This window comes from Roseateles sp. GW823-FHT07B05, from assembly GCF_058794515.1.
Genome location: NZ_JBXAGX010000002.1, coordinates 734587 through 787354, shown reverse-complemented (window position 1 = coordinate 787354; position 52768 = coordinate 734587). Strand labels below are relative to the sequence as shown.

The 52768-nt window shown below is 70.1% G+C and carries 63 protein-coding genes (2 of these 63 running past the window's edge); 40 read left to right on the top strand and 23 right to left on the bottom strand.

Annotated features, from left to right (window positions below; all coding sequences use genetic code 11):
- Positions 1-776, bottom strand: the 5' portion of a protein-coding gene (locus tag AC1Q7O_RS07820; RefSeq protein ID WP_492662539.1) for an HD-GYP domain-containing protein. The gene continues 124 nt to the left of window position 1, outside the view; the window shows 776 of its 900 coding nt (coding positions 1-776); it begins with the start codon at positions 774-776; the stop codon falls past the left edge of the window.
- Between the two features lie 248 nt (positions 777-1024).
- Entirely contained in the window at positions 1025-1573 is a 549-nt protein-coding gene (locus AC1Q7O_RS07815; protein WP_492662540.1) for a carboxymuconolactone decarboxylase family protein, read from the bottom strand.
- Positions 1574-1707: 134 nt separating this feature from the next.
- Between AC1Q7O_RS07815 and AC1Q7O_RS07810 the strand changes: the two genes are divergently transcribed.
- Positions 1708-2610 carry a LysR family transcriptional regulator gene (locus AC1Q7O_RS07810; RefSeq protein WP_492662541.1) on the top strand — a complete coding sequence of 301 codons (903 nt, stop codon included), beginning with the start codon at positions 1708-1710 and terminating at the stop codon, positions 2608-2610.
- A gap of 13 nt (positions 2611-2623) precedes the next feature.
- Here AC1Q7O_RS07810 and AC1Q7O_RS07805 read toward each other — a convergent pair whose 3' ends face one another.
- From AC1Q7O_RS07805 to AC1Q7O_RS07795, 3 genes are all read right to left on the bottom strand, one after another.
- Positions 2624-2965, bottom strand: a complete 342-nt coding sequence (locus tag AC1Q7O_RS07805; protein WP_492662542.1) for a hypothetical protein — start codon at positions 2963-2965, stop codon at positions 2624-2626.
- Positions 2966-3048: 83 nt separating this feature from the next.
- Positions 3049-3675, bottom strand: a complete 627-nt coding sequence (locus AC1Q7O_RS07800; protein ID WP_492662543.1) for a pyridoxamine 5'-phosphate oxidase family protein — start codon at positions 3673-3675, stop codon at positions 3049-3051.
- A 221-nt stretch (positions 3676-3896) separates the two neighbouring features.
- Positions 3897-4787, bottom strand: a complete 891-nt coding sequence (locus AC1Q7O_RS07795) for a DUF3034 family protein (protein WP_492662544.1) — start codon at positions 4785-4787, stop codon at positions 3897-3899.
- Positions 4788-4903: 116 nt separating this feature from the next.
- Here AC1Q7O_RS07795 and apbC point away from each other — a divergent pair, with 116 nt between their 5' ends.
- The 11 genes from apbC to AC1Q7O_RS07740 all read left to right on the top strand — a co-directional run bounded on the left by apbC (position 4904) and on the right by AC1Q7O_RS07740 (position 13185).
- A complete protein-coding gene (gene apbC, locus AC1Q7O_RS07790; RefSeq protein ID WP_492662545.1) occupies positions 4904-5998 on the top strand; it encodes an iron-sulfur cluster carrier protein ApbC in 1095 nt (364 codons plus the stop codon).
- Between the two features lie 3 nt (positions 5999-6001).
- Positions 6002-6853 carry a putative selenate ABC transporter substrate-binding protein gene (locus tag AC1Q7O_RS07785; protein ID WP_492662546.1) on the top strand — a complete coding sequence of 284 codons (852 nt, stop codon included), beginning with the start codon at positions 6002-6004 and terminating at the stop codon, positions 6851-6853.
- The gene (locus tag AC1Q7O_RS07780) at positions 6850-7656 is read left to right on the top strand and encodes a phosphonate ABC transporter ATP-binding protein (protein ID WP_492662682.1); all 807 of its coding nucleotides are present in this window, start codon (positions 6850-6852) and stop codon (positions 7654-7656) included. The genes AC1Q7O_RS07785 and AC1Q7O_RS07780 overlap by 4 nt, the downstream gene beginning before the upstream one ends.
- Positions 7653-8459 carry a phosphonate ABC transporter, permease protein PhnE gene (phnE, locus tag AC1Q7O_RS07775; RefSeq protein ID WP_492659694.1) on the top strand — a complete coding sequence of 269 codons (807 nt, stop codon included), beginning with the start codon at positions 7653-7655 and terminating at the stop codon, positions 8457-8459. Before AC1Q7O_RS07780 ends, phnE (AC1Q7O_RS07775) begins: the two co-directional genes overlap by 4 nt.
- Positions 8456-9286: a phosphonate ABC transporter, permease protein PhnE gene (gene phnE, locus AC1Q7O_RS07770; RefSeq protein ID WP_492659695.1), complete on the top strand. Its 831-nt coding sequence runs from the start codon at positions 8456-8458 to the stop codon at positions 9284-9286. Before phnE (AC1Q7O_RS07775) ends, phnE (AC1Q7O_RS07770) begins: the two co-directional genes overlap by 4 nt.
- Entirely contained in the window at positions 9283-9861 is a 579-nt protein-coding gene (locus tag AC1Q7O_RS07765; RefSeq protein WP_492659696.1) for a nitroreductase family protein, read from the top strand. Before phnE (AC1Q7O_RS07770) ends, AC1Q7O_RS07765 begins: the two co-directional genes overlap by 4 nt.
- Before the next feature lie 84 nt (positions 9862-9945).
- The gene (gene ureA, locus AC1Q7O_RS07760) at positions 9946-10248 is read left to right on the top strand and encodes an urease subunit gamma (protein ID WP_492659697.1); all 303 of its coding nucleotides are present in this window, start codon (positions 9946-9948) and stop codon (positions 10246-10248) included.
- A 9-nt stretch (positions 10249-10257) separates the two neighbouring features.
- Positions 10258-10419 carry a hypothetical protein gene (locus AC1Q7O_RS07755; RefSeq protein ID WP_492659698.1) on the top strand — a complete coding sequence of 54 codons (162 nt, stop codon included), beginning with the start codon at positions 10258-10260 and terminating at the stop codon, positions 10417-10419.
- Positions 10419-10724 carry an urease subunit beta gene (locus tag AC1Q7O_RS07750; protein ID WP_119042484.1) on the top strand — a complete coding sequence of 102 codons (306 nt, stop codon included), beginning with the start codon at positions 10419-10421 and terminating at the stop codon, positions 10722-10724. The genes AC1Q7O_RS07755 and AC1Q7O_RS07750 overlap by 1 nt, the downstream gene beginning before the upstream one ends.
- The gene (gene ureC, locus AC1Q7O_RS07745; RefSeq protein ID WP_492659699.1) at positions 10721-12439 is read left to right on the top strand and encodes an urease subunit alpha; all 1719 of its coding nucleotides are present in this window, start codon (positions 10721-10723) and stop codon (positions 12437-12439) included. Before AC1Q7O_RS07750 ends, ureC begins: the two co-directional genes overlap by 4 nt.
- Before the next feature lie 26 nt (positions 12440-12465).
- Positions 12466-13185 (top strand): PEP-CTERM sorting domain-containing protein, encoded by a 720-nt coding sequence (locus AC1Q7O_RS07740; RefSeq protein WP_492659700.1) that lies wholly within the window; start codon positions 12466-12468, stop codon positions 13183-13185.
- 169 nt (positions 13186-13354) lie between these two features.
- Here AC1Q7O_RS07740 and AC1Q7O_RS07735 read toward each other — a convergent pair whose 3' ends face one another.
- Together AC1Q7O_RS07735 and AC1Q7O_RS07730 are read right to left on the bottom strand one after the other, a co-directional pair.
- Entirely contained in the window at positions 13355-14185 is an 831-nt protein-coding gene (locus tag AC1Q7O_RS07735; RefSeq protein ID WP_492659701.1) for a spondin domain-containing protein, read from the bottom strand.
- 406 nt (positions 14186-14591) lie between these two features.
- Entirely contained in the window at positions 14592-15785 is a 1194-nt protein-coding gene (locus AC1Q7O_RS07730; protein ID WP_492659702.1) for a hypothetical protein, read from the bottom strand.
- Positions 15786-15892: 107 nt separating this feature from the next.
- On the opposite strand from AC1Q7O_RS07730, the gene AC1Q7O_RS07725 reads away from it, so the two are divergent.
- The 3 genes from AC1Q7O_RS07725 to AC1Q7O_RS07715 all read left to right on the top strand — a co-directional run bounded on the left by AC1Q7O_RS07725 (position 15893) and on the right by AC1Q7O_RS07715 (position 19126).
- Positions 15893-16180, top strand: coding sequence for a hypothetical protein (locus tag AC1Q7O_RS07725; protein WP_492659703.1), 288 nt, complete (start codon positions 15893-15895; stop codon positions 16178-16180).
- 364 nt (positions 16181-16544) lie between these two features.
- Complete coding sequence (locus AC1Q7O_RS07720) at positions 16545-18401, top strand: M3 family oligoendopeptidase (protein ID WP_492659704.1); 1857 nt, start codon at positions 16545-16547, stop codon at positions 18399-18401.
- A 56-nt stretch (positions 18402-18457) separates the two neighbouring features.
- A complete protein-coding gene (locus AC1Q7O_RS07715) occupies positions 18458-19126 on the top strand; it encodes an ion channel (protein WP_492659705.1) in 669 nt (222 codons plus the stop codon).
- Positions 19127-19133: 7 nt separating this feature from the next.
- Here the strand turns inward: AC1Q7O_RS07715 and AC1Q7O_RS07710 are convergent, their stop codons facing one another.
- Positions 19134-19685, bottom strand: coding sequence for a histidine phosphatase family protein (locus tag AC1Q7O_RS07710; RefSeq protein WP_492659706.1), 552 nt, complete (start codon positions 19683-19685; stop codon positions 19134-19136).
- A gap of 120 nt (positions 19686-19805) precedes the next feature.
- Between AC1Q7O_RS07710 and AC1Q7O_RS07705 the strand changes: the two genes are divergently transcribed.
- Positions 19806-21032 (top strand): CaiB/BaiF CoA transferase family protein, encoded by a 1227-nt coding sequence (locus tag AC1Q7O_RS07705; RefSeq protein ID WP_492659707.1) that lies wholly within the window; start codon positions 19806-19808, stop codon positions 21030-21032.
- Between the two features lie 19 nt (positions 21033-21051).
- On the opposite strand, the gene AC1Q7O_RS07700 is transcribed toward AC1Q7O_RS07705, so the two are convergent.
- Positions 21052-21936, bottom strand: a complete 885-nt coding sequence (locus AC1Q7O_RS07700) for a PEP-CTERM sorting domain-containing protein (RefSeq protein ID WP_492659708.1) — start codon at positions 21934-21936, stop codon at positions 21052-21054.
- A 227-nt stretch (positions 21937-22163) separates the two neighbouring features.
- Between AC1Q7O_RS07700 and AC1Q7O_RS07695 the strand changes: the two genes are divergently transcribed.
- Together AC1Q7O_RS07695 and AC1Q7O_RS07690 are read left to right on the top strand one after the other, a co-directional pair.
- Positions 22164-23987: a hypothetical protein gene (locus AC1Q7O_RS07695; RefSeq protein WP_492659709.1), complete on the top strand. Its 1824-nt coding sequence runs from the start codon at positions 22164-22166 to the stop codon at positions 23985-23987.
- Between the two features lie 99 nt (positions 23988-24086).
- Positions 24087-24875 (top strand): alpha/beta hydrolase, encoded by a 789-nt coding sequence (locus AC1Q7O_RS07690; RefSeq protein WP_492659710.1) that lies wholly within the window; start codon positions 24087-24089, stop codon positions 24873-24875.
- Between the two features lie 14 nt (positions 24876-24889).
- Here AC1Q7O_RS07690 and AC1Q7O_RS07685 read toward each other — a convergent pair whose 3' ends face one another.
- Genes AC1Q7O_RS07685 through AC1Q7O_RS07665 form a run of 5 tightly spaced genes read right to left on the bottom strand, consistent with a single transcriptional unit; the run spans position 24890 to position 27612 of the window.
- On the bottom strand, positions 24890-25516 hold the full coding sequence (locus AC1Q7O_RS07685) for a LysE family translocator (RefSeq protein ID WP_492659711.1): 627 nt from the start codon (positions 25514-25516) through the stop codon (positions 24890-24892).
- On the bottom strand, positions 25510-26172 hold the full coding sequence (locus tag AC1Q7O_RS07680; protein WP_492659712.1) for a class I SAM-dependent methyltransferase: 663 nt from the start codon (positions 26170-26172) through the stop codon (positions 25510-25512). Before AC1Q7O_RS07680 ends, AC1Q7O_RS07685 begins: the two co-directional genes overlap by 7 nt.
- Before the next feature lie 15 nt (positions 26173-26187).
- The gene (locus AC1Q7O_RS07675) at positions 26188-27000 is read right to left on the bottom strand and encodes a crotonase/enoyl-CoA hydratase family protein (protein WP_492659713.1); all 813 of its coding nucleotides are present in this window, start codon (positions 26998-27000) and stop codon (positions 26188-26190) included.
- Positions 27001-27007: 7 nt separating this feature from the next.
- Entirely contained in the window at positions 27008-27391 is a 384-nt protein-coding gene (locus AC1Q7O_RS07670; RefSeq protein WP_492659714.1) for a type II toxin-antitoxin system death-on-curing family toxin, read from the bottom strand.
- Complete coding sequence (locus AC1Q7O_RS07665) at positions 27388-27612, bottom strand: AbrB/MazE/SpoVT family DNA-binding domain-containing protein (RefSeq protein ID WP_492659715.1); 225 nt, start codon at positions 27610-27612, stop codon at positions 27388-27390. Before AC1Q7O_RS07665 ends, AC1Q7O_RS07670 begins: the two co-directional genes overlap by 4 nt.
- Positions 27613-27704: 92 nt before the next feature.
- Between AC1Q7O_RS07665 and ureE the strand changes: the two genes are divergently transcribed.
- The 6 genes from ureE to AC1Q7O_RS07635 all read left to right on the top strand — a co-directional run bounded on the left by ureE (position 27705) and on the right by AC1Q7O_RS07635 (position 31703).
- Entirely contained in the window at positions 27705-28379 is a 675-nt protein-coding gene (ureE, locus tag AC1Q7O_RS07660) for an urease accessory protein UreE (RefSeq protein ID WP_492659716.1), read from the top strand.
- Positions 28380-28509: 130 nt separating this feature from the next.
- On the top strand, positions 28510-29103 hold the full coding sequence (locus AC1Q7O_RS07655) for an outer membrane beta-barrel protein (protein WP_492659717.1): 594 nt from the start codon (positions 28510-28512) through the stop codon (positions 29101-29103).
- A gap of 30 nt (positions 29104-29133) precedes the next feature.
- Positions 29134-29817, top strand: a complete 684-nt coding sequence (locus AC1Q7O_RS07650; RefSeq protein ID WP_492659718.1) for an urease accessory protein UreF — start codon at positions 29134-29136, stop codon at positions 29815-29817.
- Positions 29814-30464, top strand: coding sequence for an urease accessory protein UreG (gene ureG, locus AC1Q7O_RS07645; protein WP_492659719.1), 651 nt, complete (start codon positions 29814-29816; stop codon positions 30462-30464). Before AC1Q7O_RS07650 ends, ureG begins: the two co-directional genes overlap by 4 nt.
- Positions 30457-31377 carry an urease accessory protein UreD gene (locus AC1Q7O_RS07640; RefSeq protein WP_492659720.1) on the top strand — a complete coding sequence of 307 codons (921 nt, stop codon included), beginning with the start codon at positions 30457-30459 and terminating at the stop codon, positions 31375-31377. Before ureG ends, AC1Q7O_RS07640 begins: the two co-directional genes overlap by 8 nt.
- A gap of 107 nt (positions 31378-31484) precedes the next feature.
- Positions 31485-31703, top strand: coding sequence for a hypothetical protein (locus AC1Q7O_RS07635; protein WP_394511201.1), 219 nt, complete (start codon positions 31485-31487; stop codon positions 31701-31703).
- A 6-nt stretch (positions 31704-31709) separates the two neighbouring features.
- Here the strand turns inward: AC1Q7O_RS07635 and AC1Q7O_RS07630 are convergent, their stop codons facing one another.
- The 5 genes from AC1Q7O_RS07630 to AC1Q7O_RS07610 form a co-directional block, all read right to left on the bottom strand.
- Entirely contained in the window at positions 31710-32108 is a 399-nt protein-coding gene (locus AC1Q7O_RS07630) for a hypothetical protein (RefSeq protein ID WP_492659721.1), read from the bottom strand.
- A complete protein-coding gene (locus AC1Q7O_RS07625) occupies positions 32105-32491 on the bottom strand; it encodes a DUF1801 domain-containing protein (protein ID WP_492659722.1) in 387 nt (128 codons plus the stop codon). Before AC1Q7O_RS07625 ends, AC1Q7O_RS07630 begins: the two co-directional genes overlap by 4 nt.
- A gap of 32 nt (positions 32492-32523) precedes the next feature.
- Positions 32524-33285, bottom strand: a complete 762-nt coding sequence (locus AC1Q7O_RS07620; protein ID WP_492659723.1) for a TerC family protein — start codon at positions 33283-33285, stop codon at positions 32524-32526.
- A gap of 176 nt (positions 33286-33461) precedes the next feature.
- The gene (locus tag AC1Q7O_RS07615) at positions 33462-34475 is read right to left on the bottom strand and encodes a 2-dehydropantoate 2-reductase (RefSeq protein WP_492659724.1); all 1014 of its coding nucleotides are present in this window, start codon (positions 34473-34475) and stop codon (positions 33462-33464) included.
- Positions 34476-34653: 178 nt separating this feature from the next.
- Positions 34654-35190, bottom strand: a complete 537-nt coding sequence (locus AC1Q7O_RS07610; protein WP_492659725.1) for an Mpo1 family 2-hydroxy fatty acid dioxygenase — start codon at positions 35188-35190, stop codon at positions 34654-34656.
- A gap of 96 nt (positions 35191-35286) precedes the next feature.
- Between AC1Q7O_RS07610 and AC1Q7O_RS07605 the strand changes: the two genes are divergently transcribed.
- The gene (locus AC1Q7O_RS07605; protein WP_492659726.1) at positions 35287-35892 is read left to right on the top strand and encodes a YceI family protein; all 606 of its coding nucleotides are present in this window, start codon (positions 35287-35289) and stop codon (positions 35890-35892) included.
- Here the strand turns inward: AC1Q7O_RS07605 and AC1Q7O_RS07600 are convergent.
- From AC1Q7O_RS07600 to moaA, 3 genes are read right to left on the bottom strand one after another with little or no spacing between them, the layout of a single operon-like run.
- A complete protein-coding gene (locus AC1Q7O_RS07600; RefSeq protein ID WP_492659727.1) occupies positions 35883-36410 on the bottom strand; it encodes a GNAT family N-acetyltransferase in 528 nt (175 codons plus the stop codon). The two genes, AC1Q7O_RS07605 and AC1Q7O_RS07600, sit on opposite strands and share 10 nt — an antisense overlap.
- A complete protein-coding gene (gene mobA / locus AC1Q7O_RS07595) occupies positions 36403-36963 on the bottom strand; it encodes a molybdenum cofactor guanylyltransferase MobA (RefSeq protein WP_492659728.1) in 561 nt (186 codons plus the stop codon). The genes AC1Q7O_RS07600 and mobA overlap by 8 nt, the downstream gene beginning before the upstream one ends.
- Positions 36956-38059: a GTP 3',8-cyclase MoaA gene (moaA, locus tag AC1Q7O_RS07590; RefSeq protein WP_492659729.1), complete on the bottom strand. Its 1104-nt coding sequence runs from the start codon at positions 38057-38059 to the stop codon at positions 36956-36958. The genes mobA and moaA overlap by 8 nt, the downstream gene beginning before the upstream one ends.
- A 76-nt stretch (positions 38060-38135) precedes the next feature.
- Between moaA and AC1Q7O_RS07585 the strand changes: the two genes are divergently transcribed.
- From AC1Q7O_RS07585 to AC1Q7O_RS07525, 13 genes are all read left to right on the top strand, one after another.
- Complete coding sequence (locus AC1Q7O_RS07585; RefSeq protein WP_492659730.1) at positions 38136-39077, top strand: carbohydrate kinase family protein; 942 nt, start codon at positions 38136-38138, stop codon at positions 39075-39077.
- Positions 39078-39151: 74 nt separating this feature from the next.
- Positions 39152-39955, top strand: a complete 804-nt coding sequence (locus AC1Q7O_RS07580) for an enoyl-CoA hydratase-related protein (RefSeq protein ID WP_492659731.1) — start codon at positions 39152-39154, stop codon at positions 39953-39955.
- Between the two features lie 2 nt (positions 39956-39957).
- Positions 39958-40386: a hydroxyphenylacetyl-CoA thioesterase PaaI gene (gene paaI, locus AC1Q7O_RS07575; RefSeq protein WP_492659732.1), complete on the top strand. Its 429-nt coding sequence runs from the start codon at positions 39958-39960 to the stop codon at positions 40384-40386.
- Positions 40383-41690: a phenylacetate--CoA ligase PaaK gene (gene paaK, locus AC1Q7O_RS07570; RefSeq protein WP_492659733.1), complete on the top strand. Its 1308-nt coding sequence runs from the start codon at positions 40383-40385 to the stop codon at positions 41688-41690. The genes paaI and paaK overlap by 4 nt, the downstream gene beginning before the upstream one ends.
- Position 41691: 1 nt before the next feature.
- Positions 41692-42705 (top strand): 1,2-phenylacetyl-CoA epoxidase subunit PaaA, encoded by a 1014-nt coding sequence (paaA, locus tag AC1Q7O_RS07565; protein WP_492659734.1) that lies wholly within the window; start codon positions 41692-41694, stop codon positions 42703-42705.
- Positions 42702-42995 (top strand): 1,2-phenylacetyl-CoA epoxidase subunit PaaB, encoded by a 294-nt coding sequence (paaB, locus tag AC1Q7O_RS07560; RefSeq protein WP_394511216.1) that lies wholly within the window; start codon positions 42702-42704, stop codon positions 42993-42995. The genes paaA and paaB overlap by 4 nt, the downstream gene beginning before the upstream one ends.
- Positions 42995-43765, top strand: a complete 771-nt coding sequence (gene paaC / locus AC1Q7O_RS07555; RefSeq protein WP_492659735.1) for a 1,2-phenylacetyl-CoA epoxidase subunit PaaC — start codon at positions 42995-42997, stop codon at positions 43763-43765. Before paaB ends, paaC begins: the two co-directional genes overlap by 1 nt.
- Positions 43762-44232, top strand: a complete 471-nt coding sequence (gene paaD, locus AC1Q7O_RS07550) for a 1,2-phenylacetyl-CoA epoxidase subunit PaaD (RefSeq protein WP_492659736.1) — start codon at positions 43762-43764, stop codon at positions 44230-44232. The genes paaC and paaD overlap by 4 nt, the downstream gene beginning before the upstream one ends.
- Positions 44233-44243: 11 nt before the next feature.
- Positions 44244-45302 (top strand): 1,2-phenylacetyl-CoA epoxidase subunit PaaE, encoded by a 1059-nt coding sequence (paaE, locus tag AC1Q7O_RS07545; protein WP_492659737.1) that lies wholly within the window; start codon positions 44244-44246, stop codon positions 45300-45302.
- 6 nt (positions 45303-45308) lie between these two features.
- Entirely contained in the window at positions 45309-45926 is a 618-nt protein-coding gene (locus tag AC1Q7O_RS07540) for a TetR/AcrR family transcriptional regulator (protein ID WP_492659738.1), read from the top strand.
- Positions 45927-45943: 17 nt separating this feature from the next.
- Positions 45944-47089, top strand: a complete 1146-nt coding sequence (locus AC1Q7O_RS07535; protein WP_492659739.1) for an ABC transporter substrate-binding protein — start codon at positions 45944-45946, stop codon at positions 47087-47089.
- Positions 47086-49128, top strand: a complete 2043-nt coding sequence (gene paaZ / locus AC1Q7O_RS07530) for a phenylacetic acid degradation bifunctional protein PaaZ (RefSeq protein ID WP_492659740.1) — start codon at positions 47086-47088, stop codon at positions 49126-49128. The genes AC1Q7O_RS07535 and paaZ overlap by 4 nt, the downstream gene beginning before the upstream one ends.
- Positions 49125-49445 carry an MmcQ/YjbR family DNA-binding protein gene (locus tag AC1Q7O_RS07525; RefSeq protein ID WP_492659741.1) on the top strand — a complete coding sequence of 107 codons (321 nt, stop codon included), beginning with the start codon at positions 49125-49127 and terminating at the stop codon, positions 49443-49445. Before paaZ ends, AC1Q7O_RS07525 begins: the two co-directional genes overlap by 4 nt.
- Before the next feature lies 1 nt (position 49446).
- Here AC1Q7O_RS07525 and AC1Q7O_RS07520 read toward each other — a convergent pair whose 3' ends face one another.
- Positions 49447-50166, bottom strand: coding sequence for a C40 family peptidase (locus AC1Q7O_RS07520; RefSeq protein WP_492659742.1), 720 nt, complete (start codon positions 50164-50166; stop codon positions 49447-49449).
- A gap of 205 nt (positions 50167-50371) precedes the next feature.
- Here AC1Q7O_RS07520 and AC1Q7O_RS07515 point away from each other — a divergent pair, with 205 nt between their 5' ends.
- On the top strand, positions 50372-52291 hold the full coding sequence (locus AC1Q7O_RS07515; protein WP_492659743.1) for a propionate--CoA ligase: 1920 nt from the start codon (positions 50372-50374) through the stop codon (positions 52289-52291).
- Between the two features lie 39 nt (positions 52292-52330).
- Positions 52331-52768: the 5' portion of an AraC family transcriptional regulator gene (locus AC1Q7O_RS07510; protein ID WP_492659744.1), read on the top strand. The gene runs 369 nt beyond the window's last position; 438 of the gene's 807 nt are visible here — the first part of the coding sequence; it begins with the start codon at positions 52331-52333; the stop codon falls past the right edge of the window.

Genomic DNA, 52768 nt, shown 5'->3' with positions numbered 1-52768 from the left:
GCGGTGCTCGCCCAGGTGAAGCGGGCCGCGCAGGCGGGGCAACCCACGTGATCGCCGGCGCGCGCGCTGCGCGTGCGAACCAGCGTCGGGCCGCAGGCCGGGCAATGCTGCAGTGGAATCCCCTCGTCGCTGTGGCCCACCACCGCATCGAATTCACCAGCCCGCCCCAGGCGGACGAAGATCGTGCCCAGCGCGAGGTCGAACTGCCGACCCAACTCGGATTCGATGATGTCCAGGGCCTTCGCGACGGGCATGCCGGTGCGATAGGGCCGGGTGCTGGTCATCGCATCGAAGGCATCGCAGATGCCCACCAGGCGCGCGTCGTGTGGAATCTCCTCGCCCACCAGGCCCATGGGGTAGCCGCGTCCGTCGGGCATTTCGTGGTGATGGTGAATCACGCCGACGACCAGCTCGGCCAAGGGATGGCCGGACAGCATGCGCGCGCCCACGCGGGGATGCGTCTTAATCGTCGCGAACTCCTCGTCGGTGAGCCGCCCCGGCTTGCGCAGGATGGCGTCGGGGATGCCTACCTTGCCCAGGTCGTGCAGAAAGCCGGCCATGGCGATGCGACTGGCTTCGCGCGGCGTGCTGCCCGATGCCAGGGCCAGTGCGTGTGCCAAGCGCGCCACGCGCCAAAGGTGGCCGCCGGTGTAGGGGTCTCGCGCCTCGACCATCCAGGCCGAGACCAGCAGGCTGGCCAGCAATGCCTGGCGTTGGACCGCCAGCTCCTGGCGCAGGCCTTGCACTTCACTCGCTTGCAGTTCAGAACTCGCCATTGCTCGTTGCTTCGTGTTGCGGTCTGGCGCCCGGAACGATGGTAGACCCCAGGCTGCGCCTCGGGACGTTTCAAAGGCCCAGGTCGCCGAGGCCCGGATGGCCGACGAGGCGCGGCCCCCTGGGCCAACGAGGCCGCCGCTCATCCGCATGGACAGGCTTGTCGCTGATGCTGGCGTGGCGGACCGCCACGTTGCCATCGGCGCCGGACTCCCAGTTCCAGCTCGCGCGCGCCCATTTCGGCGGAGGCTCAGGCGCTTGCCTTGGCGGTGACGACGGGGAAGTCGATGTCCGTCTGCGCCACGTTGTTGACATAGTTGGTCAGCACGTTGAGGGCCACGTTCAGCACGATTTCCAGCACGGCGGCTTCGTCGAAATCGGCGGCGCGCAGCGCGGTCAGATCGGCGTCAGAGACACGCCCGCGCGACTCGGCCACGCGGCGGGCGAAGTGCAGGGCTGCCGACGTGCGGGCATCGTCCGAGCGGCCGTCACGGGCGGCGTCGATTTCGCTCGCGGTGATCTTCAGCAGGTTGCTGGACAGATAGCTGTGGACCGACAGGCAGTAGTCGCAGCCGTTGTACTCGGCAATGGTCAGCGCGATGCGCTCGCGCAGTTGCGCGCTCAGCTTGCCCTTGGCCAGCGCGCCGCTCAGCGACAGGTAGCCTTCCAGCCCGGCCGGGCTGTGGCCGACCAGCTTCATCAGGTTGGGCACGACGCCCAGTTGTTTTTGCACGGCGGCCAGCAGGGGCTTGGCGGCTTCGAGGGAATGGTCGACGGTGGGGATGCTGAGGCGGGACATGGTCAAACTCCGGTGAGGGGGGTGATTCGGGCTGGCATTCGCTGTGTGTTTTGCGAATGAAGGTACTTTCGTTGAATCGCCTGGTAAATAGAATCTCCGGCAAACCCAATTCACCGTTGCGCGCGGAGGAATAGTTGGACAGACTGCATCTCATCAATGTCTTTGTGGCGGTGGTCGATGCCAGCGGCTTCGCCGGTGCGGCGCGCAAGCTGGGCATCTCGCCGCCCGCCGTCACGCGGGCCATCAGCGAGCTGGAGGCGCATCTGGGTGCCCGGCTGCTGACGCGCACCACCCGGGTCGTGCGTGTCACCGAGGCTGGTGCCCGCTACGTGGAGGATTGCCGGCGCATCCTGGCCGAGCTGGCCGAGGCGGATGAATCGGTCAGCGGCCTGCACGGTGCGCCGCGCGGGCGCCTGACGGTCACCGCGCCGGTGCTGTTCGGCGCGCTGCATGTCACACCGGTCGTGACCGAGTTCCTGCAGCGCTACCCCGAGGTCACTGCGTCCTGCTGGTTCCTGGACCGGGTGGTGAACCTGACGGAAGAAGGGGTGGATGTGGCCGTGCGCATCGGCGAGTTGCCGGACTCGTCGCTGCAGGCGATTCGGGTGGGCAGCGTGCGCCGTGTCATCTGCGCGGCGCCGGCCTATCTGGCCCAGCACGGTGAACCGGCGCAGCCCGAGGACCTGCTGAGCCACGCCGTGATCTCGGCCAACGCGGTCACGCCGGCGCCGGAGTGGCGCTTCAAGGTCGATGGGGAGGCGCGCAACGTCAAGCTGGCGCCGCGGATGCTGACGACCACCAATGACTCGGCCATTGCGGCCGCTGTCGGTGGTTTCGGCCTGACGCGCCTGATGTCCTACCAGGTTGACAGCCGGGTGCGCAGCGGCGAGTTGCGGCTGGTGCTGGAACCGTTCGAGCTGGCCCCGCTGCCCGTGCATCTGGTGCACCGAGAAGGCCGCCACGCCTCTCACAAGGTGCGGGCCTTCATCGACCTGGCCATCGAGCGGCTGCGCGAGCGGCTGGCGCCGCCCGGCTGAGCCCGGCCCGGTCTCAGGCGGTCTTGCTGACGATCAGATTGCAGACCTGCTCGTGCAGGTCCTGCAAATCCTGCGGTGCCTGCGAGAAGTTCATCTTCTGGTCCATGCGGATGCGCGCCTCGGCCAGTGCGGACGGTGTCGGGCGGTCCCACTGTGGGCCCAGCAGGCCCTTCATGATGACGGTCGCATGGTGCTCGGCCTGATCGTCGCTGAGCGGCTTGCCCAGCAATGCGGCGCCGCGCTTGAGCGTCTCGCCATGGATGGTGACGAAGCAGCCCAGCATGGCGTCGCGCGCCTCGACCGGGGTGATGGTGGCGTCGGACCGGGCCTTGGTCAGCATGTGCTTGATGTGCATGGAATTTCCTAGGGTCGAGGCAGGACGAGTTCACCCAGCCGGACGGCCTCGCGCCCGCTGGGCATGAGCGTGAATGGCCCCGGCTAGCGGGCTGGGTGCGACAAGGCCCGAAGCCGGGCCAGCTCGAGGCGCGCCTGCTCGAGCTCGGCGCGCAGGGGCTGCACGGCCTGCTCGATCTCGGCCTCGGTGAAGCGGGGCGTGATGTGCTGCGGGCAGTTCCAGTCGAAGGCCTCGACGGTGATGACGAAGGCGCGCTCGACGTGGGCGCGGTACCGCGGCAGCCGGAGCCTGGCCAGCAAGGCCGGGTCGTCGGCCTCGCTCACCAGGCGCACCCGGCCCAGAATCTTCAGGCGCCGCTGGTTCGCATAGTCCATCAGCATGAGGGAGACGCGGTCGTTGCCCTCGAGATTGCCGACGCTGATGTACTGGAGGTTGCCTCGGAAGTCGGCGTAGCCCAAGGTCTTCGCGTCCAGCACCTTCAGAAAGCCGGCCGGACCGCCACGGAACTGCACATACGGCCAGCCGGTCTCGCTGACGGTGGCCTGGTAGAAGCCGTCGCGTTCTTCAATGAACTCGGCTTCCCGTTCGGTCAATGCATCACGTCGATCTTCGGCCAGGTCCAGGCGTGCGTAGGACGACCGGCTGCCCATGCGGGTCTGCATGGCACGCACGGCGGACGTGAAGGCGAGGTCTGAATAGGCGCGGCTCATGGTTCGGTCCGGTGTCGTTGACCACGCTGCAGTCACTGCAGCAGATGACCGGACTGTGGTTGAGCCGGCGCAAAAGCAGAATGCCCGCCCGACCGAATGGAATGTTTCGCGCAGCGGAATGGCGCCGCCGTGGCTCTGCGTGGGCGGCCGCGAGGCGGCGGAGCGAGCGGCCGAGCGACCTGCTGGATGCCGGTGCTCGCCCGGCCAGCGTACGCCGGGGCTTAGAAGGCGAATTGCGCCGACACGTAGCCGCCCGTCTGCCGCCGGGGCTGCACGGCCGGCGCGATGCGGCCCAGGTCCACCCAGGCCGCCGTGATGGATACCCGCTTGCTGGGCGCCCAGGCGATGAAGACGTCCTTCCAGTCGTCCTCGGCCAGCGCGCCGGCGCCCAGCACCGAGTCGCGCAGGTTGTCCGGCTTGGCGCGGAACTCCACGCCGATGGCGAGTTGGCTGGACAGCAGCTTGGCGATGGACAGCTCGGGCTGCAGCCGCATGCCGCGGCCCTGCGCGCCGCCAAAGCCCAGCAGGCCGTTCTGGTTGGCCTTGGTGGCGCGCAGCGTCAGGTTGACGAGCACGCCCTCGGCCAGCAGCAGCTTGGTGGCGCTGACGTACAGGTCCGTGCCCGACGCCTTGGCGCCCAGCGGGCCGAACAGCGTGGGGCCCAGCGCGCCGGCATGGCTGCGCTTGTGCTCGATGCCGATGGCGACCTGCGGCATCAGCGAGTCGCTGTCCAGCACCGCGTCGCCCGTCACGCGCAGCTTGGCGGCGACGATGTCCTGCTTCAGGTGCAGCCCGGGCAGCCCCAGCGGCGCGAGGTTGTCGCGCGTGTCGAAGTCCTGCCGGGCGACGCTGAACTCGACGCGGTCGTGCACCGACAGCGCCGCGCCCCAGGTCCACAGCCCGTAGTCGCCGGTGGCCACGCGGGTGGCGAACGCCGTGCCGCCCACCTCGCCGGCGGTGGCGTAGCTGCCGGTCAGCGCCCAGGGCGTCAGGCCGCCGCCGGCGGCACCGTCGATGCTGGAGACGCCGCCCGTCAGCAGCAGCTTGCCGCCGGGTTGCGCACAAGCGGGCACGGCGAGCAGGGCGGCGAGCAGCAGGGCAGGGTGGCGCATGGGCGTTTCTCGGCTGAAAGGCTGAAGCCGGCCACTCTACGCACGCCCCTGCCCGCCGGCGGCAAAACCCGCGGGGCTAGACTGCCGTACTTCGCCAAAACGCAGTACTTTTGCCCATGACCGCCATCTCCGAAGCCCAGCTTCAACCCCTGTTGCAAGCCGTCGTCGACCCCGGAACCGGCCGCACGCTGGGTGAGGCCCGGGCGATCAAGTCGGTCAAGGTCAGCGGCAGCGATGTCGCCATCGCCGTCGAACTGGGCTACCCCGCCGCCAGCCAGCACGCGGCGCTGGCCGAGGCGCTGACGGACGCCGTCAAGGCCCAGCCGGGCGCCGGCAACGTCAGCGTCACCATCACGACGAACATCGTCGCCCATGCCGTGCAGCGTGGCGTGCAGCTGCTGCCGGGCGTCAAGAACATCATCGCCGTGGCCTCCGGCAAAGGCGGCGTGGGCAAGAGCACCACGGCCGCCAACCTCGCGCTGGCGCTGCATGCCGAGGGCGCCCGCGTGGGCGTGCTGGATGCCGACGTCTACGGTCCCAGCCAGCCGCTGATGCTGGGCGCCAGCGGCCGCCCTGAGAGCCATGACGGCCAGACGATGGAGCCCCACGTGGCCCACGGCCTGCAGGTCAACTCCATCGGCTTCCTCGTCGACGACGACCAGGCCATGATCTGGCGCGGCCCCATGGCCACGCAGGCGCTGGAGCAGCTGCTGCGCCAGACCAACTGGAAGGACCTGGACTACCTCATCATCGACATGCCGCCCGGCACCGGCGACATCCAGCTCACCCTCTCGCAGCGCGTGCCTGTCACGGGTGCCGTCATCGTCACGACGCCGCAGGACATCGCGCTCATCGACGCCAAGAAGGGCCTGAAGATGTTCGAGAAGGTGGGCGTGCCCATCCTCGGCATCGTCGAGAACATGGCGGTGCACATCTGCAGCAACTGCGGCCACGCCGAGCACATCTTCGGCGCCGAGGGCGGCCAGAAGATGGCCGCGCAGTACGGCACCGAGCTGCTGGGCTCGCTGCCGCTGGCCATGAGCATCCGCGCGCAGGCCGACAGCGGCACGCCCACCGTCGCCGCCCAGCCCGACGGCGAGTTCGCCGCGCTCTACAAGGCGCTGGCCCGCAAGGTGTCGTCCAAGATTGCCGCGCAGAGCAAGGACTACTCGTCCAAGTTCCCCACCATCTCCATCTCCAAGAACAGCTGAGCCATGACCACACGCCGCCGCCTGATCCTCGCCAGCCTGGCCCTGGCCGCCACCACCGCGCATGCCCAGCAGGTGCTGCGAGTGACAGCCATTCCCGATGAATCGCCCACCGAGCTGGCGCGCAAGTTCGCGCCGCTGGGTGCCTACCTGGAGAGCAAGCTGGGCATGAAGGTCGAGTGGACGCCGGTGACCGACTACGCCGCGGCCGTCGAGACCGTCGTCAACAAGAAGATCGACCTGGCCTGGTTCGGCGGCTTCACGTTCGTGCAGGCCAATGTGCGCTCGGGCGGCAAGATCGTCCCGCTGGTGCAGCGCGAGGAGGACGAGAAGTTCCGCTCCGTCTTCATCACCGACAAGGCCAGCGGCATCGCCAGGCTGGAAGACCTGAAGGGCAAGACGCTGTCCTTCGGCTCGCAGAGCAGCACGTCGGGCCACCTGATGCCGCGCAGCTTCCTGCTGGCCGCCAAGGTCAACCCCGATGTGGACCTGAAGCGCGTGGCCTTCAGCGGCGCGCACGACGCGACCATCGCCGCCGTCGCCAGCGGCAAGGTGGACGCCGGTGCGCTGAACATCTCGGTGTGGGAGAAGTTCGTCGCCGAGAAGAAGGTTGACCCGGCGCAGGTGAAGGTGTTCTACACGACGCCTGCTTACTACGACTACAACTGGTCCGTTCACGCCGACATGCCGCAGGCGCTGCAGGACAAGATCAAGGCGGCCTTCCTGGCGCTGGACCCGTCCACGCCGCAGGGCAAGGAGATCCTCGGCCTGCAGCGTGCGACAAAGTTCATCGCCACCAAGCCCGAGAACTACACCGGCATCAAGGCCGCTGCCGAGAACGCCGGCCTGCTGAAGTGATCTCGCTGAGCGGCATCGACGCGGCCGCGCTGGGCGGCACGTCAGCGGTGCTGCGCGGCGTGAACCTGGACATCGCCGCCGGCGAGGCGGTCGCCGTCATCGGTGCGTCGGGTGCCGGCAAGACGACGCTGCTCAACCAGCTGGCGCTGATGCAGGCGCCGCTGGCCGGCCGCCTTGCGCTGGACGGCGCCGAGCCCTGGGCGCAGCCGCGCCGCGAGCGCCAGCGGCTGCGGGCGGGCATCGCGCTCGCGCCGCAGCAGCCCCCGCTGCCGCCGCGCCAGCGCGTGGCCGTGGCGGTGCTGGCGGCGCGGCTGCCGCAGATGTCGCTCGTGCGCAGCCTGCGCACGCTGTGGAGCCCGCCCGACGCGCCGCTGGCGCTGGCCGCGCTGACGCCGCTGGGCCTGGCCGACAAGCTGTGGCTGCGCGTGGACCGCCTGTCAGGCGGCGAGCGCCAGCGCGTGGGCCTGGCGCGGCTGCTGGTGGCCGATGCGCGCCTGTGGCTGGCCGACGAGCCGCTGGCCGCGCTGGACCCGACCCGCGCCGGCACCGTGCTGGCCGTGCTGCGCCAGCAGGCCGCCGAGCGCGGCGCGGCGCTGGTGTGCAGCCTGCACCAGGTGGACCTGGCGCTGAAGCACTTCCCCCGCGTCGTGGCGCTGCGCGCCGGGCGCGTCGTGTTCGACGGCCCGCCCGGCGCCATCGACGAGGATTTGCTGGAGGAGCTGTACCGCAGCCAGGACGAGGCACCGCCCGAGCTGGCGCCGCTGGTGCAGCCCATCCCGTTGCCGCAGGCCATGTGCCGATGACGCGCGACCCCGCGCTGGCCCGGCGCTGGGCGCTGCTGCTGGGCATGCTGGTGCTGGCCTGGCCGCTGCTCGTGCTGGCCGAGTTCAAGCCCTGGACGCTGCTTGACGAGCGCAGCCTGCGCGCGACCGGCCGCTTCATCGCGCAGTTCTTCCCGCCGCGCAGCGACGCCGAGTTCCTGGCGCTGCTGGCGCGCGAGACCTGGCGCACCGTCGCCATCGCCACCGCGGGCATGACGCTGGCGCTCGCCCTCGCGGTGCCGCTGTCGCTGCTGGCCACCACGCGGCTGTCGGCCAGCACGCTGGAGGGGCGCCCCGGCCCGGCGCGCTGGCTGCGCGGCGCGGTGCGCGCGCTGCTGGTGGCGTTGCGCTCCATCCCGGAGCTGGTGTGGGCCCTCGTCTTCGTGCGCGTTGTCGGGCTGGGGCCCACGGCGGGCGTGCTGGCCATCGCCATCGCCTACGGCGGCATGCTGGGCAAGGTCTACGCCGAGATTCTGGAAAGCGCCGACCCCGCGCCCACGCAGGCGCTGCTGCGCGGCGGCGCCGGCCGGCTGCAGGCGCTGCTGTTCGGCGCGCTGCCCAACTGCACGCCGGAGCTGCTGAGCTACACCGTCTACCGCTGGGAGTGCGCGGTGCGATCGTCCGTCGTGCTGGGCTTCGTCGGCGCGGGCGGGCTGGGGCAGCTGTTGGACAGCGCCTCCAAGATGTTCGCGGGCGCGGAAGTGAGCGCCATCCTGCTGGTCTTCATCGCGCTGGTGATGGCCAGCGATGCGTTCAGCCGCTGGCTGCGGGGGCGACTGGCATGAGGCAGCCCCCACGCTCACTTCGTTCGCTGCCCCCCGAGGGGGCGTCGGCGCCTCCGGGCGGCCGAGCGGCGCCGAGGCCGTCCACCGCCGCCGTACTGCTGGCGCTGGCTGCGCTGGTGGTCGCCAGCTTCTGGTCGCTGGACCTGCAGTGGGCGGCCTTCCTCGGTGTCGACGCGCTGGCCAGCATGGGCCGCTTCGCGCTGGGCTTTTTCCCGCCCGAGGCGGCGCCGGCCTTCCTCGCCAAGACGGGCTGGGCGTTGCTGGAGACGCTGGCGATGTCGGCCGTCGGCACCGCGCTGGCCGTCGTGGGCGGGCTGGCGCTGGCGCTGCCGGCCGCGGGCTCGGGCCTCGCGCGCGGCGCGGCGCGGCTGGTGCTGAACGTGCTGCGCAGCGTGCCCGAGCTGGTGTGGGCCGTGCTGCTGCTCATCCTGGCCGGCCTGGGACCGCTGCCGGGCACGCTGGCGCTGGCGCTGCACACCAGCGGCGTGCTGGGGCGGCTGTTTGCCGAGAGCTTCGAGAACGCGCCGCCCGACGTGGCGCTCGCGCTGCGCCAGCGGGGCGTGGGGGCGGTGCGGGTGTGGCTGTTCGCCACGCTGCCGCAGACGCTGCCGCAGCTGGCCAGTTACACGCTGTACCGCTGGGAGAACAACATCCGCGCCGCCAGCGTGCTGGGCGTTGTCGGCGCCGGCGGGTTGGGGCAGATGCTGAGCTACCACCTGGGCCTGTTCCAGATGCGCGAGAGCTGCACCGTGCTGCTCGCGATGGTGGTGCTGGTGGCGGCGGTGGACGCGCTGTCCTGGCGCCTGAGACAACACCTGACCCGATGACGATGACCTCTCTGGACGCGTTGCTGACCCGCTATTCGGTCGGCCCCAAGCACCTCGTCGAGCCCGGGCCGGGCGATGCCGAGCTCACGCTGATGGCGCAGGCTGCGCTGCGCGCGCCCGACCACGCCGAACTGGTGCCTTACAGATTCAAAGTGGTGCGTGGTGATTCAAAACAGGGCATGGCAGCACTGTTTGCCGACGCCGCGCGTGCTTCGGCCAAGGGCGAGGAGGGCGCCGCGCTGGACGCCGAGCGCGCGCTGCGCCCGCCGGTCACTGTGGCGGTGGTCGCCCGCATCGACCTGGGCCACCCGCTGGTGCCCGCGCATGAGCAGTGGGCGGCGGTGGGCGGCGCGGTCGCGAACTTTCTGTCTGCGGCCCATGCGCTGGGCTTCGGCGGCAAGATGCTCAGCGGCGCCAAGGTGCGCAACCCGGCCATCGCGGCCGCATTCTGCGAGCCCGGCGAGACGCTGGTGGGCTGGATCGCGCTGGGCACGCCGGCGCGCCAAGCCGCCGGCCAGGCCCGCAAGCCTGACCCCGGGCAGGTGCTGATCGACTGGCACCCGCCTTGCAAGTGATAGTGGACTTATGGAACTCACCCCCCGAGCTCGGCCGGCATTTGCGGCCGCACGTGCTGACTGAAAGAAATCGAGCAAAGCGAGATGGAACTAACTCCACGTGAAAAGGACAAGCTGCTGCTGTTCACGGCCGCACTGCTTGCCGAGCGCCGCAAGGCCCGTGGCCTCAAGCTCAACTACCCCGAGGCCGTGGCGCTGATCAGCGCCGCCATCCTCGAAGGTGCGCGCGACGGCAAGACCGTTGCCGAGCTGATGAGCGACGGGCGCACCGTGCTGACGCGCGAGGACGTCATGGACGGCATCGCCGAGATGATTCCCGAGATCCAGGTCGAAGCGACCTTCCCGGACGGCACCAAGCTCGTCACCGTCCACCAACCCATTGCCTGAAGCCCCACCATGCGCGCACTCGCACTGCTCCTGATCGCCGCCCCCGCGCTGGCCCACGACGGCCACGGCGCGCCGTCCGCTCACCTGCACGGTTGGGACGGCACAGGCCTGATGGCCCTCGCCGCCGCGGCCGGCGTGGCCGTGTGGTGGCTCGTCAAGGGCCGCAAGTGATGATCCCCGGCGAGCTGATCACCGCCGAGGGCGAGCACGAACTGAACCCCGGCCGCCGCACGCTGACCCTGAAGGTCGCCAACACCGGCACGCGGCCCATCCAGGTCGGCTCGCACTACCACTTCGCCGAGACCAACGCGGCGCTCGGCTTCGACCGCGACGCCGCGCGCGGCATGCGCCTCAATATCTGCAGCGGCACGGCCGTGCGCTTCGAGCCGGGGCAGACCCGCACTGTTGAGCTTGTCGATCTCGGCGGCGATCGCGCCGTCTGGGGCTTCCGCGGTTTGGTTCAAGGCAAGCTATGAAGATCTCCCGCCGCGCCTACGCGGAAATGCTCGGCCCCACCGTCGGCGACAAGCTGCGCCTAGCCGACACCGCCCTCGTCATCGAGATCGAAAAAGACTTCACGCTGGCCGCCGGCGGCTACGGTGAGGAAGTGAAGTTCGGCGGCGGCAAGACCGTGCGCGACGGCATGGGCCAGTCCCAGCGCGTCAACGGCCCCGGCCCCGGTGACGCGGTGGACACCGTCATCACCAACGCCGTCATCGTCGACCACTGGGGCATCGTCAAGGCCGACATCGGCCTGCGCGGCTGCCGCATCGCCGCCATCGGCAAGGCCGGCAACCCCGACGTGCAGCCCGGTGTCGACATCGTCATCGGCCCCGGCACCGAGATCATCGCGGGCGAAGGCTTCATCGTGACGCCCGGCGCCATCGACACCCACATCCACTTCATCTGCCCGCAGCAGATCGAAGAGGCGCTGATGAGCGGCGTGACGACGATGATCGGCGGCGGCACCGGCCCCGCCACCGGCACGCTTGCCACCACCTGCACGCCCGGGCCGCACCACATCGCCACGATGCTGAAGGCCGCCGAGGCCTTCCCGATGAACCTGGGCTTCATGGGCAAGGGCAATGCGAGCCGGCCCGCGGCGCTGATTCAGCAGATCGATGCCGGCGCCATCGGCTTGAAGCTGCACGAGGACTGGGGCACCACGCCCGCGGCCATCAGCAACTGCCTGGACGTGGCCGAGCTGACCGACACGCAGGTCGCCATCCACACCGACACGCTGAACGAGAGCGGCTTCGTCGAGGACACGATCGCCGCCTTCAAGGGCCGCACCATCCACAGCTTCCACACCGAAGGCGCGGGCGGCGGCCATGCGCCGGACATCATGAAGGTGGTGGGCGAAGCCAACGTGCTGCCCAGCTCCACCAACCCGACGCGCCCGTTCACCGTCAACACGCTGGACGAGCACCTCGACATGCTGATGGTGTGCCACCACCTGGACGCCGGCATCGCCGAGGACCTGGCCTTCGCCGAGAGCCGCATCCGCCGCGAGACCATCGCCGCCGAGGACATCCTGCACGACCTCGGTGCCATCAGCATGTTCAGCTCCGACTCGCAGGCCATGGGCCGCGTGGGCGAGGTGTCGCTGCGCTGCTGGCAGACCGCGCACAAAATGAAGGTGCAGCGCGGCTCTCTGCCCGGCGACGGCGCCGGCAACGACAACGCGCGCGTGAAGCGGTATCTGGCCAAGCTGGCCATCAACCCCGCGCTGGCGCACGGCATCAGCCACGAGGTCGGGTCCATCGAGGTGGGCAAGTGGGCCGACCTGGTGCTGTGGAAGCCCGCCTTCTTCGGCGTGAAGCCCGCGCTGATCCTGAAGGGCGGCTTCATCGCCGCCGCGGCGATGGGCGATCCGAATGCCAGCATCCCCACGCCGCAGCCGGTGCATTACCGGCCCATGTTCGGCTCGTTCGGTGGCGCGCTGTCGCAGGGCTCGCTGACGTTCGTCAGCCAGTCCGGCCAGGCGCATGCCGAGAAGCTGGGCCTGGCCAAGACGCTGGTGCCGGTGAGGGGCTGCCGCTCGGTCAAGAAGACCGACATGGTGCTGAACAACTACCTGCCGACCATGGAGATCGACGCGCAGACCTACGAGGTGCGGGCAGACGGCGTGCTGCTGACCTGCGAGCCGGCGAAGGAACTGCCGATGGCGCAGCGGTATTTCCTGTTCTGAACCCCAGCAACCCAGGGAGCTTGACGATGAAGAGCAAGAAGATGCAATCGACCGCACTGGCCATCGGCGCCTGGCTGCTGGCGGGCTCGGTGCATGCCGCGTCGCCGCTGCCTCTGCAGGGCCGTGACATCCATGGTGCGCCGATGGCGGCCGATGACCCCAGTGCTGTCTTCGAGTACGACCCGAACCTGAACCTCACCTGGCTGAGGAACTGGAACTACGCGGCGGGTTCGAACACCGCCTGGGATGCCGGCATGATGACCTGGACGGAGGCCAAGAGCTGGGCTTCGAACCTGACGGTGGGGGGCTTTGGCGGCTGGTCCTTGCCGACCACTTTGGTGCCGGACGCCACCTGCTCTCAGAACTCATGGAACCCCGGCGTGGGCTATGGGTGCACGGGCAGCCCGATGGGCTACCTCTGGCACGCGGAACTCGGCAACCACTACGACCCTTCGGACCCCACCCACCCGGTAAGCGCCGGGCTGTTCCAGAACATGCAGATGAGCTGGTACTGGAGCGCTACGGAGTTCAGGGCCTTGGGGGAGGGGTGGGCTTTCAGTACGGTGATCGGGTTTCAGAACATTGGCGCGACTGCACCCGGTGGTGGCACCCGGCAGTTCGCCGTGGCCGTGCGTGCCGGCGATGTGCTAACCCCCGTGCCCGAACCCATGACGTGGGCCATGCTGTTGACGGGGCTGGGCGTGCTGACCTTGGGCCGGACTCGGCGGGCTAACGGAGCGCTGTGACGCTGCGCGGTCGTGGCCTGGTGCTCGGCCGGTGGCGGGGCACGGGGCAGGCGGCCGCACGGCCAGCGAGACCGCCAGGCGGCCAAGTGCTGGCCGCCTGACGACGCGCCGACCGTTGGCGCCGGGTTGGCATGCCGCGGGTTCATGCCAACCGACCGGTCTGCCGGTGTCAGGCCTTGTTCGCCCGTCCGGCGGCTGCACGTTTGCGCAGCAGGAAGAGCAGCGGCAGCCCACCCATCAGCAAGGCCCAGTTGCCCGGCTCGGGCACGGCGCTGATGGTCAGGCTGGCCGCGGGGCCCGGCAGCCAGTTCCAGGCTGCCGGGGCGTCCGCGTCGCCGCGGATGCCCAGGTGGGTGGTGATCAGGCCACCTTCCGGGTCGCGCGCGTTGCCGGCCCCGAGTGCACCGAGGAACCCGCTGGCCTCATTGTTCTTCTCGGAGCCCGCGTCGTAGCCGTACAGGTTGATCGTGACGGTGCCCTTGATGGCGGACAGATCCAGGCCGCTGACGCCGACGAAGCCATCGTTTGTCCAGCCCAGCATGCTGGCAAACGACAGCAGGCGATGCGAGGCGTCGGCCTGCACCCGCACCGTCACGGAGTCCTGCTGAGGCAGGGGCGCGGACAGCGGCGCCGCGACGCTGAGCACGGTGGTGCCGACCAGCGCATTGGCTTCACCGAGCAGGAAGCTGCGATCGCCACCTTCGGCGATGCGCCAGATCGTCTCCGGCGCGGCCTGGCCGACGGTGTAGGCCGTGTAGCCCGCGCTGTGTGTGATGAACACCGGCGGGGACAGTCGCTGGCCGGTCTGGGCCGTTGCTGCACCGGTGTTCGCGGCGTTGCTGGTGAGGTTCTTGAACGTGATGTCGTAGGCCGGTGCCTGTGCGGCGGCCAGTTGGGGCAGCGAGACGGCGGCCGCGAGGGCAGCCCCGAGGGCGAGTCGCCGAAGCGGCGCCTTGGCGGCTCGGTGGGGGGCGCGGGCAGCGTGACGGGTGGTGTTCATTCGAGAGATCTCCATGGAGTTGGCTTGCAGGGAAACACCCCGCGTGCTGCAGTCGCCGCCGCGCCGCTGCCATTACTCGTTGGTGCCGCATGTCGCTCGAAAAGGGGAGCCGCTGTAAGGACGCGGGTCGAACGTCGACTGACGCGCCCGACCGGGCTTGCGCTTCGCGGCCGGCCGAGCCTGCGCCGGTCAGATCCGCATGCTCCGGCCGCCAACCCGCGACTCATCGTGCGGCGCGTCGGCGGCTACAGCCAGACCGGGCCGTGCCGGGACCGGCCGGGCTGCGCCACCTGACGGCCGAGCCCGGCCGCGTGCGGGTGCGCAGACTCGGGGTCAAGTCTCGAACTCAACCCCCCATCCCTACCTGGGCAGCGCGTCGGCCGCTGCCCAACCACCCTGTGCGGCGCTAATCGACCTTCCTGCTTGGAACGACAAGCCCGAAGTTGCGCCCGTCTTCCACGACGACGTTCAGGTTGACGACTTCAGGGATCTTCACCCCCAGGAACGCTTCCAGCGTCTGACGGGGCCGCATGGCGAGGTCGCGCGCGAAGACTGAATCGTTGTGGGCCTTGTCGATGACGCGCTGCTGGATGGCCTCGCGGCCCTCGCGCTCGATCAGTTTTCCGAGCGTGTTGCCTTCCTTCATTGCCCGTAGATAACCCACCGACAGCTTCGCATCCGCGATGGGAATGCCACCGCCGCCCGACGACACGTAGTAGGTCGTCTGGTTGATGCCCAGGTTGTTGAAGACGTCGTTGCGGTAGAAAAGCCCCTGGGCGTTGATGACCTGCCCGCCGATGCTGTCGATGAAGAGGTAGGCGCAGGCAGCCTTGCTCATGGAGCCATCGCTGAAAACGCCGGCTCCGGTGCCGATGTTGTATTCCTCGATATCCCAGCCGCTGGTATCGCCGCAGCCGGAGCTCTTGTGCCAGCTCCAGGTGAGGTTGTAGGCCGGATTCACGGCGATGAAACCCTGGGACCACGATACCGGCGGGGAATTCTCGTGGCCCTGCATGATGAAGGGCTGGCCTTCCCAATGGGTGATGACGTAGTTCTTGCGCATCACCGTCTGCCAGATCTGCTGGTCGAGCGCGAAGATGCCCGCCGTCGCGAGCGCGCTGAAACCCGTGTCCTGCTCGGTCGGCACGGTCATGTTTGCCAGATCCGAAAGGGTTCCGGTCTTGCCGTTGTAGCTGAACGAGGTATTCCAGTTGTCCGCGACGTCGTTGTAGTAAACCGCCATCTGCGCGTCGAACGCCTGGAATGTCGCGCTGATGCGGTTGACCATGTCTGAGAAGGTGGTGTTCAGGCTGGGCGGTGTATTGGCGCTGGAGGCCCAGTAAGACACCATCCCTGACCCGAACGAGGCGAGAAAGTTGCCGACGGGCCCGAACTCCGAACCGACGGCCCAGAAAACCCCCTCCAGGATATTCAGGCCGATGTTCAATCCCAGATCGCTGTTGTCCTGCTCCGAAAGCAGCAGGTAGGCATTGAGGATTTTCCCCTGCCCGTAGGTGTAGACGTAGTCGTTGAGCGCCTGGAGGTTCTTGATGTTCTGCTGAACCTGGGCGATCTGTTCCGGTGTTGGCGAGGTCGACATGGTTGATTCCTTTTCGCTTGATTGATGATCGTCACTGCATGTGCGAATTCATCCGATGGCTGCCATGACAGGACGGAATACCGCGGTGATCAGGGACCCACGGCTCGATGAAACCTGCATGCGTTCTCCCTGATTTCGTGATCTTGATCCGGATGGGCGGTTTGACGGTTTTGGCGCCGTTGAGCGAGGGTTTCAGTGGCGGTGAGATGTTTGACGCCCCATATGACGCCGCCGGAATGAATTGCGGTGCCTTTGGAATGGTTGCCGCGCGCCAAGATTGGGTGATTTGGAAGAAATGTTCTGACTTGCAGATTTATTATGCAGTTTGGCCATTCTTCGTCGTGGTGTTGTGGCGGATCTTGTTGAAAATATTTGCGGTACCCAGCAGAATTTGAATGGTTTTGCGCAAGTCTGGTAGATCATGCCGGCCGGCGAACATCCCTATCTTTGGATGTCGGAATCTCATGGGTAATTCCGTTCTGGGGTCGCACGGAATGTGAATCAAATCGGTTTTTCAGGGCGTTCAGCGAGGACCGTGGCGGGGCTGTTTCAGGTCTGTGCTGGAGGGGGTATCAAATCTGACGGCACAGGCCTGGGTTGCCCTGTCCAGGGCTCTCGTTGACAAGCCCACGGTGGCAGAGCGGCATGCGGCCCCGGTCTTCGGGCGGGCGGGGCGGCTCAGTGGTTTCCCGGCGTCACTTCGGTCAGCCCCGCGGAGCTTGGCGACACTGGCGCTCCTTACCCCTCCACCGCGTTGTGATGAACCGTTCACTCTCTCCCCGCGCCCTGATCGTTGGCCTCACCCTGGCCCTCGGCGGCGCCGCGGCGGTGCATGCCGATCCGCTGCCCACCACCTGGAACCTCGCCCCGCTGTATGGCTCGCTGGCCGACTGGGAATCCGCCCGCAAGGCTCTTCTCGCCGACCTGCCCAAGCTGGTGGCCCTGAAGGGCACGCTGGGCAAGAGCGCCCAGAGCCTGCGCGCCGGGCTGGACGCGCTGAGCGCCGCCAACCTGCGCTTCGAGCGGCTGCGCGTGTACGCCAGCATGACGCAGAGCACCGACAACCGCGACGCCGCCAACCAGCAGCGCAGCAACCTGGCCGGCCAGCTGGACGGCGAGTACCACAGCGCCATCGCGTGGGTGGAGCCCGAGATCCAGGCGCTGGGCGAGGCCCGCGTGGCCGCTTTCCTGAAAGCCGAGCCGGGCCTGAGGAAGCATGCCGAGCACCTGCGCAACAGCCTGCGCCAGGCCCGACATACGCTGAGCGCCGAGACCGAAGGTGCGCTGGCCGCGCTGGGCCCGGTGCGCAGCGCGACGGGCGATGTGCGCACGCTGCTGTTCAACGCCGACACGCGATGGCCCGAACTGACGGTGGACGGCAAGGCCGAGCGGCTGGATGGCACCAAGTACGGCCTGCTGCGCCAGCACGCTGACCGCGCGGTGCGCAAGCAGGTCTTCGACGCGTTCTTCGGCGCTATCGGCCAGTACGAGAACACCTACGGCGTGACGCTGGGCAACGTGGTGCAGGACGACACGACGATGGCCAAGCTGCGCCGCTACCCCAGCGCGGTGGCGATGAGCCTGGGCGCCGAGGAGATCCCCGAGGCCGTCTACCGCACGCTGGTGGCCGAGGTGCGCCGCGGCCTGCCCACGCTGCACCGCTACTTCAAGCTTCGCCAGAAGATGCTGGGCCTGCCGGACCTGCACTACTACGACATCTACCCCGCGCTGGTCACGCAAACCAAGACCTACAGCCTGGAGGACGCCGCCGCGCTGACGCTGGCCGCGACGCAGCCGCTGGGCGCTGACTACCAGGCGCTGCTGAAGCAGACGCTGCAGGCCAACACCATGCATGCGCTGCCCGCGCCGGGCAAGAGCGGCGGGGCCTACCAGGACGGCGTCTATGGCGCGCCGCCGTTCGTGTTCCTGAACCACCAGGGGGACTTCGAGTCGGTCAGCACCTTCGCGCACGAGTGGGGTCACGGCATGCACACGGCCATGGCCAACCGTGCACAGCCGTATGAGACGGCGGGCTACTCGCTGTTCGTCGCCGAGATCGCCTCCACCGCCAATGAGGTGCTGCTGAGCCAGTACATGCTGGGCCAGGCCACCAGCAAGCAGGACAAGCTGTTCCAGCTCGGCTATGCGCTGGAGCGGCTGCGCGGCACGTTCTTCCGCCAGGCCATGTTCGGCGAGTTCGAGCTGAACACGCACGACGCCGCCGCCAAGGGCGAGGCGCTGAACGGCAAGCGCATGACGGAGATCTACTGCCAGCTGCTGAAGGACTATCACGGCGACGCGGCCGGCGTGATGAAGATCGACCCGCAGTACTGCCAGGAGTGGGCGTTCATCCCGCACTTCTACCGGCCGTTCTACGTGTACCAGTACGCCACGTCGGTGACGGCGGCACTGCACTTCGCCGACGACATCCTGGCCGCCAAGCCCGGGGCGCGCGACAACTACCTCAAGCTGCTGGCGGGCGGGGGCTCGGTGGCGCCGTACCAGGCGCTGAAGAACGCGGGCCTGGACATGGCCAGCCCCGCGCCGTACCGCGCGCTGGTGCAGCGCATGGACCGCCTCATGGACGACATGGAGGCGCTGCTGGCGGTGCCCTGACGGCGCTGGTGCGACGCTCGCCGAGGGGCGGGCACCGCCATGCGCACAATGCCGGCATGCCCGCCCGCCACCTCCGCTACCTCGCGCTGACGCGCCGGCACCCGTCGGCCATCCTGCTGCTGGCGCAACTCGTCGGCCTGCTGCTGTATCCGCTGCTGGAAGACACCCACGACGGCCGCCTGTTGCTGAGCGCGTTCGGTGTGGCGGTGCTGGTCGTGACGACCCGCATGGTGCGGCGCACGCCGGGGCTGGTGTGGGTCAGCGCCTGCCTGGCGCTGCCGGCCATCGTGTTGCTGGCGCTGCAGGCCGCGTTCGACCTGCCGCAGCTGCTGCCGTGGTCGGCCGGGCTGGAGGCGCTGTTCTACTTCTATGCCGCCGCCAGCCTCGTGGCCTACATGATGGCGGACGCCCGCGCCACCACCGACGAGCTGTTCGCCGCCGGCGCCACGTTCACGCTGCTGGCCTGGGCGTTCACCTATGTGTTCGTCGTGCTGCAGGTGCTGGCGCCGGGCAGCTTCGCCGCGGCCGTGAACCCCGAGCAGCCGCGCAGCTGGACGGAGCTGATGTTCCTGAGCTTCGCGCTGCTGTCCAGCACCGGCATCGGCGACGTGATCCCGGTGCGGCCGCTGGCGCGTGGCGTGGCCAGCCTGGAGATGTCCGTCGGCGTGATGTACCTGGCGGTGGTGGTGTCGCGGTTGGTGGGGCTGACGCTGCTGCGACGCTGAGCCGCGGTCAGCGCGCCGCAGGCGGGGCGATGCGCCCGAGCAGCCGCGGCTCGGTGCCGTCCCAGCGCAGCGCCACGCCCTCGCCGGAGGCGGGGAAGACGCCGGTCAGGCCCGTGATGTTGACCTGGTGCGTCACCACCACCAGCACGCCGGGCCCGCGCCAGGCGGCCAGCTGCTCGCGCGCGGCGGCCAGTGCGGCGGCCTCGCGGTCGGGCTGCTCGAAGAACGACGCGAACGCCGGCTGGGCCTGCACCGGCGGCGCGGCGAACGCCAGCCGCGCCGTCTCCAGCGTGCGGCACCAGGGCGAGGCCCAGACGGCACCCACCGCCACCGTGCCCAGCCGCTCGCGCAGCGCCTGCCCGAGTCGGCGGGCCTGGTCGCGGCCGGCGTCGCTGAGGTTGCGCTGGGTGCTGCAATCGCCCAGGCGGAAGCCCGGCGGGTCGCCGCCGCCCGGGGCCAGCGCGTGGCGGTACAGCACCACGTCGCCGTCGCGCAGTTCCAGCGACCACGCACAGGGGCTCAGGCACAGGGCCAGCAGGCAGGGGAGGGCGCGCTTCATGGCGGCCGATTCTGCGGGGCGCCGCAAGACCTCGTTCCGGCTTCGGGCTTCGCCGCGGGCCAAGCCAGCACGCGCGACATCCGCAGGGCGGCCGCAGGCGGCGGGCGGACACTGCCGGGCATGAACGCCCCCGCTGCTTCCACCGCCACCCCCGCCGCGCTGGCCGGCCTCAAGGTCGTCGAGCTGGGTCAGCTGATCGCCGGCCCGTTCGCGGCCAAGACGCTGGCCGACTTCGGCGCCGATGTCGTCAAGATCGAGCCGCCGGGCGCCGGCGACCCGCTGCGCAAGTGGCGGCTGCTGCTGGACGGCACGTCGGTGTGGTGGCAGGTGCAGTCGCGCAACAAGCGCTCGCTGGCGCTGGACCTGCGCACGCCCGAGGGCCAGGACGTGGTGCGGCGCCTGGCGGCCGAGGCGGATGTGCTGATCGAGAACTTCCGCCCCGGTGCGATGGAGGCCTGGGGCCTGGCGCCCGACACGCTGCTGGCCGCCAACCCGCGGCTCATCGTGCTGCGCGTCAGCGGCTACGGGCAGACCGGGCCTTACCGTGACCGGCCGGGCTTTGCCGCCGTGGCCGAGGCGATGGCCGGGCTGCGCCACCTGACCGCGGAGCCCGGTCGCGTGCCGGTTCGCACGGGCGTCAGCATCGGCGACACGCTGGCCGCGCTGCACGGCGTCATCGGCATCCTGCTGGCGCTGCAGCACCGGCACGCCACGGGGCAGGGCCAGGTCATCGACGTGGCGCTGTACGAGGCCGTCTTCAACTGCATGGAGAGCCTGCTGCCCGAGTACAGCGCCTTCGGCGTGGTGCGCGAGCCGGCGGGCAGCGCCATGCCGGGCATCGCGCCCAGCAATGCCTACCGCTGCTCGGATGGTGGCTATGCATTGGTGGCGGGCAACGGCGACAGCATCTTCCGGCGTCTGATGACGGTGATCGGCCGTGACGACCTGGGGCAGGACCCGGCGCTGGCCGACAACGCCGGCCGCGTGGCCCGCGTCGCGGAGATCGACGCGGCGATCGGCGACTGGGCGGCAACACGGTCGGTGGACGAGGTGCTGCAGGCGCTGGCCGGCGCCGACGTGCCGGCCGGGCGCATCTACACGGTGGCCGACATCGCCGCCGACCCGCACTACCGCGCGCGCGGCATGCTGCAGCAGGTGCAGCTGCCGGGCCTTCCGGGTGGTCGCGCCCTCGACGTGCCGGGCGTCGTGCCCAAGCTGTCGGCCACGCCCGGCAGCCACCGCCGCAACGCGCCGGCGCTGGGGCAGGACTCGGACGCGGTGCTCACCGAGCTGGGGCTGACCGGCGAGCAGATCGCGCAGTTGCGCGAGCGCGGCATCGTCCGGTAGCCGCAGCGCCATGCGCCTGTCAGCCGCGCTCGCGCCGGCTGCGGCTCAGTCGGCGTGCCGCCAGCAGGGGCAGCCCGGCCAGCAACAGCAGCGCGCTGCTGGGTTCGGGCACCGGTGCGACCCAGCCGGTGGCCGCGGGCAGGTAGCCCGAGGCGCTGACGACCGCCGAGCCGACGGGGGCGTCGAACTTCACGGCCAGCGTGTGGCCCAGGTCGGCGTTGAGCGACTGCGAGTCGGTCAGCGTGTAGATCACGGCGAAGTTGACGAACCACTCGAAGGGGGTGGCGGGCGTCTGGAACACGAGCTCGGTGACGCCGGGCAACGTCAGGCTGTTGGGGCTGCCCCAGTCGGACCCGCCCAGTGACGCGTAGCTCGACGCCAGGTACACCATGCTGCCGTAGTCGCCTCGGGAGAAGGCATCGAGAGAGCCCGGCTGCAGCAGATGGATGGAGGTCGACAGATAGTAGTCCGTCGGGTTGCCATAGGTCTGCAGCGTGCCGGTCACGTCGACGCTCAGCCGCGACAGCCCCGGCGCGCCGATGACGGCGAAGGTGTCGCCGATGCTGACGGCCGCCGACGCGAACAGGCGGGTGTGCGTGCTGTCCGCCTGACCGCTGGCCACCACGTGCAGCTTGGAGTTCGGCAGGTCGGCGTTGGCGTAAACGTACTGCGTGGGGCCGTTGGGCGTGGGGTAGAAGCCGGCCGTGGACACCGGTGAGCTGCCCTGGCCATGCGACATCATGAGCTGCTCCTGGAACCAGAACACCTCGTTCACGCAGGGGCCGGCGCAGGTCTGCAGGGTGACCGTGGTGCGAGCGTCTGACTGAACTTCTGCGTGCACCCACTGGCACGCGAGCGTCAGTGCGATGCCGACGGCGGCCATGTGGCCTCGATGTGCTTTCATGTTGACTCCTTCTGGGCGGTGATGCCTGCCGACGCCACGGGTGCGGCATGGCGAGGCCACGCTATCCGTCGGCCCCGCGGGCGGCGATACCCACATGGGTAGAGGCCGCCCCCTCGGGCGGGGGGCGGCTGGCCGAGGCCGCGCGTAACCGCGTTGATCGGTGCAGGCGCGGCAGGCAGTGCAAGATGTCGCCCGGCAGTACCCGTCACCATCTCACGAGGAAGACCATGCGCTTCGTTCTCGCCGCCACGTCGATGGCCGTCGCCCTCTGCCTGCTGGCCACCGGCCACGCCGTCGCCCAGTCATCCGATCCGGCCAACCTGGCGCGCGTGACGGTGGCGGGCCGCAAGAGCGAGGTGTCGCAGTGGTTCCGGGCCGAGAGCCCGCATTTCGTCGTGTACTCGGACGCCGGCGAGGGTGACGTGAGCCAGCTGCTGACCAACCTGGAAAAGCTGGACCACCTGCTGCGCGCCTACACGCTGCCTGGCGACCCGGCCCCGCGCCCGGACGAGCCGCGCGAGCCCAAGCTGACGCTGTACTTCCACAACAGCGTGACGGACCTGCGCGCGATCGACGCCCGCCCGCCGGCCGATGCCGTGGGCCTTTACAGCAGCTGCGCCGCGGGCGTGCAGGGCTTCGCGGCTCATCTGGAAAGCATGCGCAGCCTCGGCGACGAGCAGCTCGACAAGGCCCCGCTGAACGAAACGCTGTCCTACGTCTTCGAGGCCTACGCGCGGCATTTCCTGTACCGGCACACGGACATCCGCCTGCCGACGTCGTTCATCGATGGGTTCGCGCAGTACTTCTCCAGCGTGCGCTTCTCGGAGCGGCAGATGGTGGTGGGCCGTGTGCCCCGGGGGCTGGGCACCTACCTGAAGTTCCTCAGCGACGGCCAGCCGTACAGCCTGGACTACGGCGACGTGCTGCAGAGCCGCCTTGCCAACGCCCACGGCCCGGCGGGCGCGGCCGGTGTGCGGCTGGAGTTCGAGGCCAAGGCCTGGCTGCTGACGCACTACATGCTGTCGTCGCCGGAGAACCGCAAGCGCCTGAACCACTACCTGGCCGCCGTCGGTCGCGGGGCGGACCCGACGGCGGCGTTCGAACGGATCTTCGGCCTGAAGCAGGCGGACATCGGCGACGCGATGTGGCGCTACGGGCTCAAGGGCATTGCGACGCTGCGCGTGGAGCAGCCGCCGCTGCCCGCGGCGCGCGTGAGCTTTCGCAGCCTGCCGCGGGCGACGGGCGAGTTCGTGCTGGCGAACGCCGCGCTGAAGGCCTGCCCCACGCGGGAGGAGGGCGAGTCGCTGCTCAGGAAGCTGGCGTCGCTGGCACCGCGCTATGCCGACGACGACCTCGCGCGCCTCACGCTGAGCCGGGCGCAGATCGGCTGGGGCAACCCCCAGGAGGCACTGGCGCCGCTGACCGCGTTCTTGCAGGACGACGACGCGCACGCCGAAGCCCGCTACCTGCTGGGCCTGGCGCACCTGCGCCTGGCCGAGCGCAGCAGCGGCGAGGCGCGGCGCCCGCATGCCGAGGCCGCGCAGCGGGAACTGCAGCGGGCGCGCGAGGCGAACCCGCGGTCGCCGGAGGTGGTGCTGGCCGCCTTCCAGGCCGAGGTGGCCGCAACAGGCACACCGAGCCCGGCGGTGCTGGACAGCGTCATCGCGGCCTGGCAGGGCGCCCGCGAGATCGACGCGCTGGGCCGGTCGGCGGCGCTGGCCTCGGCGTTCGCGGGTCAGGCGGACATGGCCCACAAGATGCTGGACGCGCTGGCGCAGAGCGGTCACGACGCAGCGGCCGCAGCGTGGGCTCGGCAGTGGCGCGGGCGGCTGGAGACGGGCGTGAGCCGTGGCGACATCCTGGCCGAGATGCGCCGGGACCCGGTGCCCGACGTGCCGTTCAAGGAGTGGACCGTGGACAAGGCCCGCGCGATGCAGGCCGTCGAACGCGGTGCGGGGTTGCAGAACGCCGAGGCCTTCATCAAGGAAGTGGCGCGACAGAACGACGCCGCCACCGGCAGCACTGCGCCCGGCAGCGTCGGCAGCCGGTAGCCCCGGGTGAGTGGCGGCGAAGGGGCCGCGGCTTTGCACGACCTTTGCATTCGCGGCGCCGGCGGCCGTTACGCTCGTGCAAAGAACGCACACCCCGCCATGCCCCGATACCTGCCGCTGCTGTTGAGCCTCGCCTGCCTGCTGCCCACCTGTCGCCTCGCCGTGGGGGCCGAGCCGGCCTTGGCGCCGGCCCTTGCCCCGGCCTATCTGGGCACGGTGGAGCGCGGCCAGGTCATCACGTCCAGGCACACCGGCGTCACCTACCCGTACCACGTCTACCTGCCGCCGGGCTACGCGACGTCAGGCCGGCGCTACCCCGTGATGTACGCGACGGATGGCCAGTGGAACTTCCCGGGATATGCCGGCATGCTGGACCGGCGGCGCAAGCCGATGATCCTGATCGGCATCGAGCAGGGCGGCGACAACCGGCGGGAGACCGATTTCTTCCCGGCGGGCGCGCCGGCCTATGGGCGCTTCCTGAAGGAGGAGCTGGCGCCGCTGGTGGAGGCACGCTACCGCACGACGGGCGTGCGCACGTACACCGGCGCGTCCCTGGGCGGCCTGCTGGGCGCGCTGATGCTGAGCACCGAGGACGCGGCAGCGCCGTTCTTCAGCAACTACCTGCTGTTCGATGGTTCGTACTTCCTGCTGGACGAGCAGCACATCCGGGCCGAGGAAGCGCGTCTCGCGGCCAACCCGCGGTTGCCGGTGCGGCTGATCCTCAGCGGCGCCACGCAGCAGGGCAACGACGAGGTGGTGGCCGCGCTGGCCGCCCGCTACGAGGGGCGGCCGTATGTCGGCCTGCAGGTGCACCGGAAGAACTTCGACGTGCACCACAACCGCATCGCCAAGCCGTCGTTCGACTGGGCGATCGACCTGATCGACTGAGCCGCCGCGCGGCGTCAGCGCGACGCCATCATGCGCACGCCCAGCCCGATGAACACGGTGCCGGCCAGCCGGTCCAGCCACAGGCCGACGCTGGGTCGGCGGTTCAGCCACGCGCCCACGCTGCCCGAGAACCAGCCCAGCAGCCCGAACAGCACCACCGCCTGCGCGGTGAACAGCAGGCCCAGCAGCCCCAGCTGCCACTCCACCTGGCCCTGCGACGCGACGACGAACTGCGGCAGGAAGGACAGGAAGAACAGCACCACCTTGGGGTTGATCGCATTGGCGATCAGGCCTTTGGCGAACAGCTGACGCAGCGGCGTGGTGTCGCCCGCGTCGCCGCTCACGCGCACGGCGCCTGCGTGCCGCCAGGCCTGCACGCCCATCCACACCAGGTAGGCACCGCCCGCCACCTTCAGCAGCGTGAACGCCACCGGCGACGCCGCCACCAGCGCGCTGACGCCGATGACGGCCAGCAGCGTGTGGCTGAGGCAACCCAGCGCGCAACCCAGCCCGAAGGCGATGCCCGCCCGCCGGCCGCGCGACATGCCCATGCTCAGCACCATCAGGTTGTCGGGCCCGGGCGTGGCGGTGAGCACCACGGCAGTGGCGAGGAAGGCGAGCGTTTGAGGTGTGGTCAGCATCGTGATGGCGCCGTGCGCCGGAAGACCCGGGTGTGCCAGCGCGTGCCGGCGCTGGCCAGCACGGCATCGCTGCTGCTGGCGCGTTCCAGCGAGGCGCCAAGATCGGCGAGCAGCGCCTGCACGGCGGCCGGGTCATGGTTGTGGAAGCGGCGTCCGTCGGCGTCGCGATCGTCATCGAGCTGGTTGGTGGCCATCTCGGGCAGGGAGATCAGCAGTGCCGGCCGCTGCAGCCCGCCGTCATCGGCTGCGCAGGGGCGCAGTTGACCCATCAGCGAGGCCAGCGCCCGGGGCAGATCGGCAGGCGCGACGTGCATCAGCACGGCGCTGCAGACGACGGCGTCAAAGCGCTGCGGGTGGCGGTCGTGGAACGGGTTGCCGAGGTCCGGCAAGGCGCCTTCGGCCAGCCGCCCGGCCAGTGCCGGCTGCAGCCGCAGCGCCGTACTGCGCATGGCGGCGTTCGGCTCCACGCCGAAGACCTCGAAGCCGAGGTCCATCAGCGCCGCCATGTCCCGCCCGGAGCCGGCGCCGACGTCCAGCACGCGGGCTCCGGGCGCCAGCGTCGCTGTCAGGTGGTCGAGCATCGCGCTGCGCCGGGCCTCCGAGCCGGCCAGCTGGCGGGCATAGCCGTCGTAGAAGGCGGCGGTGCGGGCATCCATGCGCGGAGGTGCCTGTCAGTCGCGGAAGGCTGGCGCTGCGCCCTTGCCGGCCATCATGGCCTTCTGCAGGTCTTCGCTCATCAGCATCGCGGCGTTCCAGGTGGCGATGTAGTTCAGGCCGTCGGCCACCGAGTGGTCGCGCGCGTAGTTCAGCTGCTCCTTGGTGCCGCGGATGGACAGCGGCGACTTGGCGGCAATCGTGGCGGCGATCTCGCGCACGCCGGCCTGCAGCGCCTCGCGGCTGTCGAACACACGGTTCACGAGGCCGATCTCGCGCGCCTCGGCGGCCTCCACGCGCCGGCCCGTGTAGGCCAGCTCGCGCACCAGGCCCTGCGAGCCGAGCAGCTTGGGCAGGCGCTGCAGCGTGCCCACGTCGGCCACCATGCCGATGTCGATCTCCTTGATGGAGAAGTAGGCGTCGGCGCTGCAGTAGCGCATGTCGGCCGCGCAGATGAGGTCGATGCCGCCGCCGACGCAGGCGCCGTGGATGGCCGCGAGCACGGGCTTGCGGCAGCGCTCCAGGCTGGTGAGGGTGTCCTGCATGTCGAGGATGAGGCGGCGCAGCGCCTCGCGCATGCGGCCGTCGCAGTCGTCCTGGATCTGCGGCGCGATGCCCATCATCATGGACAGGTCGATGCCGGCGGTGAAGTGCCTGCCTTCGCCCTCCAGCACGGCCACGCGGGCCTCGGGCTGCGCGTCGATCCAGTCGAACGCGCGGCGGAAGTCCTGCCACATCGTCGCGTTCATCGCGTTGGCCTTGTCGGGCCGGTTCAGGCGGACGGTGGCGATGTGGTCTTGGATGGAGAGGGTGAGGGTGTCGAGTTGCATGGCGTGCTCAGCGTTGGGCTGTGTGCTCGCGCAGCCATTGCGCGAGCCTGGGTTCGTCGATGTCGCCGGCGGCGACGGACAGCATGGTGAGCGTGGCCTCGGCCTGGCTGGCCTTCAGCCGCCAGCCGTTCAGGAACAGGAACAGGCCGATGGACAGGAAGGCCGCGCGCTTGTTGCCGTCCACAAAGGGGTGGTTCTTGGCGAGGCCCACGCCATAGCTGGCCGCGAGTTCGAAGGCGTCGGGGCTGCCGTAGTGAGCCAGGTTGGGTGGCCTTGCGAGCGCAGACTCCAGCAGGCCTTCGTGACGCAACCCTGCAGCGCCGCCGTGCTCTCGCAGGCTCTCGCCGTGCAGCAGTTCCAGTGCGCGGCGGTCTATCCAGGTCCAGCTCACTTGGCCAGCTGATGGAAGGTGTCGCGGAACTCGCGCATGAACTCACGGCCTGCTTCGATCTGCGCTTCCACGCTGGGGTCGTAGGGTGTCAGCGTGACGCCGTTGGCGGCCTCGGTGAGGTAGAGCACGTCACCTTTTTCCACCTTCAGCCGCGCGAGCACCTCCTTGGGCAGGATGACGCCGACCGAGTTGCCAATCTGGGTGATCTTCAGCGCGCTCATGGTGTGTCGGGCTTGGTTATAACAAACGTAATACTAGGCCTTTGTCCGAGGCGCATCAAGCCGGGCAGACTCACTCAGGCACACTGCCGTTCATGATTCACGCCACCAAACGCATTGCCGGCGGCGCCGGCCTCGCCGCCGTGCTGCTCAAGCGCGCCGCTACGCTGGAACTCGACTGGGACACGCGCAGCAAGAGCCGCTTCTCGGCCACCGATTCCACCGGCCGCGAGATCGGCGTCGTGCTGCCGCGTGGCACCACGCTGCGCGGCGGCGATGTGCTGATCGCCGAGGACGGTTCGATGCTGCGCGTCATCGCCGCCGCCCAACCCGTGCTGCAGGTGCGTTTCTGTGCCGAGCACGGCCAGTCGTTCGACCTGCTGCGCGCCGCCTACCACCTGGGCAATCGCCATGTGCCGCTGGAGCTGCAGCCCGACCTGCTGCAGTTCGAGCCCGACCCCGTGCTGGCCGACATGCTGCGCCGCCAGCACCTGATCGTCACCGAGGCGCAGGCCGCGTTCGAGCCGGAGGGCGGCGCCTACGGCGAGGGTACGGGCCACGGCCACCACCACCACGGCGCGCACGATCACCATGATCATGGGCACGCGGCGCCGGCGCGCAAGCCGCTGGCCATTCCGGTCAAGGCGCATGACGCGGGTCATGTGCACGGGCCGGATTGCCAGCATGGCCACAGCCATGACCATGCCCACGCCCCCAGCGAGCCCGGCCATGTGCACGGGCCGGGCTGCGGCCACGATCACTCGCACTGACCCGTCGCCCACACCGAAGACCCGGCTCCGATGGCACCCTGTGGTGCCGTTAGCATGTCGCGCTAGCCCAGGGCTGGCTTCGCAGAGCCGGCCCCGGGCATGACATGCCAATCATCCGGGGAGCCCCTCTTTGAACAACGTCCGTTCCGCATTTGCCGCGGCCGCACTCGTGCTGCCGGCCGCCACCTTCGCGCAGGCCAACCTGGCCGCTGCCACTTACATCGGCGTCGAGTTCGGCACCGGCAAGGTGAGCCTGAACTGCCCCAGCGGCACGCGCTGCAGCCCGGTCGACAGCAACCGCACCCTGCGTGCCGGCTACCGCTTCAACCCGTCGTGGGCCTTCGAGGTGACCTATGCGCACACCGACGCGGATTGGGGTGTGCTGTTCAGCAACTACTCTGCCGAGTACGTCGGCTTCGGTGTCGGCGCGGCGTACACGCTGCCGCTGTCCCAGGATGTCGGCGCCGTGCTGCGCTTCGGCGGCGCGTCCAACGAGTTGAAGCTGCAGCCCGCGGTGGGCCTGGGGCAGAGCAACCCTGGCACCTTGACCACCCGGTCCGTGCAGCCTTACGCCGGCCTGGGCCTGGCGTGGCAGTTCGCGACGCACTGGAGTGCGAGCCTGAACGCCGACTGGACGCGCGCCGACGTGCGCGACACGCCCACCTCGGCCAAGCAGGCCGTCACCGTGCGCACGCTGGGCGCCGGCATCGCTTTCCACTTCTGAGCGTGGGTGCCGTGCGGCGAGAATCGCCGCATGCCGCCCGACACCTCCTCCGCCCTGTTGCACCTGCTTTGGCTGGCCTCGCCGGCGCTGCCGGTGGGCGGCTTCAGCTACTCCGAGGGCCTGGAAGCGGCCGTCGATGCCGGCCTCGTGCATGAAGAGGCCGGCGCAGGCGACTGGCTGCTGAACCAGCTGGAACTCGTGCAGGCGCGCGCCGAGCTGCCCGTGGCCGCGGCCGCCCATGCCGCCACGCTGGCGCTGGATGGCGCGAGGCTGGCCGAGCTCAACGCCTGGGTGCTGCAGACCCGCGAGACCAGCGAGAGTCTGCAGCAGGCCCAGCAGATGGGCCGCAGCCTGCTGGTGTGGATGCAGGGGCTGGTGCCCGACGCTGCCGCACTGCCGCTGCTGCAGGCGCTGAAGCCCGCGCCCACCTGGCCCGTCGTCATGGGCGCGGCGGCCGCGTCGCGCGGTGCGGCACTGGAGCCGGCGCTGCAGGCCATCGCGTTCGGCTGGGCCGAGAACCTGATGCAGGCCGCCGTGCGCTGCGTGCCGCTGGGCCAGACGTCCGGCCAGCGGCTGCTGGCACGCCTCGTGCAAGCCATTCCGCAGGCCGTGGCGACGGCGCTGGCGGCCCCGGAGCCGCTGGCCTTTGCGCCACTGCTGGGCGTCCACGGCGCCCGCCACGAAACCCAATATTCGAGACTGTTCCGCTCATGAGCTCCGCCCCTCTGCACGCCATTCCCCACCGCACCAAGAAGCTCCCGCCGCTGCGCGTCGGCGTCGGCGGCCCGGTGGGCTCGGGCAAGACCACCCTCGTCGAGATGCTCTGCAAGACGATGCGCGAGACCTGGGACCTGGTCGTCGTCACCAACGACATCTACACCAAGGAAGACCAGCGCCTGCTGACCGTGGCCGGCGCGCTGGCGCCCGAGCGCATCATGGGCGTGGAGACCGGCGGCTGCCCGCACACCGCCATCCGCGAGGACTGCTCCATCAACCTCGAGGCCGTGGACCGCATGCTGGAGAAGTTCCCCGACGCGGACATCGTGTTCGTCGAGAGCGGCGGCGACAACCTGGCTGCCACCTTCAGCCCCGAGCTCAGCGACCTGACCATCTACGTCATCGACGTGGCGGCCGGCGAGAAGATCCCGCGCAAGGGCGGCCCCGGCATCACGAAGAGCGACCTGTTCGTCATCAACAAGACCGACCTTGCGCCGCACGTGGGGGCCGACCTGGACATCATGCGCAGCGACACCGCCCGCATGCGGCCCGTGAAGCCCTGGGTCATGACCAACCTCAAGACCCGCGAAGGCCTGGCCGAGGTCGTCGCGTTCATCGAGAAGAAGGGCCTGCTCGTTGCCTGATGCCGTTCGCTGGCCGGCGCGGCTCACGCTGAGTGCGGCACGCGACGGCGCTGGCGCCACGCGCGTGCATGCCCGCCACGACGGCCCGTTGCGCCTGCTGAAGACGCTGTACCCGGAATCCAGCCGCATCGCCCACGCCGTGCTGGTGCATCCGCCCGGCGGCCTCGTCGGCGGCGACCGGTTGGATATCCAGTTGGACGTGCAGGCCGGCGCCCACCTGCTGGTCACCACGCCGGCGGCCACGCGCTTCTACCGCTGCACCACCAGCGCCGGGCCGCTCCAAGCGGGTGGACTCCCCTCGGGGGAAGGGCTGGGCGTCGCCCAGCCCCAGGGGCCTCGATTTCTTGGCGAGGCGGCGCAGGTCGTGCACGCGACGGTGGGCGAGGGCGCGCGGCTGGAATGGCTGCCGCAGGAGACGCTGGCCTACCCGGCCTGCATCGCCCGCAACGAGGTGAGGCTCTCGCTGGCGCCCGGCGCCAGCCTGTTCGCTACCGAAGTGCTGGGCCTGGGCCTGCCGGCGGCGGACCAGCCCTTCGACCGTGGCCGGCTGCTGCAGCATCTGGAGATCACCGGCCAGTGGCTGGACCGTGGCTGGCTGGACGCGGCCGACACGGCGTTGCTGGACGGCCCCTGCGGCCTGGCCGGCCACCGCGTGCTGGGCACGCTGGCCTATGCGCAGACCGATGCGCTGGCGGACGTGTCGACGCTGCTGGATGACAGCCGCGCGCTGATCGCTGACGTGCCGCGCAGCGGCATCACCCACCTGGCCGGGCCGCGCGGCGCGGTGCTGCTGATGCGCGTCATCGGCGACGAGGTCGAGGCAGTCACGCTGGCGCTGCGGCGCGTGCGGGGGCTGTGGCGCGAGCGGCTGTGGGGTCTGCCCGGCGGCGACCCGCGCATCTGGGCGACCTGACCGACGCCGTCGTTGCGCGGCGTCCTACAGGCGGCGTGCGTGCCGCGCGGTGTACTCCAGCCAGGGTGGCGCGACCACCCGCAACCCAACAAGTGCTGGAGATTCCCATGAACGGCTTGCGTGTGTTCGCACTGGTGCTCATCGTCGGCGGCGCGCTGGCGCTGGCCTACGGCGGCTTCTCGTACACCCAGGACGAGACGGCTGCCAAGATCGGCTCGCTGGAGCTCAGCGTCAAGGAGAAGAAGTCCGTCAACATCCCGGCCTGGCTGGGTATCGCCGGCATCGTGGGCGGCGTGCTGGTGCTGGTGGGTGCTGGCCGGCGCTGAGCCGCCTCAGCAGTCCATCGCTCGCCACGTCGGCAGGCAGTGCCGCGCCAGCGCGGTGACCCAGTCCGGCTCATCCGGCACGAAGGCCAGGCCGTAGAGCGGGCTGACTAGGAAGCCGGCCCGTTCGAAGGCGCCGGCGTCCTGCGCGCGCACGAAGCCGCCCAGCGCGGCGAACGGCACGGCCACCGTGCCCAGCAGCAGCACCGGCGTGCGTTTGGTGATCTCTTCCAGCCGGCCGCCGTCCTGGAAGCGGAACACGCTGTGCCCGTAGTCGAACTCGGTCAGCTCGGCCGCGTTGCGCTGGCGGTGCTCGGGCAGGCCGAGGTCGGCGATGAGATCGTCGGCGCTCAGGCTGAAGGGAATGCCGTCGAAGGCCTGGAACGGCGTCAGCGGCCGCGCGATCACGGCGCGCCGGTGCGGCGGCGCAGGTCGGCGTGCGCCGCGACGATCAGCGCCTGCAGCGCGGCTTCGTCCACGACCTCGCCGGGCCGCAGCTTGACGTGGCGCATCGCCTTGCCCGTGCCCTGCAGCAGGCCGGCCGGGTCGGCCAGCGCCGTGGCCTTGAAGAAGCCCACGTTGACGTGGGCCGTGAACACGTTGACGTAGCCGAAGGCCGCCTCGCCCACGCAGGCGGTGGGGTGGCCGTCATGCAGCAGTTCGCGCACGTCGGCGCCGCAGGCGCGCATCGCCGAGAACCAGCGCCGAGCCAGCCGGCCCAGCGCGCCGGGCCGCGCCGCCAGCCAGGCGTCCACCGCGGCGTCGCGCACCACGGCGCCAGGAAACAGCATCAGCTTCTCCATCGCCGCGAGGCCGTCTGCGCTCAGTCGTCGCCGCCAGGGATCTGCTGGCGCAGCTTGACCTTGGTGTCGGAGTTCTTGCGCATCTTGATGTTGATCATCTCGACGCCCAGCGAGAAGGCCATCGCGAAGTAGATGTAGCCCTTGGGCACGTGGTGGCCAAAGCCTTCGGCCACCAGCACGACGCCCACGACGACGAGGAAGGACAGCGCCAGCATCTTGATCGTCGGGTGGCTGGACACGAAGCGGCCGATGGCGCTGGCGAACAGCATCATCAGGCCCACCGACGCGACGACGGCGGCGATCATGATGCGCACGTCGTCCACCATGCCGACGGCGGTGATGATGGAGTCCAGCGAGAACACCAGGTCGATCAGCATGATCTGCACGATGGCCGCGCCGAACGCGGCCTTCGCCGCCTTGCTGCCGCTGGGGGCTGTCTCGTCTTCGCCTTCGAGCGAGCCGTGGATCTCGACCGTGCTCTTCCAGATCAGGAACAGGCCGCCACCGATGAGGATGAGGTCACGCCCGGAGAAGCCGTAGCCGAACAGATGGAACAGCGGCTCCACCATGCCGACGATCCAGGCCAGCGTCATCAGCAGGCCGATCCGCATGAACATCGCCATGAACAGGCCCAGGCGGCGGGCCGTCTCCTGCTGTGCCTTGGGCAGCTTGTCGACCAGGATGCTGATGAAGATGATGTTGTCGATGCCCAGCACCAGCTCCAGCGCGGTCAGCGTGGCGAGGGCGATCCAGGTCTGCGGGTTCGAGAGCAGTTCGAGCATGGCGTGCCGATCTTTTTTTGGGTAAGCCAACGATTGTCGCCAGCACCCCCGGCCGACGCGGACAGCCCCAGGCTGACGGACGCTTCGGTTTTACGGGGGGTGTCGGCGCCCGGGCCACTTTATGCCGGGTGGGCGCGCCCGGCCAGCCCGCCGCGTTGCTGCCCTGAGGCTGCGTTTCAGGACAGGCCGATGGCCTGCAGTAGCTCCGCCGGCGTGTAGGCCCGGCGTCGCTGGGGCCAGGCCTCGACGAGGGCCTGCATGCGTGCGTTCAGCGGCGCGCCGCGGTGGAGCGCCTGCGCCAGCCGCACCACCTCGCCGCACAACGCGTCGATCTCCGTCGTGCGGCCCATGGCGAGATCGTCCGCCATGCTGGAGCGGGCCTTGGCGTCGATGCGCAGCATGCGCGACGCGACCAGCCGGAACAGCGGCGTCGGCAGCCGCAGCAGCTTCAGCACGCGGCGCGGCGGCAGCGGCGAGAGCTGGGCGACGGGGCGGTGGGCGGCGTCCAGCAGGTCCAGCGCCTCTTCCTGCAGCGCCGCCAGCACGCGCCGGTAGCCGCGCTCCAGCAACTCGTCGCGCAGCGGCCGGCCCGACAGCGCGTTGACCGGGTTGTTCAGGTTCATCAGCAGCTTGCCCCACTGCACGGGTGCGAGGGCGGCATGCAGCTTGAGCTTCATGCCGACGCCGGCCAGTGCCGTCTGCCAGGCGGCCAGCGCGAGGTCGGCCGTGCCGCCTTCTGCGGCCAGCGCACCGCCGGTGCCGCGGTGGTAGTGGCCGGGCGCCAGCTCGGCGATGTTGAAGGGCACCATGCCAGCGTGCCAGCGCAGCTGCGGTGCCATGGCGCGGGCCTGCGGCGTGTTGGCGATGCCGTTCTGCAGGCTGACCACCGGCGTGCCCTCGGGCAGCGTCAGGCCCAGCTCGGTGGCAGCCGCGGTGGTGGCGCCGGACTTCACGCACAGCAGCACCAGGTCCGGCTTCAGGCCGGCGGGCGGCTCCTCATGCAGGCGCAGCTGCAGCGGCGGAATGTGGCGGTCCAGGCCGTCCTGGTCGGTCACGCGCAGGCCGTGCTTGCGCAGCGCGCCGAGCACGCGCGGGCGGCCCACGAAATGCACCGGCACGCCGGCCAGCTGCGTCAGGCCGCCGACAAAGCAGCCGACGGCGCCGGCGCCCATGACGAGAACGCCGGTCATTGGGTCAAGCGGTCCGTGTGGTGTATTGGATGTATTTTGCGGGCCGAGCGCTGGGCCGCTCCCGAGCCGGCCCGCCTTTGACGATGTGCTTGCCGGTCAATCCGGCAAGCATCGTCGTCCCCTCGGGGGACCGACTGGGCTGACCCGCGTGTAGCGTGGTCAGACTGGTCGAGGGGCTTCAAGGATGCGCGAGATCGCGCAGGTGCGTGGGCCCCACGCGGCGCTCGATCTCGGCCAGCAGCGGGCGGCCCCAGCCCAGCATGAACATGGCCTCGCCGACAACGAACATCGGGCCGACCAGCAGGCCCACGAGGTCGTCCACGAAAGCAGGCTTCTTGCCCTCGTAGTAGTGGCCGACGAACTGGAACACCCAGCCGACGACAAAGCTGCCGACGCCCACCGCCAGCCAGCTCGCGAGCGAGCCCTGCGCGAACGGCATGGCCAGCGCGGTCAGCACGCCGTTGACGATGGCCGTGGCCGCGCCCAGCGCGAGGTTGCCGCGCGTGAGGTACCACAGCGCCGACAGCGCCCACAGCAGGATGGCCGCGTTCATCGGCGTGCCGCCGACGGTGAATTCGGCGCGGGCCAGCAGCGCGCTGATCGCGAACACGATGAGCGGGATGCCGACGAAGTGCGTGATGATGTTGCGGCGGTCGCGGTGATAGGCGGCGTATTGCGCCATCAGGTCGAGCGCGGGGCGAAACAGACTGGCCATGATTGCTGGCTCCGGCGAGGAGATGGTGGCTATGCTAGACCAGCCCGGCGCCCGAGCGCGGCGTGCCGGCCTTCAAAACCCCCGCAGATTCCCCAGTTGAGCCCTTTCAAGACAACTCGCCGACAGCTGCTGATCGCCGTGGCTGCGCTGGCCGGCTGCGGCAATGTCCCGTTGGTGACAGCGCCGGTGGTGGAGGGCGCCAACGTGCTGCGCGTGCTGGTCTACCGTGGCGGCACGGCGGCGCGGCTGGGGCACAACCATGTGCTGCACGCGGCCGACCTGCGCGTGGTCTGGCCCGCCGCCGGGCCGGTGCTGCGCTTTCGGCTGGATGCGCTGGCCGTCGACCCGCCCGCGCTGCGGGCTCGCCTGGGCGATGCCTTCGCCAGCGCGGTGGACGACGACGCCCGTGCTGGCACGCGTGCCAACCTGCTGAAGGCGCTGGACGCGGCGGCGCATCCCGAGGTGGTCGTGCGCACGCTGCAGCAGGTGGGTGAGGGCGGCCGGCGTGCCGTGGAGGCCGAGATCACGCTGCACGGCGTCTCGCGGCGGCAGTGGTTCGTCGCCGAGGTGGACGGCCCGCGTGCGCGTGGCGAGGTGGTGGTGCGGCAGAGTGACTTCGGCATCCAGCCGTTCACCGTGCTGGGCGGGCTGCTGGCGGTGCAGGATGCGCTGCTGGTGCAGTTCGAGCTGACTCAGCCCTGAAGCCGCAGCAGCATCAGGTCCTTGTCGAGCCGGCGGCCATCGGGCAGGCGGATGGCGTCGGGCAAGCGGCCGTAGCGGACGAAGCCCGCGCTCTCGTACAGGCCGATGGCGGCGCGGTTGCCGGCCGTCACGCTGAGCGTCACCTGCGCCAGCCCCGTCGTCGACTGCAGCCGCGCGATGGCCGCGGCCAGCAGCGTGCGGCCGATGCCGCGGCCGCGGTGGGTGTCGGCCACCATCATGCCGACGAGGTGGGCGAGGTGCTGCACCTTGCGGCGCGGCTCGCGCTCGCAGGTCAGCGCGCCGACGATGCGGGTGCCATCCAGCGCCAGCAGCGTGAACAGCGTGCCGCCGCCCGCGCCGCCGGCCAGGCGGCTGCGGTAGCTGGCGAGGTCGCGCTGGCGCTCGGTCTCGGCGTCGGACGTGAAGGCCTCGGGGTGGCCCGCGAGCATCGCGTCGCGAAGCGCCTTGTAGCCCAGCAGGTCGGGCTCCAGCATCGGGCGCAGCGTGATGTCAGCCATGCAGGTCGGCCAGGTGGTTGAGGTTGGCAAAGGCGGCCTCGTCGTCGAAGCGGGCCACGCCGTGCGGCTGCGCCCGCATCCAGCGCAGCACTGCGCGGCCGCCGCCGTGCAGATAGCCGGCCAGCGGCTCGCGCAACCGGGCGTGCAGCAGCGCGTGCGTGGGGTGCTCGCGCGCCGCCTGCGCGAAGGCCAGGCCGTGCGGCTCGGCGGCGCGCAGCAGGCGTTCGGCGAGGTCGGTCGGCAGGGAGGGGCAGTCGCACGGCGCGGTCAGCAGCCAGGCGTCGGCGGGAAGGGCGGCCAGCCCGGCCAGCATGCCGGCCAGCGGGCCGGCGAATTCGAGGCCGGGCGGGTCGGCCAGTACGGCGTGGCCCAGCGCGGCGTAGGTGTCGAGGTGGCGGTTGGCGCTGATGAGCAGCGTGCCGGCCTGCGGCGCCAGGCGCGCGATGACGTGGGCCACCAGCGGCCGGCCGTCCAGCAGTTGCAGGCCCTTGTCCACGCCGCCCATGCGGCTGCCGCGGCCGCCGGCGAGGACCAGCGCGTGGATCTCAGCCACCGATGTAGTGCATCTCGACGCGCGGTTCGGACATCGCCTGGCCCGAGCCGCGCAGCTGCGAGTAGCGGTCGTCGCGGCCGGCCCACACGCCGGCGATGGTGCCCGCCAGCTGGTCGTCGCCGACCGGCGCCGTGCCGCGCAGCAGCGCGCGCAGGTCATGGCCGCGGTGCGCGAACAGGCAGGTGTAGAGCCGCCCCTCGGTGGACAGCCGCGCGCGGTTGCAGTCGCCGCAGAAGGCCTGCGTGACGCTGGAGATGAAGCCCACCTCGCCGCCGCCGTCGGCGTAGGCCCAGCGCTCGGCGGTCTCGCCCGTCGCGCTGGCCGACAGTGGCGTCAGCGGGAACTCGGCCGCGATGCGGCGCTGCACCTCGGCCGAGGGCAGCACCTGGTCCATGCGCCAGCCGTTGGTGCTGCCCACGTCCATGAACTCGATGAAGCGCAGCACGATGCCGCTGTGGCGGAAGTGGCGCGCCATCGGCAGGATCTGGTCGTCGTTGACGCCGCGCTGCACGACCATGTTGACTTTGATGGGCCCCAGGCCCACGTCGCGGGCGGCGTGGATGCCGGCCAGCACATCGGCCACCGGGAAGCCGACGTCGTTCATGCGCTGGAACACGGCGTCGTCCAGGCCGTCCAGGCTGACGGTCAGGCGGTTCAGGCCGGCGGCCTTCAGCGCGGCGGCCTGGCGGGCCAGCGCGGAGCCGTTGGTCGTCAGCGTCAGGTCCAGCGCACGGCCGTCGGGGGTGCGCAGCTGGGCCAGCATCGCGATCAGCCGGTCCAGCCCGCGGCGCAGCAGCGGCTCGCCGCCGGTGATGCGCAGCTTCTCGACGCCCAGGCCCGTGAACACGCCGGCCAGCCGCGTGATCTCCTCAAAGCTGAGGAGCTCGGCGTGGGGCAGGAAACGGTGGTGCTTGTCGAACACCTGCTTGGGCATGCAGTAGCCGCAGCGGAAGTTGCAGCGGTCCGTCACGGAGATGCGCAGGTCGCGCAGCGGCCGGCCCAGCGCGTCAGCCAGCGGCTGGCCCGGCAGCAGGGCAGGGGCGGCGGCCACGCGCGGCTGGCGGGCGTCGTGCAGGGGAATCACACGGGCGTGCATAAGGCGTTCATTGTGTCAGCCGCCGTATACCCAGGGGGCTTGCGGGCCTGCTGACGGCGCGTTTGAATGCACGGGAATGATCCAGATCATGCATCCCGACCTGCCGCACGTCATCGCCTTCGGCGAGGCGCTGACGGATTTGATCCGCACCGGGCAGGACCGCTGGCGCAGCGCCTGCGGCGGCTCGCCGTGGAATGTCGCGATGGCCTTGTCGGCGCTGGGCCAGCTCAGCGCGTTCGCGGGCGCCATCAGCCGAGACCCGTTCGGCGACGAGATCTGGCGCGCCAGCCAGGAGGCCAACCTGGACCTTCGCTTCATCCAGCAGCTGCCGCGGCCGCCGCTGCTGGCCGTGGTGCACGAGACCCACCCACCGCGCTACTTCTTCATCGGCCAGGACAGCGCGGACCTGCATTTCCGCCCCGAGGGCCTGCCCGCCGGTTGGACGCGTGCGCTGCGCTGGGCCCATTTCGGCAGCCTGGGGCTGGTGCGCGAGCCGCTGGCGAGCCGGCTGCGTGCGCTGGCGCAGGCGCTCAAGGGCGAGGGCCGGCTCATCAGCTACGACCCCAACTTCCGTGCGCCGCCCATGGACGCCAGCTACGACGACACGCTGGAGCAGATGTGCCGGCTGGCCGACGTCATCAAGGTGTCCGACGACGACCTGCGCGGCCTGTTCCGCGTGTCAGACCACCGCACCGGCCTGGCCCAGATCGCCGCATGGAACCCCCAGGCGTGGCTGCTGCTGACGCGTGGCGAGGCCGGCGCGACGCTGTACCACGGTGTCGAGGAATGCGCCGCGCGGCCGCCGCGCGTGGAGGTGGTGGACACCGTCGGTGCCGGCGACGCCGCCATGGCCGGCCTGCTGGACAGCCTGATGCGCGATGCCGGCGCGCCCATCGAGCAACACCTGCGCTGGGCGCTGGCGGCGGGGGCGGCGGCCTGCACGGCGCCGGGCTTCGCACCGCCGCGGCCGGGGCTGGTGGCGGCACTGGCGGACGGCGTGCAAATCATCGCGCCCTAGGGTTTTCCAGCGAGAGGCTTGATCCGCATCAAGCTCGGCTCTAGGATTAACCGACCGGTCGGTAGAGAAATGCAATGTCCGAACTTCTGATCCAGATCGAGCAGCACGGCGCGGTGCGCCTGCTGCGCCTGAACCGCCCCGACGCGCTGAATGCCTTCACCGCGGCAATGCTGGGCCAGCTGCGGCAGGCACTGGAGACGGCCGCGGCCGATGCGGCGACGCGCTGCGTGCTCATCACCGGCGCGGGCCGTGCCTTCAGCGCGGGCCAGGACCTGGCCGACCCGCATGTGGCGCCCAGCCGCGAGCCCGGGGCCACGCCCAAGAACATCGGGCACATGCTGGACCACTATTACATCCCGCTGGCGCTGCAGCTGCGCCACATGCCGGTGCCGGTGGTGGCCGCCGTCAACGGCGTGGCCGCGGGCGCGGGCGCCAACATGGCCTTTGGCTGCGACCTGGTGCTGGCCGCCGAGAGCGCCAGCTTCATCCAGGCCTTCTCCAGGATCGGGCTGGTGCCCGACTGCGGCGGCACGTGGTTGTTGCCCCGGCTGGTGGGCCGCGCCAAGGCGCTGGAGCTGGCGCTGCTGGGCGACAAGCTCAAGGCCGCCGACGCGGTGGCGCTGGGCCTGATCGCCCGCGCGGTGCCCGATGCCGAGCTGATGGAGACGGCCATGGCGCTGGCGCAGAAGCTGGCCGCCATGCCGACCCGGGCGCTGGCCGAGACGCGCCGTGCGATGGACGAGGCGCTGAAGCTGGAATTCGAGCCGGCCTTGAAGCGGGAGGCCGCGCTGCAGAGTCAATTGGGCTTTGCGCACGACTACCTCGAAGGCGTGGCCGCCTTCATGGACAAGCGCAAGCCCGAGTACAAGGACCGCTGACGATGGATGCGCAAGCCACGGCCGAGAAGGTCAGGGATGTGATGCTCGCCGATGACGCGGCGAGCCGGATGCTGGGCCTGCAGATCGTGGACATCGCGCCCGGCCGTGCCGTCGCGGCGATGACGGTGCGGCCCGACATGCTGAACGGCTTCGCCATCTGCCACGGCGGGCTGATCGCGACGCTGGCGGATTCGGCCTTCGCCTTCGCCTGCAACAGCCGCAACGCGCTGACGGTGGCGTCGGGCTTCGGCATCGACATCCTGAAGTCGGCGAAGCTGCATGACGTGTTGACGGCGACGGCGCAGGAGACCTCGCTGGCCGGGCGCACGGGGCTGTACGACATCACGGTGAAGAACCAGCATGGCGAGCTGATCGCCATGTTCCGCGGCCGGTCCTACCGGCTGGGTGAACGAAAGGTTTTCGAAGCATGACCGTCAAGACACCTCAGCCCGGCGCCCTCGAAGCCATCGAGACCGCCAGCCGCGACGAGCTGCAGGCCTTGCAGCTGCAGCGCCTGCGCTGGAGCCTGCAGCACGCCTACGACCATGTGCCGCACTACAAGGCCAGCTTCGACAAGGCGGGCGTGCATCCGGGCGACCTGAAGCAGCTGTCCGATCTGGCCAAGTTCCCGTTCACGACCAAGCACGACCTGCGCGCCAACTACCCGTACGGCCTGTTCGCCGTGCCGCGTGAGCGGCTGGCGCGCATCCACGCGTCGTCCGGCACGACGGGAAAGCCCACCGTCGTCGGCTACACGCTCAAGGACATCGACCACTGGGCCAACCTCGTCGCACGCTCCATCCGCGCCGCCGGCGGCCGCCGCGGCGACCTGGTGCACGTGGCCTACGGCTACGGCCTCTTCACCGGCGGCCTGGGCGCGCACTACGGCGCCGAGCGGCTGGGCTGCACCGTCATCCCGATGAGTGGCGGCCAGACCGAGAAGCAGGTGCAGCTGATCACCGACTTCAAGCCCGACATCATCATGGTCACGCCCAGCTACATGCAGGTGCTGATCGAGGAGTTCACGCGCCAGGGGCTGGATGCGCGCGAGTCGTCCTTGAAGGTGGGCATCTTTGGCGCCGAGCCCTGGACCGAGGCGATGCGTCGCGAGATCGAGGCCGGCGCGGGCATCGACGCCGTCGACATCTACGGCCTCTCGGAGGTGATGGGGCCGGGCGTGGCCAGCGAGTGCATCGAGAGCAAGGACGGCCCGGTCATCTGGGAAGACCATTTCTACCCGGAGATCATCGACCCCGACACCGGCGAGGTGCTGCCGGACGGCAGCGAGGGCGAGCTGGTGTTCACGTCGCTGTCCAAGGAAGCGATGCCGGTCATCCGCTACCGCACGCGCGACCTGACGCGGCTGCTGCCGCCCACGTCGCGCAGCATGCGCCGCATGGGCAAGATCGTCGGCCGCAGCGATGACATGCTCATCATCCGCGGCGTCAACCTGTTCCCCACACAGGTCGAGGAGCTGGTGTTGCAGGAAAAAGGCCTGGGCGGCCAGTACCAGCTGGTCGTCACGCGCGATGGGCATCTGGACGAGCTGCTGATCCGCTGCGAGCTGGCGCTGGATGCGACGGACGACGGCATTGGCCGGCGGCTTGCCGAGCGCATCAAGAACCTGATCGGCGTCACGGCGACCATCCGCGTCGAGCCGAACAATTCCATCGAGCGCACGCTGGTCGGCAAGGCCCGCCGCGTCGTGGATCAACGCAAGAAGCAAGGAGCTTGAGATGTACACGCAAGCAATGGACTTGATGGCGCGGGAGGCCCCATCGAAAGGCGTCAAGGTCGTCAAGAGCGCCGAAGACCTGGCCCGCGAGGAAGCCTTCGAGGCCCGCATCGCCGCCGGGGACTTCATCGAGGCCAAGGACTGGATGCCCGAGCACTACCGCAAGACGCTGGTGCGCCAGATCAGCCAGCACGCGCACAGCGAGATCGTCGGCATGCTGCCCGAGGGCAACTGGATCACGCGCGCGCCGACGCTCAAACGCAAGGCCATCCTGCTGGCCAAGGTGCAGGACGAGGGCGGCCATGGCCTCTACCTCTACGCCGCCGCGGAGACGCTGGGCACGAGCCGCGACGAGATGACCGCGGCGCTGCTGTCCGGCAAGGCCAAGTACAGCTCCATCTTCAACTACCCCACGCTGACCTGGGCCGACATCGGCGTCATCGGCTGGCTGGTGGATGGCGCGGCCATCATGAACCAGGTGCCGCTGTGCCGCTGCTCCTACGCGCCGTATGCGCGGGCAATGATCCGCGTCTGCCGCGAGGAGAGCTTCCACCAGCGCCAGGGCTACGAGAGCCTGCTGACGATGATGCAAAAGGGCACGGCCCAGCAGAAGGCCATGGTGCAGGACGCCGTGAACCGCTGGTGGTGGCCGTCGCTGATGATGTTCGGCCCGGCCGACAAGGACTCGCCCAACTCCGAGCAGAGCATCCGCTGGGGCATCAAGCGTGTCACCAACGACCAGCTGCGCCAGAAGTTCGTCGACGCGACGATCCCGCAGGCCGAGATCCTCGGCGTGACCGTGCCCGACCCGGCCCTGAAGTGGAATGCCGAGCGTGACGCCTATGACTTCGGCGACATCGACTGGGCCGAGTTCTGGCGCGTCGTGGGCGGCGAAGGCCCCTGCAACCGCGAGCGCCTGGCCGCCCGCAACAAGGCCTGGGATGACGGCGCCTGGGTGCGCGACGCCGCATTGGCGCACGCCCGCAAACAAGCCGTGAAGGCAGAAGCAGCATGAGCAATCCGAAGAACGAATGGCCTCTGTGGGAAGTCTTTGTCCGCAGCAAGGCGGGCCTGGACCACAAGCACTGCGGCAGCCTGCACGCGGCCGATTCGGCGATGGCCATCCAGATGGCGCGCGACGTCTACACGCGCCGCCAGGAAGGCACCAGCATCTGGGTCGTGCGCTCCGAGCAGATCGTCGCCAGCGACCCGACCGAGAAGGGCAGCCTGTTCGACCCGGCCGATGACAAGGTCTACCGCCATCCGACGTTCTACGAACTGCCGGACGAACTGAACCACATGTGATGGCCATGGACGCGAAGACCACCTACGTCCTGCGCTTGGGCGATACCTGCCTCATCCACAGCCAGCGCCTGTCCGAATGGGCCGGCCATGCGCCCGTGCTGGAGGAAGACCTCGCGTTGTCCAACATCGCGCTGGACCTGCTGGGCCAGGCCCGCGCGCTGCTGACCTACGCCGGCCAGCTCGAAGGCGCCGGCCGCGATGAAGACCAACTGGCCTTCCTGCGCGAGGAGCGCGACTACCGCAACCTCATCCTCGTCGAGCTGCCCAACGCGGCGGCCAGCCCCAGCGATGGCGGCGGCGGGCGCGACTTCGCGCTGACGACGCTGCGCAACGCGGCCATCGCGATCTGGCTGGAACTGCTGTACGAACGCCTGCAGGCCAGCCCCGACACCGAGCTGGCCGGCATCGCCGCCAAGTCGCTGAAGGAGGTGCGCTACCACCGCCAGCACAGCAGCGACTGGGTCGTGCGCCTGGGCGATGGCACGGATGAATCCAAGGCGCGCATGCAGGCTGCGCTGGCCGTGCTGTGGCCGTACTTCAACGAGCTGTTCGCCGCCGAGGGCGTGGACGGCGTCGGCCCGGCCTGGCAAGCGCTGGAGCCCGCATGGCGCGCCCGCTGGGCCACGTTGATGCAGGAGGCGACGTTGACGGTGCCGCGTGATGCCGCCATGCAGCCGCGCGGCATTGACGGCATCCACAGCGAGCACATGGGCCACCTGCTGGCGACGATGCAGTTCCTGCAGCGCACCTACCCGGGCGGCGTGTGGTGACCAACCTGGCCGCCGCCCGCGAGCGCCTGGCCCAGGTGCCCGATCCCGAGATCCCCGCAGTGACGCTGGTGGACCTGGGCATCGTGCGCGACCTGCGCGAGACGGCGTCGGGCGTCGAGGTGGTGCTGACGCCGACCTACAGCGGCTGCCCCGCCACCGAGCTGATCGCCGACGACGTGCGCGCGGCGCTGGCCGAGTTCGGCGACGTGACGGTGACGCTGCAGCGCGCCCCGGCCTGGAGCACCGACTGGATCACGCCCGAGGGGCGCCAGAAGCTGCAGCACTACGGCATCGTGCCGCCGCAGTGCAGCGCCGAGCAGGCCATTCGCGTCGTGCCGCGCCTGCGCTGCCCGCGCTGCGACAGCGGCACGACGGAGCAACTCTCGCGCTTCGGCTCCACCGCCTGCAAGTCCACGTGGCGCTGCATCGAGTGCGGCGAACCCTTCGAATACTTCAAGCCGATCTGACGGATCTGACGATGGCTCTGCACTTCCACCCCCTGCGCGTGACCTCCGTCGAGCGCGACACCGACGACGCGATGGTCGTCGGCTTCGAGGCCCCGCCCGAGGGCTTCGGCTTCGAGCCTGGCCAGTACCTGACGCTGCGTGCCAATGTCGGCGGGCAGGAGCTGCGCCGCAGCTACTCCATCTGCTCCGACCGGGCGCTCAAGGTCGGCATCCGCCGCGTCGACGGCGGCGCGTTCTCGACCTGGGTGCACGAGCAGCTGAAGGCGGGCGATGTCCTCGAGTCCTACCCGCCGCAGGGCCGCTTCGTGCTCCCCTCGGCGAGCGAAGGCCGGCACGTGTTGTTCATCGCCGGTGGCTCCGGCATCACGCCCATCCTGGCGCTGCTGACCGCGCTGCTGGAGCGCGAGCCGCGGTCCCGTGCGACGCTGATCTACGCCAACCGCCGCACCGCGTCGACGATGTTCAAGGAAGAACTCGAAGACCTGAAGAACCGCTTCATGACGCGGCTGTCGCTGCACCTCGTCTTCAGCCGGGAGGCCGTCGACGCGCCGCTGTACGCCGGCCGGCTGGATGCCGGCAAGCTCAGCGCCTTCCTGGCCGGCCCGGTGCCGGCGGCCAGCCTGGATGCGGTGTTCGTCTGCGGCCCGTTCGAGATGAACGACCAGGCCGAGGCGGCGCTGCTGGGCCACGGCGTGCCGGCCGAGCGCATCCACATCGAGCGCTTTGGCACGCCCGACACGCTGGCCGGCCGCCCCGCGCCGCACGAGGTCAAGCCCGGCGATGCGCCCGAGGCGCGCGTTACCGTCATCCGCGACGGCCTGTCGCGCGAGATCGGCTTCATGGCCACCGACCCCAGCCTGCTCGACGCCGCCGCGCGCGAAGGCATGGACGTGCCGTTCTCGTGCAAGAGCGGCGTCTGCTCCACCTGCCGCTGCAAGCTCGTCGAAGGCCGGGTGCGCATGGACAAGAACTTCGCGCTGGACAAGGACGAGGTCGCCGCCGGCTTCATCCTCAGCTGCCAGGCCCACCCGCTCACCGAGCGTGTCGTGATCTCGTTTGACGAGCGTTGAGCCCGGATGCCCAGAAAAAGAGCCCCTGGCTTTGAAGCCCAGCGCGAGGACATCCTCGCCGCCGCCGCCCGCCTGTTCGCCGACCAGGGCTTCAGCGCGACGTCGATGAACCAGGTCGCCGAGGCCTGCGGTGTGGCCAAGCCCACGCTGTACCACTACTTCCAGGACAAGCAGGCGCTGCTGGCCCAGATCTGCGACAGCCATGTGCATGCGCTGCTCACGCTGGTGGAGCAGGTGAAGGCCCAGCAGCTGGCGCCCGATGCGCAGCTGCGCGCGCTCATCGAGCGCTTCACCCGTGCCTATGCCGACGCGCAGGCGCAGCACCGTGTGCTGACCAGCGAGATCCGCTTCCTGGCCGAGGCCGAGCGCGAGCGCGTGCTGGGCGTGGAGCGCCGCGTCGTCAACGAGTTCGCCGCGGCGCTGGCGCTGGTGCGGCCTGAACTGCGCGACGCCCGCCTGCACAAGCCGCTGACCATGCTGCTTTTTGGCATGATCAACTGGACCTTCACCTGGCTGCGGCCCGACGGCGACCTGTCGCACGACGCGCTTGCAGCCCTGGTCAGCGACCTGTTCTTTGGCGGCCTGGGCGCGGTCCACGCGCCGCAGCCCGTGCCCACCCCATAACCCCGAGGAGACGACCCATGAAGCAATTCAAGCAACTCGCGCTGGCCCTGGCCGCCACGCTGAGCCTGGCGGCGCAGGCCGACATCAACGTCGGCGTTACGGTGTCGGCCACCGGCCCGGCGGCGTCGCTGGGCATCCCGGAGAAGAACACGGTGGCGCTGATGCCCACCACCATCGGCGGCCAGAAGGTCAACTACATCGTGCTGGACGACGCGTCCGACACCACCACCGCCGTCGCCAACACCCGCAAGCTCATCACCGAGAACAAGGTCGACATCGTCATCGGCTCCACCGTCACGCCCAACTCGCTGGCGATGATCGACGCGGTGTCGGAGTCTGGCACGCCGATGATCTCGATGGCCGCCTCGGCCCGCATCGTCGAGCCGCTGGACGCGAAGAAGAAGTGGGTCTTCAAGACGCCGCAGAACGACATCATGATGGCGCTGGCCATCGTGACGCACATGGTGGACAACGGCATCAAGACGGCCGCCTTCATCGGCTTCGCCGATGCCTACGGCGAGGGCTGGTGGGGCGAGTTCAACAAGATCGCCGCCACCAAGAAGCTCAACATCGTCGCGAGCGAACGCTACAACCGCACGGACACGTCCGTCACCGGCCAGGTGCTCAAGCTCGTGGCTGCGCGGCCCGACGCCATCCTCATCGCCGGCTCGGGCACGCCTGCCGCACTGCCGCAGAAGGCGCTGAAGGAGCGCGGCTACGCCGGCAAGATCTACCAGACCCACGGCGTCGCCAACAACGACTTCCTGCGCGTCGGCGGCAAGGACGTGGAAGGCACGCTGCTGCCGTCCGGCCCCGTGCTGGTGGCCTCGCAGCTGCCGGCCGACCACCCGGTGAAGAAGAGCGCCGAGGCCTACATCGCCAAGTACGAGGCTGCGCATGGCAAGGGCAGCGTGTCCACCTTCGGCGGCCATGCCTGGGACGCCGGCCTGCTGCTGGCCGCTGCGGCGCCCGAGGCGCTGAAGAAGGCGCAGCCCGGCACGCCCGCCTTCCGCGCTGCGCTGCGTGATGCGCTGGAGAACGTGAAGAACCTGGCCGGCGCGCACGGCGTGTTCAACATGTCCGCCGGCGACCACCTGGGCCTGGATCAGCGCGCCCGCGTGATGGTGCAGATCAAGGACGGCGGCTGGGTGCTGCTGAAGTGAGTACGCTGCAGAGCTACATCGCCGGCCGCTGGGTCGGCGAGCGGGCGGCCAAGCCGCTGGCCAGCGCCATCAACGGCCGCGTCGTCGCGCACACGCACGAGGAAGGCCTGGATTTCGCCGAGAGCCTGGCCTACGCGCGCGGCACCGCGTTGCCAGCGCTGCTGCGCACGCACTTCCAGGACCGCGCCCGCGTGCTGAAGGCGCTGGCCGCCTACCTGCTGGAGCGCAAGGAACAGCTGTACGCGATCAGCGCGCACACGGGCTCGACGCGGGCGGACTCGTGGATCGACATCGAGGGCGGCATCGGCACGCTGTTCGCCTACGCGTCCATCGGCGGCAAGGACCTGCCCAGCAGCAACGTGCTGCACGAGGGCCCGGCCATGAGGCTGGGCGCCAACAATCACTTCATCGGCAGCCATGTGCTGGTGCCCAAGCGCGGCGTGGCGCTGCACATCAACGCCTTCAACTTCCCGATGTGGGGGATGCTGGAGAAGTTCGCGCCCAGCTTCCTGGCCGGCATGCCCTGCCTCGTGAAGCCGGCCACGGCGACCAGCTACGTCGCCGAGGCCTGCGTGCGGCTCATCGTCGAGTCCGGCTTGGTGCCGGCCGGCGCGCTGCAGCTCATCATCGGCGGCACGGGTGATCTGTTCGAGCGGCTGGACGAGGCCGACGTCGTCACCTTCACCGGCAGCGCCGACACGGCGCTGATGCTGAAGGCCCACCCGAACCTGCTGAAGAAGAGCATCCCCTTCAACGCCGAGGCCGACAGCCTGAACTGCGCCATCCTCGCGCCCGATGTGACGCCGGACGACCCGGAGTTCGACCTCTTCATCAAGGAGGTCGCGCGCGAGATGACGGCCAAGGCCGGCCAGAAGTGCACGGCCATCCGCCGCACGCTGGTGCCGGCGAACCTCGTCGATGCGGTGGCCTCCGCACTGAAGGCGCGGCTGTCCAAGACGGTGGTGGGGGACCCCGCCGTCGAAGGCGTTCGCATGGGCGCACTCGCCAGCAAGGCCCAGCAAGCCGACGTGGCCGAGCGCGTCGCGCAGCTGGCGAAGCATTGCGAGGTCTTGCTGAGCGAGCGGGATGGCTTTGCGCCCAAGGGCGAGGGTGTGGCCGACGGCGCGTTCTTCGCGCCCACGCTGCTGCTGGCGCGCGACTCGGCGGCCAGCGATGCCCATCACCTCGAAGCCTTCGGCCCGGTGACGACGCTGCTGCCCTACGGCGACTTCGACGAGGCGCTGCACCTGGCCACGCTGGGCCGCGGCAGCCTGGTCGGCACCGTCTGCACGAAGACGCCGGCGCTCGCCGCCCAGGCCGTGCCGACGTTTGCCGCCTGGCACGGCCGCATGCTGGTGCTGGACCGCGAGGCCGCGCTGGAGAACACCGGCCACGGCTCGCCTCTCCCGAAGCTCAAGCACGGCGGCCCGGGCCGCGCCGGCGGCGGCGAGGAACTGGGCGGCCTGCGCGCCGTGAAGCACTACCTGCAACGCTGCGCGGTGCAGGGCTCGCCGACGATGATCTCGGCCATCACCGGCGAGTACCAGCGCGGTGGCGCCGTCACCGAGAGCGAGGTGCACCCGTTCCGCCGCTACTTCGAGGACGTCGAGGTGGGCATGAGCCTGCTGACGCATCGCCGCACGGTGGGCGAGGCCGACATCGTCGCGTTCGGCGGCCTGTCGGGCGACTACTTCTACATGCACTTCGACGAGGTCGCGGCCAAGGCCTCGCCGTTCGGCCAGCGCATCGCGCATGGCTACTTCGTGCTGTCGGCCGCCGCGGGCCTGTTCGTCAGCCCGGCGCCGGGCCCGGTGCTTGCGAACTACGGCCTGGAGAACCTGCGCTTCGTCACGCCGGTCGCCATCGGCGACACCATCCAGGCGCGGCTCACCGCCAAACGCAAGATCGACCGCCCGCCGCGCGACGACCAGCCCGCGCAAGGCGTCATCGGCTGGGACGTGGCCGTGACCAACCAGCGCGGCGAGCTGTGCGCGAGCTACGAGATCCTGACGCTGGTGGCCAAGCGGGTGGCCGGGTGAACGCGACGCAGGCCCGAGCGATCGCCTTGGGCCTGCCCGGTGCGGTCGAGAAGCCGCACCACGACCTCACCTCGTTTCGCCTGCCGGGCGCCAAGGGCCGGATCTTCGCGACGATGACGCCCGACGGCGCCGAGCTGCGCGTCTTCATCAAGGACGATGCGGCGCGCGATGCGTGGATCGCGCGCGAGGCGGGTGTCGTCGAGCCGTTGTTCTGGGGGGGCAGGCGTTGCGGCGTGAAGCTGCTGCTGGCGAAGGCCAGGCCGGGCTGGGTGACGGAGCTGCTCGCGCAATCCTGGCGCGAGAACGGCGGGGCCTGATTCAGCGCGCCGCGGGTGCTTCTGCGGCGGCTTTCAGGTCGGCCCGGCGGGCGCCCGTGAAGCGCTTGGACCAGTAGGAGTCGCGCATGTCCTCCACGCGCACGGCGCTGCCGGTGCGGGGGGCGTGGATGAACTTGCCCTCGCCGACGTAGATGCCCACGTGGCTGAAGGTGGCGCGCATGGTGTTGAAGAACACCAGGTCGCCGGGCTTGAGCTCGTCCTTGCGGATGGGCAGCAGGCTGTTCATCTTGGCCTGCTCGTCGGCGCGGCGCGGCAGCACCAGGCCCACGCTCATCTCGAAGATGTGGCGCGTGAAGCCGCTGCAGTCGAAGCCGTTTTCCACCGAATTGCCGCCCCGCGTGTAGCGCACGCCGAGGAAGTTCATCGCCGACAGCACCAGGTCCGACGCGGTGTCGCGCACGCTGTCCAGCAGCCGCGCGGGCGCGCTGGGCTCGCCGTTGACAGCGATCAGGCCGCGTTCGCTGAGGAAGCGGCTGACCGCGTCACCGGCCGTGGCCGGCTTGGCGGCGGGCGCGGCGGTGGCCTTGTCGGCGGCGGCTTGCTGTTGCTGCTGCAGGCTCTGGCCGTAGGCGCCCGTCATCGTGCCGGGCGGCGGCATCGTCGACGCCTGGGCCACGCCCTGCGCATGCGCGGCGCAACCGAGGGCCAACAGGCCGGCGGCAGCGATGCGGTTCAGCAGGGCAACGGAAACCAGGGACATTCGGAACGAAGTGACTCGGAACACGGGCCGCGAGGGCCGGATAGCAGAGGTGGGACAGCGGCGCGCAGGGTAGGGGGGCGACCTGGCACCGTCAACCGAAGCGGGCGTAAAGCCAGCGATTTTCAGGGCAAACCCCGGCTTGGTCGACGGCGAACTCCGTGAAAACCCTGGATTCTGTCACGCAACACGGGTCAGATTTCCGTCAGTGCCCGCGGCCCACACTGCATGCATGACTGCCACCCCCTACGCCGACTTCCACGCCCGCTCGCTGGCCGAGCGCGATGACTTCTGGGCCGAGCAGGCCCGCCGCATCGACTGGCAGACGCCGCCCCAGCAGGTCTGCGACACCAGCCGGCCGCCGTTCGCGCGCTGGTTCGTCGGCGGCACCACCAACCTGTGCCACAACGCGGTGGACCGGCATGCCGCCACGCGGCCGGGCGATGCGGCGCTGATCTGGGTGTCCACCGAGACAGGGCAGGAGAAGGTCTACGGCTTTGCCGAGCTGCAGGCCGAGGTGGAAGCCATGGCCGCCATGCTGCTGGCGCAGGGCGTGGGGCAGGGCGACCGCGTGCTGATCTACATGCCGATGATCCCGGAGGCCGCGTTCGCGATGCTGGCCTGCGCTCGCATCGGCGCCATCCACTCGGTGGTGTTCGGCGGCTTCGCGTCGGTGAGCCTGGCCAGCCGCATCGAGGACGCGACGCCCAAGCTGGTTATCAGCGCCGATGCCGGCAGCCGGGTTGGCAAGCGCATCGCCTACAAGCCGCTGCTGGACGAGGCCATCACGCTGTCCGCCCACAAGCCTGCCGCCGTGCTGATGGTGGACCGTGGCCTGGTGCCGTTCGAGCGCGTGCCAGGCCGCGACCTGGACTACGCCGAACTCCGCCGCCAGCACGCCGGCGCGCGCGTGCCCTGCGCCTGGCTGGAGGCCAACAGCATCAGCTACACGCTCTACACCAGCGGCACGACGGGCAAGCCGAAGGGCGTGCAGCGAGACGTGGGCGGTTACGCGGTGGCGCTGGCCACCAGCATGGACTGGATCTTCGGCGGCAAGCCGGGCGAGACCTTCTTCTCCACCAGCGACATCGGCTGGGTGGTGGGCCACAGCTACATCGTCTACGGCCCGCTGATTGCCGGCATGGCCACGCTGATGTACGAGGGCACGCCGGTGAACCCCGACGCGGCCGTGCTGTGGCGGCTGGTGGAGCAGTACCGCGTGACGGTCATGTTCAGCGCACCCACCGCGGTGCGCGTGCTCAAGAAACACGACGCCGCGCTGCTGAAGCGCCATGACCTGTCGAGCCTGCGTGCGCTGTTCCTGGCCGGCGAGCCGCTGGACGAGCCGACGGCGCGCTGGATCGCCGACGGCCTGGGTGTGCCCATCATCGACAACTACTGGCAGACCGAGACCGGCTGGCCGCTGCTGACGGTGGCCCACCACATTCCCGGCGTGCAGGCGGTGCCCACGCGCCTGGGGTCACCCGGCGTGCCCATGTACGGCTACGACGTGAGGCTGCTGGACGAGCAGACCGGCGAGGAGCTGACCGCACCCAACCAGAAGGGCGTGCTGGCCATCGCGCACCCGTTGCCGCCTGGCGCGCTGCAGACGGTGTGGGGCGACGACGCGCGCTTCGTCAACACCTACTGGAAGAGCGTGCCAGGCCGCGAGGTGTACTCCACCTTCGACTGGGGCCTGCGCGACGCCGACGGCTACACCTTCATCCTGGGCCGCACGGACGACGTCATCAACGTGGCCGGCCACCGCCTGGGCACGCGCGAGATCGAGGAGTGCATTTCGGCCCATGCCGCCGTGGCCGAGGTGGCCGTCGTGGGCGTGGCGGATGCGCTGAAGGGCCAGGTGGCGCTGGCGTTTGCCGTGCTGCGCGACCCCGGCCTGGCGTCGACGGCGCTGGAAGCCGAGGTGCTGAAGCATGTGGACGCGCAGCTGGGTGCGGTGGCTCGACCGTCACGCGTGCTGTTCGTCGGCGTGCTGCCCAAGACGCGCTCCGGCAAGCTGCTGCGCCGTGCGCTGCAGGCCGTGGCCGAGGGCCGTGACCCCGGCGACCTGACCACGCTGGACGACCCCGGCGCGCTGGCGCAGGTCAAGGCCTTGCTGACGCGTTGACGCGCACCGCGGGGCGGTCGCCGCGCTAGAGTCGACCGCATGTTGACCTACCGGGAAGCCCCGCCCCCGCCCGCCTTGCGCGGCGTGGTGGCGCGCTTCTCGCAGCGCCGTTGCGCGCGGGCCGACCAGCATGTGCCGGCATTCGACCTGCCGGCGCGGCTGGACCGGTTCATCGAGTTCTACCTGGGCGAGCCGGTCCGTGTGGGCGTGGAGGGGGGCGAGCCCCGGGCGGCGCCAGACATCGTGCTCGTCGCGCCGCACACGCGGCCCGGCAAGCGGCTGCAGATGGTGGGCGACATGGACACGTTCACCATCCACCTGGAGCCCACGGCGTTGCACCGGGTGTTCGGGCTGCCGTTGCGCGGCCTGGGTGACCAGGCGCTGCCCGCCCCGGAACTGCTGGGCCGGCCGGTGCTGGCGCTGCGCGACCGACTGGCGCGCACGGGTGATTTCACCGAGCGCGTGGCCTGTGCGGTC

Coding starts and splice junctions, on each gene's coding strand:
- AC1Q7O_RS07815 (WP_492662540.1), bottom strand. CDS start 1,573: ATGTCCCGCCTCAGCATCCCCACCGTCGACCATTCCCTCGAAGCCGCC.
- AC1Q7O_RS07805 (WP_492662542.1), bottom strand. CDS start 2,965: ATGCACATCAAGCACATGCTGACCAAGGCCCGGTCCGACGCCACCATC.
- AC1Q7O_RS07800 (WP_492662543.1), bottom strand. CDS start 3,675: ATGAGCCGCGCCTATTCAGACCTCGCCTTCACGTCCGCCGTGCGTGCC.
- AC1Q7O_RS07795 (WP_492662544.1), bottom strand. CDS start 4,787: ATGCGCCACCCTGCCCTGCTGCTCGCCGCCCTGCTCGCCGTGCCCGCT.
- apbC (WP_492662545.1), top strand. CDS start 4,904: ATGACCGCCATCTCCGAAGCCCAGCTTCAACCCCTGTTGCAAGCCGTC.
- AC1Q7O_RS07785 (WP_492662546.1), top strand. CDS start 6,002: ATGACCACACGCCGCCGCCTGATCCTCGCCAGCCTGGCCCTGGCCGCC.
- phnE (WP_492659694.1), top strand. CDS start 7,653: ATGACGCGCGACCCCGCGCTGGCCCGGCGCTGGGCGCTGCTGCTGGGC.
- phnE (WP_492659695.1), top strand. CDS start 8,456: ATGAGGCAGCCCCCACGCTCACTTCGTTCGCTGCCCCCCGAGGGGGCG.
- AC1Q7O_RS07765 (WP_492659696.1), top strand. CDS start 9,283: ATGACGATGACCTCTCTGGACGCGTTGCTGACCCGCTATTCGGTCGGC.
- ureA (WP_492659697.1), top strand. CDS start 9,946: ATGGAACTAACTCCACGTGAAAAGGACAAGCTGCTGCTGTTCACGGCC.
- AC1Q7O_RS07755 (WP_492659698.1), top strand. CDS start 10,258: ATGCGCGCACTCGCACTGCTCCTGATCGCCGCCCCCGCGCTGGCCCAC.
- AC1Q7O_RS07750 (WP_119042484.1), top strand. CDS start 10,419: ATGATCCCCGGCGAGCTGATCACCGCCGAGGGCGAGCACGAACTGAAC.
- ureC (WP_492659699.1), top strand. CDS start 10,721: ATGAAGATCTCCCGCCGCGCCTACGCGGAAATGCTCGGCCCCACCGTC.
- AC1Q7O_RS07740 (WP_492659700.1), top strand. CDS start 12,466: ATGAAGAGCAAGAAGATGCAATCGACCGCACTGGCCATCGGCGCCTGG.
- AC1Q7O_RS07735 (WP_492659701.1), bottom strand. CDS start 14,185: ATGAACACCACCCGTCACGCTGCCCGCGCCCCCCACCGAGCCGCCAAG.
- AC1Q7O_RS07730 (WP_492659702.1), bottom strand. CDS start 15,785: ATGTCGACCTCGCCAACACCGGAACAGATCGCCCAGGTTCAGCAGAAC.
- AC1Q7O_RS07725 (WP_492659703.1), top strand. CDS start 15,893: ATGAAACCTGCATGCGTTCTCCCTGATTTCGTGATCTTGATCCGGATG.
- AC1Q7O_RS07720 (WP_492659704.1), top strand. CDS start 16,545: ATGAACCGTTCACTCTCTCCCCGCGCCCTGATCGTTGGCCTCACCCTG.
- AC1Q7O_RS07715 (WP_492659705.1), top strand. CDS start 18,458: ATGCCCGCCCGCCACCTCCGCTACCTCGCGCTGACGCGCCGGCACCCG.
- AC1Q7O_RS07710 (WP_492659706.1), bottom strand. CDS start 19,685: ATGAAGCGCGCCCTCCCCTGCCTGCTGGCCCTGTGCCTGAGCCCCTGT.
- AC1Q7O_RS07705 (WP_492659707.1), top strand. CDS start 19,806: ATGAACGCCCCCGCTGCTTCCACCGCCACCCCCGCCGCGCTGGCCGGC.
- AC1Q7O_RS07700 (WP_492659708.1), bottom strand. CDS start 21,936: ATGAAAGCACATCGAGGCCACATGGCCGCCGTCGGCATCGCACTGACG.
- AC1Q7O_RS07695 (WP_492659709.1), top strand. CDS start 22,164: ATGCGCTTCGTTCTCGCCGCCACGTCGATGGCCGTCGCCCTCTGCCTG.
- AC1Q7O_RS07690 (WP_492659710.1), top strand. CDS start 24,087: ATGCCCCGATACCTGCCGCTGCTGTTGAGCCTCGCCTGCCTGCTGCCC.
- AC1Q7O_RS07685 (WP_492659711.1), bottom strand. CDS start 25,516: ATGCTGACCACACCTCAAACGCTCGCCTTCCTCGCCACTGCCGTGGTG.
- AC1Q7O_RS07680 (WP_492659712.1), bottom strand. CDS start 26,172: ATGGATGCCCGCACCGCCGCCTTCTACGACGGCTATGCCCGCCAGCTG.
- AC1Q7O_RS07675 (WP_492659713.1), bottom strand. CDS start 27,000: ATGCAACTCGACACCCTCACCCTCTCCATCCAAGACCACATCGCCACC.
- AC1Q7O_RS07665 (WP_492659715.1), bottom strand. CDS start 27,612: ATGAGCGCGCTGAAGATCACCCAGATTGGCAACTCGGTCGGCGTCATC.
- ureE (WP_492659716.1), top strand. CDS start 27,705: ATGATTCACGCCACCAAACGCATTGCCGGCGGCGCCGGCCTCGCCGCC.
- AC1Q7O_RS07650 (WP_492659718.1), top strand. CDS start 29,134: ATGCCGCCCGACACCTCCTCCGCCCTGTTGCACCTGCTTTGGCTGGCC.
- ureG (WP_492659719.1), top strand. CDS start 29,814: ATGAGCTCCGCCCCTCTGCACGCCATTCCCCACCGCACCAAGAAGCTC.
- AC1Q7O_RS07635 (WP_394511201.1), top strand. CDS start 31,485: ATGAACGGCTTGCGTGTGTTCGCACTGGTGCTCATCGTCGGCGGCGCG.
- AC1Q7O_RS07625 (WP_492659722.1), bottom strand. CDS start 32,491: ATGCTGTTTCCTGGCGCCGTGGTGCGCGACGCCGCGGTGGACGCCTGG.
- AC1Q7O_RS07620 (WP_492659723.1), bottom strand. CDS start 33,285: ATGCTCGAACTGCTCTCGAACCCGCAGACCTGGATCGCCCTCGCCACG.
- AC1Q7O_RS07615 (WP_492659724.1), bottom strand. CDS start 34,475: ATGACCGGCGTTCTCGTCATGGGCGCCGGCGCCGTCGGCTGCTTTGTC.
- AC1Q7O_RS07610 (WP_492659725.1), bottom strand. CDS start 35,190: ATGGCCAGTCTGTTTCGCCCCGCGCTCGACCTGATGGCGCAATACGCC.
- AC1Q7O_RS07600 (WP_492659727.1), bottom strand. CDS start 36,410: ATGGCTGACATCACGCTGCGCCCGATGCTGGAGCCCGACCTGCTGGGC.
- moaA (WP_492659729.1), bottom strand. CDS start 38,059: ATGCACGCCCGTGTGATTCCCCTGCACGACGCCCGCCAGCCGCGCGTG.
- AC1Q7O_RS07585 (WP_492659730.1), top strand. CDS start 38,136: ATGATCCAGATCATGCATCCCGACCTGCCGCACGTCATCGCCTTCGGC.
- AC1Q7O_RS07580 (WP_492659731.1), top strand. CDS start 39,152: ATGTCCGAACTTCTGATCCAGATCGAGCAGCACGGCGCGGTGCGCCTG.
- paaI (WP_492659732.1), top strand. CDS start 39,958: ATGGATGCGCAAGCCACGGCCGAGAAGGTCAGGGATGTGATGCTCGCC.
- paaK (WP_492659733.1), top strand. CDS start 40,383: ATGACCGTCAAGACACCTCAGCCCGGCGCCCTCGAAGCCATCGAGACC.
- paaA (WP_492659734.1), top strand. CDS start 41,692: ATGTACACGCAAGCAATGGACTTGATGGCGCGGGAGGCCCCATCGAAA.
- paaB (WP_394511216.1), top strand. CDS start 42,702: ATGAGCAATCCGAAGAACGAATGGCCTCTGTGGGAAGTCTTTGTCCGC.
- paaC (WP_492659735.1), top strand. CDS start 42,995: ATGGCCATGGACGCGAAGACCACCTACGTCCTGCGCTTGGGCGATACC.
- paaE (WP_492659737.1), top strand. CDS start 44,244: ATGGCTCTGCACTTCCACCCCCTGCGCGTGACCTCCGTCGAGCGCGAC.
- AC1Q7O_RS07540 (WP_492659738.1), top strand. CDS start 45,309: ATGCCCAGAAAAAGAGCCCCTGGCTTTGAAGCCCAGCGCGAGGACATC.
- AC1Q7O_RS07535 (WP_492659739.1), top strand. CDS start 45,944: ATGAAGCAATTCAAGCAACTCGCGCTGGCCCTGGCCGCCACGCTGAGC.
- AC1Q7O_RS07520 (WP_492659742.1), bottom strand. CDS start 50,166: ATGTCCCTGGTTTCCGTTGCCCTGCTGAACCGCATCGCTGCCGCCGGC.